This is a genomic window from Bacillus sp. FSL R5-0439, from assembly GCF_038008805.1.
GTDB lineage: Bacteria > Bacillota > Bacilli > Bacillales > Bacillaceae > Bacillus > Bacillus safensis.
Genome location: NZ_JBBOZW010000001.1, coordinates 575,267 through 632,937 on the forward strand (window position 1 = coordinate 575,267; position 57,671 = coordinate 632,937).

At 40.2% G+C, this 57,671-nt stretch carries 56 protein-coding genes, 4 tRNA genes, 3 rRNA genes and 1 pseudogene (2 of these 64 running past the window's edge); 46 read left to right on the forward strand and 18 right to left on the reverse strand.

Annotated elements, in window-relative coordinates:
- Positions 1-67: the 5' portion of a VOC family protein gene (locus NST59_RS02820; RefSeq protein WP_126681968.1), read on the reverse strand. 329 nt of this gene lie to the left of the window's left edge; 67 of the gene's 396 nt are visible here — the first part of the coding sequence; it begins with the start codon at positions 65-67; the stop codon falls past the left edge of the window.
- A 68-nt stretch (positions 68-135) separates the two neighbouring features.
- Complete coding sequence (locus NST59_RS02825; protein ID WP_126681969.1) at positions 136-759, reverse strand: GNAT family N-acetyltransferase; 624 nt, start codon at positions 757-759, stop codon at positions 136-138.
- Positions 760-907: 148 nt separating this feature from the next.
- On the opposite strand from NST59_RS02825, the gene NST59_RS02830 reads away from it, so the two are divergent.
- The 6 genes from NST59_RS02830 to NST59_RS02855 all read left to right on the forward strand — a co-directional run bounded on the left by NST59_RS02830 (position 908) and on the right by NST59_RS02855 (position 4,991).
- Positions 908-1,459 carry a TetR/AcrR family transcriptional regulator gene (locus NST59_RS02830; RefSeq protein WP_048240359.1) on the forward strand — a complete coding sequence of 184 codons (552 nt, stop codon included), beginning with the start codon at positions 908-910 and terminating at the stop codon, positions 1,457-1,459.
- An 85-nt stretch (positions 1,460-1,544) separates the two neighbouring features.
- Entirely contained in the window at positions 1,545-2,087 is a 543-nt protein-coding gene (locus NST59_RS02835; RefSeq protein ID WP_058837410.1) for a dihydrofolate reductase family protein, read from the forward strand.
- Positions 2,088-2,195: 108 nt separating this feature from the next.
- A complete protein-coding gene (locus NST59_RS02840) occupies positions 2,196-2,669 on the forward strand; it encodes a MarR family winged helix-turn-helix transcriptional regulator (RefSeq protein WP_126681970.1) in 474 nt (157 codons plus the stop codon).
- The gene (locus NST59_RS02845) at positions 2,653-3,276 is read left to right on the forward strand and encodes a nitroreductase family protein (RefSeq protein WP_126681971.1); all 624 of its coding nucleotides are present in this window, start codon (positions 2,653-2,655) and stop codon (positions 3,274-3,276) included. Before NST59_RS02840 ends, NST59_RS02845 begins: the two co-directional genes overlap by 17 nt.
- A gap of 17 nt (positions 3,277-3,293) precedes the next feature.
- Complete coding sequence (locus NST59_RS02850) at positions 3,294-4,346, forward strand: LLM class flavin-dependent oxidoreductase (RefSeq protein ID WP_111289884.1); 1,053 nt, start codon at positions 3,294-3,296, stop codon at positions 4,344-4,346.
- 351 nt (positions 4,347-4,697) lie between these two features.
- The gene (locus tag NST59_RS02855; protein ID WP_039176812.1) at positions 4,698-4,991 is read left to right on the forward strand and encodes a hypothetical protein; all 294 of its coding nucleotides are present in this window, start codon (positions 4,698-4,700) and stop codon (positions 4,989-4,991) included.
- A gap of 33 nt (positions 4,992-5,024) precedes the next feature.
- Here the strand turns inward: NST59_RS02855 and NST59_RS02860 are convergent, their stop codons facing one another.
- Positions 5,025-5,588: a helix-turn-helix domain-containing protein gene (locus NST59_RS02860; RefSeq protein WP_126681973.1), complete on the reverse strand. Its 564-nt coding sequence runs from the start codon at positions 5,586-5,588 to the stop codon at positions 5,025-5,027.
- A gap of 110 nt (positions 5,589-5,698) precedes the next feature.
- Between NST59_RS02860 and NST59_RS02865 the strand changes: the two genes are divergently transcribed.
- Positions 5,699-6,286, forward strand: coding sequence for a LysE family transporter (locus tag NST59_RS02865; protein ID WP_126681974.1), 588 nt, complete (start codon positions 5,699-5,701; stop codon positions 6,284-6,286).
- A 4-nt stretch (positions 6,287-6,290) separates the two neighbouring features.
- Here the strand turns inward: NST59_RS02865 and NST59_RS02870 are convergent, their stop codons facing one another.
- A complete protein-coding gene (locus NST59_RS02870; RefSeq protein WP_126681975.1) occupies positions 6,291-6,842 on the reverse strand; it encodes a GNAT family N-acetyltransferase in 552 nt (183 codons plus the stop codon).
- Between the two features lie 124 nt (positions 6,843-6,966).
- Between NST59_RS02870 and NST59_RS02875 the strand changes: the two genes are divergently transcribed.
- Together NST59_RS02875 and NST59_RS02880 are read left to right on the forward strand one after the other, a co-directional pair.
- Positions 6,967-7,152 (forward strand): CsbD family protein, encoded by a 186-nt coding sequence (locus tag NST59_RS02875; protein WP_034665964.1) that lies wholly within the window; start codon positions 6,967-6,969, stop codon positions 7,150-7,152.
- Positions 7,153-7,300: 148 nt separating this feature from the next.
- Positions 7,301-7,963 (forward strand): O-methyltransferase, encoded by a 663-nt coding sequence (locus NST59_RS02880; protein WP_126681976.1) that lies wholly within the window; start codon positions 7,301-7,303, stop codon positions 7,961-7,963.
- 36 nt (positions 7,964-7,999) lie between these two features.
- Here NST59_RS02880 and NST59_RS02885 read toward each other — a convergent pair whose 3' ends face one another.
- Together NST59_RS02885 and NST59_RS02890 are read right to left on the reverse strand one after the other, a co-directional pair.
- Positions 8,000-8,326 carry an AzlD domain-containing protein gene (locus NST59_RS02885; protein WP_039176830.1) on the reverse strand — a complete coding sequence of 109 codons (327 nt, stop codon included), beginning with the start codon at positions 8,324-8,326 and terminating at the stop codon, positions 8,000-8,002.
- Complete coding sequence (locus NST59_RS02890; protein ID WP_058837422.1) at positions 8,323-9,048, reverse strand: AzlC family ABC transporter permease; 726 nt, start codon at positions 9,046-9,048, stop codon at positions 8,323-8,325. Before NST59_RS02890 ends, NST59_RS02885 begins: the two co-directional genes overlap by 4 nt.
- A 297-nt stretch (positions 9,049-9,345) precedes the next feature.
- Between NST59_RS02890 and NST59_RS02895 the strand changes: the two genes are divergently transcribed.
- Together NST59_RS02895 and NST59_RS02900 are read left to right on the forward strand one after the other, a co-directional pair.
- A complete protein-coding gene (locus tag NST59_RS02895; protein ID WP_047204131.1) occupies positions 9,346-10,221 on the forward strand; it encodes a DMT family transporter in 876 nt (291 codons plus the stop codon).
- A gap of 78 nt (positions 10,222-10,299) precedes the next feature.
- Positions 10,300-11,319 (forward strand): S66 family peptidase, encoded by a 1,020-nt coding sequence (locus NST59_RS02900; protein WP_144490950.1) that lies wholly within the window; start codon positions 10,300-10,302, stop codon positions 11,317-11,319.
- A gap of 35 nt (positions 11,320-11,354) precedes the next feature.
- Here the strand turns inward: NST59_RS02900 and gltP are convergent, their stop codons facing one another.
- Positions 11,355-12,605: a glutamate-aspartate/proton symporter GltP gene (gene gltP / locus NST59_RS02905; RefSeq protein ID WP_341040019.1), complete on the reverse strand. Its 1,251-nt coding sequence runs from the start codon at positions 12,603-12,605 to the stop codon at positions 11,355-11,357.
- 370 nt (positions 12,606-12,975) lie between these two features.
- Here gltP and NST59_RS02910 point away from each other — a divergent pair.
- The 12 genes from NST59_RS02910 to tsaD all read left to right on the forward strand — a co-directional run bounded on the left by NST59_RS02910 (position 12,976) and on the right by tsaD (position 22,215).
- A tRNA-Arg gene (locus tag NST59_RS02910) sits at positions 12,976-13,052 on the forward strand.
- Positions 13,053-13,063: 11 nt separating this feature from the next.
- Positions 13,064-13,137, forward strand: a tRNA-Gly gene (locus NST59_RS02915).
- Between the two features lie 177 nt (positions 13,138-13,314).
- Positions 13,315-14,863: ribosomal RNA gene (locus NST59_RS02920) — 16S ribosomal RNA — on the forward strand.
- A 182-nt stretch (positions 14,864-15,045) separates the two neighbouring features.
- Positions 15,046-17,976, forward strand: a 23S ribosomal RNA gene (locus NST59_RS02925).
- Positions 17,977-18,037: 61 nt separating this feature from the next.
- Positions 18,038-18,153, forward strand: a 5S ribosomal RNA gene (gene rrf / locus NST59_RS02930).
- The 16S, 23S and 5S rRNA genes sit together here with 4 tRNA genes alongside, the layout of an rRNA operon.
- Before the next feature lie 18 nt (positions 18,154-18,171).
- Positions 18,172-18,248 (forward strand) — tRNA-Met (locus tag NST59_RS02935).
- Positions 18,249-18,252: 4 nt separating this feature from the next.
- A tRNA-Asp gene (locus tag NST59_RS02940) sits at positions 18,253-18,329 on the forward strand.
- Between the two features lie 273 nt (positions 18,330-18,602).
- Positions 18,603-19,580 (forward strand): thiamine-phosphate kinase, encoded by a 978-nt coding sequence (gene thiL / locus NST59_RS02945; RefSeq protein WP_341040021.1) that lies wholly within the window; start codon positions 18,603-18,605, stop codon positions 19,578-19,580.
- A 13-nt stretch (positions 19,581-19,593) separates the two neighbouring features.
- Positions 19,594-20,070 (forward strand): tRNA (adenosine(37)-N6)-threonylcarbamoyltransferase complex ATPase subunit type 1 TsaE, encoded by a 477-nt coding sequence (gene tsaE, locus NST59_RS02950; protein ID WP_064497654.1) that lies wholly within the window; start codon positions 19,594-19,596, stop codon positions 20,068-20,070.
- Positions 20,051-20,740: a tRNA (adenosine(37)-N6)-threonylcarbamoyltransferase complex dimerization subunit type 1 TsaB gene (gene tsaB, locus NST59_RS02955; protein WP_064497655.1), complete on the forward strand. Its 690-nt coding sequence runs from the start codon at positions 20,051-20,053 to the stop codon at positions 20,738-20,740. The genes tsaE and tsaB overlap by 20 nt, the downstream gene beginning before the upstream one ends.
- A 25-nt stretch (positions 20,741-20,765) precedes the next feature.
- Positions 20,766-21,194 (forward strand): ribosomal protein S18-alanine N-acetyltransferase, encoded by a 429-nt coding sequence (gene rimI / locus NST59_RS02960; protein ID WP_047202836.1) that lies wholly within the window; start codon positions 20,766-20,768, stop codon positions 21,192-21,194.
- Positions 21,187-22,215, forward strand: a complete 1,029-nt coding sequence (gene tsaD / locus NST59_RS02965) for a tRNA (adenosine(37)-N6)-threonylcarbamoyltransferase complex transferase subunit TsaD (RefSeq protein WP_341040026.1) — start codon at positions 21,187-21,189, stop codon at positions 22,213-22,215. The genes rimI and tsaD overlap by 8 nt, the downstream gene beginning before the upstream one ends.
- Positions 22,216-22,484: 269 nt before the next feature.
- Here the strand turns inward: tsaD and NST59_RS02970 are convergent, their stop codons facing one another.
- Positions 22,485-24,407 carry an ABC-F family ATP-binding cassette domain-containing protein gene (locus tag NST59_RS02970; protein WP_106025833.1) on the reverse strand — a complete coding sequence of 641 codons (1,923 nt, stop codon included), beginning with the start codon at positions 24,405-24,407 and terminating at the stop codon, positions 22,485-22,487.
- Between the two features lie 138 nt (positions 24,408-24,545).
- Between NST59_RS02970 and moaC the strand changes: the two genes are divergently transcribed.
- The 4 genes from moaC to tatC are packed head-to-tail and all read left to right on the forward strand — an operon-like array spanning position 24,546 to position 26,678.
- The gene (moaC, locus tag NST59_RS02975; RefSeq protein ID WP_039176857.1) at positions 24,546-25,037 is read left to right on the forward strand and encodes a cyclic pyranopterin monophosphate synthase MoaC; all 492 of its coding nucleotides are present in this window, start codon (positions 24,546-24,548) and stop codon (positions 25,035-25,037) included.
- 15 nt (positions 25,038-25,052) lie between these two features.
- Positions 25,053-25,706: a redox-sensing transcriptional repressor Rex gene (locus NST59_RS02980; RefSeq protein WP_008355687.1), complete on the forward strand. Its 654-nt coding sequence runs from the start codon at positions 25,053-25,055 to the stop codon at positions 25,704-25,706.
- Between the two features lie 27 nt (positions 25,707-25,733).
- The gene (locus NST59_RS02985) at positions 25,734-25,913 is read left to right on the forward strand and encodes a twin-arginine translocase TatA/TatE family subunit (RefSeq protein WP_008355689.1); all 180 of its coding nucleotides are present in this window, start codon (positions 25,734-25,736) and stop codon (positions 25,911-25,913) included.
- A 6-nt stretch (positions 25,914-25,919) separates the two neighbouring features.
- Complete coding sequence (gene tatC / locus NST59_RS02990) at positions 25,920-26,678, forward strand: twin-arginine translocase subunit TatC (protein WP_098676753.1); 759 nt, start codon at positions 25,920-25,922, stop codon at positions 26,676-26,678.
- A gap of 39 nt (positions 26,679-26,717) precedes the next feature.
- Here the strand turns inward: tatC and NST59_RS02995 are convergent, their stop codons facing one another.
- Genes NST59_RS02995 through NST59_RS03005 form a run of 3 tightly spaced genes read right to left on the reverse strand, consistent with a single transcriptional unit; the run spans position 26,718 to position 28,326 of the window.
- Positions 26,718-27,344 carry an NUDIX hydrolase gene (locus NST59_RS02995; protein WP_260775383.1) on the reverse strand — a complete coding sequence of 209 codons (627 nt, stop codon included), beginning with the start codon at positions 27,342-27,344 and terminating at the stop codon, positions 26,718-26,720.
- 56 nt (positions 27,345-27,400) lie between these two features.
- Complete coding sequence (locus NST59_RS03000; RefSeq protein ID WP_003213897.1) at positions 27,401-27,595, reverse strand: YdiK family protein; 195 nt, start codon at positions 27,593-27,595, stop codon at positions 27,401-27,403.
- The gene (locus NST59_RS03005) at positions 27,592-28,326 is read right to left on the reverse strand and encodes a CPBP family intramembrane glutamic endopeptidase (protein ID WP_058837872.1); all 735 of its coding nucleotides are present in this window, start codon (positions 28,324-28,326) and stop codon (positions 27,592-27,594) included. Before NST59_RS03005 ends, NST59_RS03000 begins: the two co-directional genes overlap by 4 nt.
- Before the next feature lie 229 nt (positions 28,327-28,555).
- Here NST59_RS03005 and groES point away from each other — a divergent pair, with 229 nt between their 5' ends.
- From groES to NST59_RS03070, 13 genes are all read left to right on the forward strand, one after another.
- Positions 28,556-28,840, forward strand: a complete 285-nt coding sequence (gene groES / locus NST59_RS03010) for a co-chaperone GroES (RefSeq protein ID WP_024426730.1) — start codon at positions 28,556-28,558, stop codon at positions 28,838-28,840.
- A gap of 56 nt (positions 28,841-28,896) precedes the next feature.
- A complete protein-coding gene (gene groL / locus NST59_RS03015; protein WP_024424467.1) occupies positions 28,897-30,531 on the forward strand; it encodes a chaperonin GroEL in 1,635 nt (544 codons plus the stop codon).
- A 258-nt stretch (positions 30,532-30,789) separates the two neighbouring features.
- Positions 30,790-32,259 (forward strand): MrcB family domain-containing protein, encoded by a 1,470-nt coding sequence (locus NST59_RS03020; RefSeq protein ID WP_341040033.1) that lies wholly within the window; start codon positions 30,790-30,792, stop codon positions 32,257-32,259.
- A gap of 26 nt (positions 32,260-32,285) precedes the next feature.
- On the forward strand, positions 32,286-32,615 hold the full coding sequence (locus tag NST59_RS03025; RefSeq protein WP_047202830.1) for a nucleotide pyrophosphohydrolase: 330 nt from the start codon (positions 32,286-32,288) through the stop codon (positions 32,613-32,615).
- Positions 32,616-32,696: 81 nt separating this feature from the next.
- Entirely contained in the window at positions 32,697-34,376 is a 1,680-nt protein-coding gene (locus tag NST59_RS03030) for a DUF2075 domain-containing protein (RefSeq protein ID WP_260627228.1), read from the forward strand.
- Positions 34,377-34,507: 131 nt separating this feature from the next.
- Positions 34,508-38,278, forward strand: coding sequence for a hypothetical protein (locus NST59_RS03035; protein WP_144490755.1), 3,771 nt, complete (start codon positions 34,508-34,510; stop codon positions 38,276-38,278).
- Between the two features lie 302 nt (positions 38,279-38,580).
- A complete protein-coding gene (locus NST59_RS03040) occupies positions 38,581-39,672 on the forward strand; it encodes a hypothetical protein (protein ID WP_144490756.1) in 1,092 nt (363 codons plus the stop codon).
- Between the two features lie 1,118 nt (positions 39,673-40,790).
- Positions 40,791-41,945, forward strand: a complete 1,155-nt coding sequence (locus NST59_RS03045) for an ABC-three component system protein (protein ID WP_144490757.1) — start codon at positions 40,791-40,793, stop codon at positions 41,943-41,945.
- Positions 41,935-42,426 (forward strand): three component ABC system middle component, encoded by a 492-nt coding sequence (locus NST59_RS03050; RefSeq protein WP_144490758.1) that lies wholly within the window; start codon positions 41,935-41,937, stop codon positions 42,424-42,426. The genes NST59_RS03045 and NST59_RS03050 overlap by 11 nt, the downstream gene beginning before the upstream one ends.
- Positions 42,423-44,357 carry a DUF3732 domain-containing protein gene (locus NST59_RS03055; RefSeq protein ID WP_341040038.1) on the forward strand — a complete coding sequence of 645 codons (1,935 nt, stop codon included), beginning with the start codon at positions 42,423-42,425 and terminating at the stop codon, positions 44,355-44,357. Before NST59_RS03050 ends, NST59_RS03055 begins: the two co-directional genes overlap by 4 nt.
- Before the next feature lie 282 nt (positions 44,358-44,639).
- Complete coding sequence (locus NST59_RS03060) at positions 44,640-45,092, forward strand: MarR family winged helix-turn-helix transcriptional regulator (protein WP_144490760.1); 453 nt, start codon at positions 44,640-44,642, stop codon at positions 45,090-45,092.
- A gap of 21 nt (positions 45,093-45,113) precedes the next feature.
- On the forward strand, positions 45,114-45,632 hold the full coding sequence (locus NST59_RS03065; protein WP_144490761.1) for a GNAT family N-acetyltransferase: 519 nt from the start codon (positions 45,114-45,116) through the stop codon (positions 45,630-45,632).
- A gap of 20 nt (positions 45,633-45,652) precedes the next feature.
- On the forward strand, positions 45,653-46,258 hold the full coding sequence (locus tag NST59_RS03070; RefSeq protein ID WP_087976359.1) for an FMN-binding negative transcriptional regulator: 606 nt from the start codon (positions 45,653-45,655) through the stop codon (positions 46,256-46,258).
- A gap of 143 nt (positions 46,259-46,401) precedes the next feature.
- Here the strand turns inward: NST59_RS03070 and NST59_RS03075 are convergent, their stop codons facing one another.
- Positions 46,402-46,938, reverse strand: a complete 537-nt coding sequence (locus NST59_RS03075) for an LptM family lipoprotein (protein WP_126681416.1) — start codon at positions 46,936-46,938, stop codon at positions 46,402-46,404.
- 236 nt (positions 46,939-47,174) lie between these two features.
- Between NST59_RS03075 and NST59_RS03080 the strand changes: the two genes are divergently transcribed.
- Positions 47,175-47,618 (forward strand): hypothetical protein, encoded by a 444-nt coding sequence (locus NST59_RS03080; protein ID WP_228280406.1) that lies wholly within the window; start codon positions 47,175-47,177, stop codon positions 47,616-47,618.
- A 30-nt stretch (positions 47,619-47,648) separates the two neighbouring features.
- On the opposite strand, the gene NST59_RS03085 is transcribed toward NST59_RS03080, so the two are convergent.
- The 3 genes from NST59_RS03085 to NST59_RS03095 all read right to left on the reverse strand — a co-directional run bounded on the left by NST59_RS03085 (position 47,649) and on the right by NST59_RS03095 (position 49,405).
- Entirely contained in the window at positions 47,649-47,999 is a 351-nt protein-coding gene (locus NST59_RS03085; RefSeq protein ID WP_341040041.1) for a DUF4064 domain-containing protein, read from the reverse strand.
- A gap of 138 nt (positions 48,000-48,137) precedes the next feature.
- Positions 48,138-48,605, reverse strand: coding sequence for a hypothetical protein (locus NST59_RS03090; protein WP_039176883.1), 468 nt, complete (start codon positions 48,603-48,605; stop codon positions 48,138-48,140).
- Between the two features lie 125 nt (positions 48,606-48,730).
- The gene (locus tag NST59_RS03095; protein ID WP_341040044.1) at positions 48,731-49,405 is read right to left on the reverse strand and encodes a hypothetical protein; all 675 of its coding nucleotides are present in this window, start codon (positions 49,403-49,405) and stop codon (positions 48,731-48,733) included.
- A gap of 209 nt (positions 49,406-49,614) precedes the next feature.
- Here NST59_RS03095 and NST59_RS03100 point away from each other — a divergent pair, with 209 nt between their 5' ends.
- Together NST59_RS03100 and NST59_RS03105 are read left to right on the forward strand one after the other, a co-directional pair.
- Positions 49,615-49,983, forward strand: a complete 369-nt coding sequence (locus NST59_RS03100) for an RlpA-like double-psi beta-barrel domain-containing protein (protein WP_024424478.1) — start codon at positions 49,615-49,617, stop codon at positions 49,981-49,983.
- Positions 49,984-50,056: 73 nt separating this feature from the next.
- On the forward strand, positions 50,057-51,106 hold the full coding sequence (locus tag NST59_RS03105) for a hypothetical protein (RefSeq protein ID WP_341040046.1): 1,050 nt from the start codon (positions 50,057-50,059) through the stop codon (positions 51,104-51,106).
- A 214-nt stretch (positions 51,107-51,320) separates the two neighbouring features.
- On the opposite strand, the gene NST59_RS03110 is transcribed toward NST59_RS03105, so the two are convergent.
- From NST59_RS03110 to gabP, 3 genes and pseudogenes are all read right to left on the reverse strand, one after another.
- Positions 51,321-51,692 carry a carboxymuconolactone decarboxylase family protein gene (locus tag NST59_RS03110; RefSeq protein WP_039176890.1) on the reverse strand — a complete coding sequence of 124 codons (372 nt, stop codon included), beginning with the start codon at positions 51,690-51,692 and terminating at the stop codon, positions 51,321-51,323.
- A 274-nt stretch (positions 51,693-51,966) separates the two neighbouring features.
- On the reverse strand, positions 51,967-53,499 hold the full coding sequence (locus NST59_RS03115) for a multicopper oxidase family protein (RefSeq protein ID WP_039176892.1): 1,533 nt from the start codon (positions 53,497-53,499) through the stop codon (positions 51,967-51,969).
- 89 nt (positions 53,500-53,588) lie between these two features.
- Positions 53,589-54,985, reverse strand: a pseudogene (gene gabP / locus NST59_RS03120) (GABA permease); the annotation flags it as partial.
- Between the two features lie 482 nt (positions 54,986-55,467).
- Here gabP and NST59_RS03125 point away from each other — a divergent pair.
- From NST59_RS03125 to NST59_RS03135, 3 genes are all read left to right on the forward strand, one after another.
- Positions 55,468-56,367 (forward strand): cation diffusion facilitator family transporter, encoded by a 900-nt coding sequence (locus NST59_RS03125; protein WP_034282879.1) that lies wholly within the window; start codon positions 55,468-55,470, stop codon positions 56,365-56,367.
- Positions 56,368-56,469: 102 nt separating this feature from the next.
- Positions 56,470-57,432, forward strand: coding sequence for an AAA family ATPase (locus tag NST59_RS03130; protein ID WP_039176899.1), 963 nt, complete (start codon positions 56,470-56,472; stop codon positions 57,430-57,432).
- Positions 57,433-57,533: 101 nt separating this feature from the next.
- Positions 57,534-57,671 carry the start of a DUF58 domain-containing protein gene (locus tag NST59_RS03135; protein ID WP_341040050.1) on the forward strand. 948 nt of this gene lie beyond the right edge of the window, so 138 of the gene's 1,086 nt are visible here — the first part of the coding sequence; the start codon lies at positions 57,534-57,536; its stop codon lies beyond the right edge, outside the window.

Consider the following 57,671-nt stretch of genomic DNA (forward strand, 5'->3'; position numbering starts at 1 on the left):
TATAAAAGCGAATGGTGTCCTCCATATGTTGTACAGTCAACACGATATGATCAAGTCGTCGTATCATCAGTCTCTCCTCCAAGTATGATCATTGATTGAACTGACTCTATTATATCATCACCTGATGAGGATACCTTATTTAATCACGGTTTTATAGCTCCAGCTTTCCAAGGATATTTCCTTTCCGCGCAATACCCTTTCATCAAACTCCATCCAGCCATTTTTCCGGTAGAAATGACGATTGGCCTCGTTGTGTGTAATCAGTGTGAACAGCCCGCCGCCTTGCCGGGCGATAAAGGGAAAAAGGCATTGCTTTAACATGCGGCTTCCGAGTTTTTTTCCTTGCTGGTTTTTTGCCACGACAAGTGCTTCTAAATACCAGTAAGGCTGCTTTAAGGAAGAACACGCTTTTTTCGCCTCCTTTAAAACACGGAACACATGCTGAATGGCCGAAATACCGCCAGTGAAGAGCAGCTTTAACCCACCTGACAATACATAATTCATGACGCCTGGTTCAGGAAGATGCGGATGCTTTAAAAGGGCAGCAGACACAACCTTCTCGTTCTCAACCCCGACAAAACAGATTTGATGCTGAAAATACACCTTTGTATTGACCAAATGCAGCTGACGAGCGAAAGCAGAGCGCTTTGAGACCTTTTCACATAATAAGTCAAAAAATGAATAGTCCTGAAACGAATCATCTAACAACTCTGCCACTTGAGGCAGTTCATCCTCTCTGGCAAGTCTGAAATGAAGCATATGATGGCCTCCTTTTTTGAACAGATATATATTATTGAACATGTGTTGATTATAATAAGAAGTAAAGAGATCGAACATCGGCAATGGATGATAACCTGTTCATAATTAGACAGTTAACGCCTGATTGTTCAAAAACGGAGGGGATTTCATGAAGGACAGACGAACAATCAAAACAAAAAGAGCCATTCGGGAAAGCTTCCTTGAGCTGTTAAAGGAAAAGGAAGTCCAGCAGATTACGGTATCAGAGCTATCAAGGAAAGCGGATTTAGGCAGGGGAACCTTTTATTTGCACTATCAAGATGTGTTTGATTTATATGAACAGCTTGAGAAAGAACTATTCGATCAGCTCGGGGGATTATATGATGAAACCTTTCCAAGTCAGGATCCTCTTGATATGCTTTCCTTTTTAAACAAAACGACTGAATACTTGAAAGAGAATCAATATATGTTGACGTTATTTGTAAAACCAAATGGCCCAACGACCAATCAATTCAAAGCCTTTTTCAAAGAAAAAATCATGAAAGAGTGGCAGCTTGATCAGCGTCCTATTACAGAGAATGAACAAATAGAGGCCTCTTTTGTCGTGTCTGGTGTCGTGGGGGTGCTAGAGGAATGGATTCATGAAGAAATGACCATTGATGCCGGCAAGCTCGCGCATAAATTATACGAGCTTCTCGTCAAGGTGGAACAGGAATCGTAAAAAGGGAGAAAGTTATGTAGCCTTTGTCTTTCCTTTTTGATAAAATAGAATATATGTTCTTATTTGAAGTAAGGGAGTGGTGGGATTGAGTGAGAAAAGGAAACTGCTTTTTTATGGGGCGATGAGTATCGATGGATATTTAGCGAGAGAGGATCACCGGCTCGATTGGCTAATAGGGACAGAGGGCGAAGATGAAACGAGCTACGACACCTTTTATGCGTCAGTCGATACACTGATCATGGGGCGCAATACATATGAACAAGTTCTTCAGCTGTCACCAGATGAGTTTCCTTATGAGGGAAAGACATGTTATATCATGTCACGTACGTTACAAGACAGTCTGGAAGGAACCCATATCATTCGCGAAGATGTCTTATCATTTGTGAAAAAATTAAAGAATGAAACAGGCCGGAATATTTGGATTGTCGGCGGCGGGGGACTGCTTCAATCTTTCATAAAAGAAAGATTGGTGGATGAGCTTTTTCTTCAAATCGTACCTGTCATCATTGGAAGAGGAATTCCTCTCTTTTCGCCAGCGGATCTGGAATCCAAGTTTTCATTACAGGAAGTACATCAATATAAACAAATTGCTGAAATGCATTTCACCTTAAAAGAAGAGGACCACTGAACCAAGGTGGTCTTTTTTTCATGAAACAAACTCATTGACAAGAAAATATCCTAGTGTTAGGATAAATTTATCCTAGTTTTAGGATTTCTTGAAAAAGGAGTAGTTGCCATGGTGCAGCATGATCATGAATTAGATTTAAGGCTATTCCGCATATGGATGAAAGCCTATCAAGCCCTTTTTACAAATATCCAAAAAGACATTGAACGTTATGATATCGGATTTGAAAACTTTCAGATCCTTGAATTGCTCTACAGTAAAGGACCTCAGCCTGTTCAAAAAATCAGCGACATCTTGTCAATCCCAAGTGGCAGCATGACATATGTCGTGAACAAACTAGAAAAACAAGAACTGGTGAAAAGGCAATGTGCGCCTTCAGATAAGCGGGTATTCCATGTACAGCTTACGGAAAAAGGGAAGCAATTGTTTGACGACATTTTCCCTAAACACACAGAGGTCATTTCGCAAAATCTATCCTTTATTGAAAAAGAAGAAAAAGAGCAGCTCATTGAATTACTAAAAAAAATCGGTTTAGGTGCAAAACAACTTCGCGAAAAGGGGAAACAAGATGACACTCAGCTTTGATACATTGGTACGTGAAAGACGATCCGCATCAAATTTTTTGCCAAATATCTCAATTTCGAGAGAAGAGCTTAACAGCATATTTGAAGAGGTCAAGCTCGCACCATCTGCTTTTAACTTACAGCACACTCAATATGTTGTTGTCCAAACAGAAGAGCTGAAAGAACAAGTAAGAGAAGCGGCATTTGGACAATATAAAGTGCACTCTGCTTCAGCAGCGGTCATCGTACTTGGAGATCCAAACGCTTATGAGCACGCAGGGGATATATATGAAGGCCTGAAAATGCTAGGCATTTTAAATACGCAGCAATATGAAGAAATGGTCAGAGAGACCATGAGCTTTTATGAGCAGAGAGGGGCAGATTTCCAGAAGGAAGAGGCGATCCGCAATGCTTCCTTATCTGCCATGCTGTTCATGCTTGCCGCTAAAAATAAAGGCTGGGATACTTGCCCGATGATCGGTTTTGATCCCGAAGCAATGAAAAAGGTATTAAACATTCAATCAGATTTGGTTCCTGTGTTAATGATTACACTTGGAAAAGAAAAAGTAGAGAGCAGACAAGCGAGAGGTTATAGAAAGCCAGTTTCTGAATTTGTGACATATTTATAAGATAGGGGGTTCCAATCATGGAACTAGGAATTAGTACATTTGTCGAAACAACACCTGATTTTCAAACAGGAAAAACAGTCAGTCATGCACAGCGTATTCGAGAAGTAGTAGAAGAAATTATTTTAGCAGATCAAGTCGGTCTCGATGTATTTGGCGTAGGTGAGCATCACCGTGAGGATTTCGCCGCATCGAATCCAGCTGTCGTCTTAGCGGCTGCAGCAACACAAACAAAAAATATTCGTCTGACAAGTGCAGTGACAGTCCTTTCATCAGCAGATCCTGTACGTGTATTTCAGGATTTTGCAACGCTAGATGGACTATCAAACGGACGTGCAGAAATTATGGCAGGCCGTGGTTCATTTATTGAATCATTCCCGCTCTTTGGCTATGACCTTGATGACTATGAAGAATTATTTGAAGAAAAGCTTGATTTGCTGTTGAAGTTGCAGCAGTCAGAGCGTGTTACATGGAGCGGCAAGCATCGCCCAGCCATTCAGGATGTTGGGGTATACCCAAGACCTGTTCAAGATCCGCTTCCGATCTGGATCGGCAGTGGAGGAAACCGTGAATCCGTCGTACGTGCTGGATTATTAGGATTACCGCTTGTACTTGCCATCATTGGCGGAAGTCCAAGACAGTTCGCACCGCTCGTTCAGCTGTACAAGCAAGCGGCAGTGCACGCTGGGCATGACCCTGAAAAATTAACTGTAGCATCACATTCTCATGGATTTGTTGCGGCAGAAACAGAGCTGGCAGCAGATCAATTTTTCCCATCCACACAGCATGTGATGAACACATTAGCGAGAGAGCGAGGCTGGGGACCTTATACTCGTTCTACGTTTGACGCAGCGAGAACTTTAGAAGGTGCGCTGTATGTAGGAGATCCAGATACCGTGGCAGAGAAAGTCATTCATCTTAGAAAAAATGTAGGCATCACACGTTTTATGCTTCATGTACCGGTTGGTTCAATGCCGCATGATCAAGTGCTAAAAGCCATTGAGCTATTTGGAAAAGAAGTGGCTCCTAAAGTAAGAGAAGAGGTTGCCCGCTGGGAAGCAGAGCAAAAATAAATAAAAAGGCCGATCAAGTGAATAGGCTTGATCGGCCTTTTCTTATGCTTAAGGATCAGTGATACATGGTTTTACTGTAGGGCATTTGGCAGCAGAAGCAATTGGTGTGATCGCCAAGGTGAAGAGGAAAACAAGTTGAAAACAGATGAGCCATTTTTTCATGAAATCACCTCCGTTCACAATTGTTTCACTAGGTTGAGATGAGGATAAAAGCATAGAAGTATGTAACACACTCTATCCAGTATAAGACAATGATATCATAATTTTCAAAAAAATGAAAAAATAAACTTACGAAAGTTCTAAATTATGGTATAGTTTATACGTTCAACAAAAAAAGGGAGGGATTTTTTTATGAAAAAGGTCATGTCTTCTGTTTTGGTTGGAGCAATTGTCTTAACGGGTGCTGGGGTCACAACTGCTCCAGTGGAAGCAAAGGAGCAAACAAACAGTGAAATAACGGCTCAGGCCAGTCGAACTGTTTCAGTAACAAGAACATATACGACCTCAAACATCCCAGACAGTATTGTATATGCAGAGGATGGCTGGGTCGGTATTTTAGAACAAACCTCTATTAAAGAATTAGGATTAGGAAAATATAGTGTCACATTTACTGGCACAGTGGTACGCGATCCGGGATTTAATTAAATAAAACACAAAGCTGACAGGTGGACAAGCCTGTCAGCTTTTTTCTTGAGGATAATAAAGAATCATTTGCATCCGTACCATTTGTTCTCCGGATTGTTTATACGTGTGCGTCCGGTCCGCTTTAAAACGAATTGAGTCTCCGGCTTTTAAGGTGTATTGTTCATCACCAATGGATAAATCAAGGACTCCCTCAAAAACAGTGATCAATTCCTCCGTTCCCCCAATGTGTTCAGTCGCACGAAGTGATCCGCCTTGGTCAATTTCTACTCGGTACATTTCAAATTTCCCCCGGTCATCGAAAGGAAACGTCGTGTACACACGATAACGACCGTCGTCCTCCGTTAAAACCTGCGCATCCTCCTTGCGTACCACTTTGATTTCAGGCTGTGGTGCGTAAATGAGCTCACTAAAAGATACTTTTAATCCGTTGGCGATTTTCCACAAAGTCGTGATGGTAGGGGTTGATTCTCCTCTTTCAATTTGTCCAATCATCGTCTTGCTGACACCAGTTAATTCTGCCATCTTTTCGAGGCTTAATTTTTTTTGATCTCTAAGAAGCCTCACGTTTTTAGAAATAATCGATTGTACGTCTTCCATGAAAAAAGCTCCTTTCTCTATTTACTTTATAAAGACCGAACGTTACAATAAAACGTAATATACGCAATAAAGTAATTAAAGTCTAAATAACGTATAAGGGAGGCGGCATCTTGATTGTATCTATGTTGATCTATGCTTTTGTTAGCAGCTTTACCCCAGGGCCAAACAACATCATGGCCATGGTCTTTACGAATAAATATGGGGTCAAGCAAACATTTCGCTTTTGTTTAGGTGTGGGTATCGGATTTCTCGTTATTTTGTGTTTGAGCTGCTTCTTTAATATCATTCTTTATCAAGTGATGCCGAAAATAGGCTGGGTCATGGCGTTCATCGGAGCCGCATACATGATTTATTTAGCGGTCAAAATCATGAAAAGTAAAGGCGGTGATGACGAAACACTTGATCGCTACAATCATTTTATCCCTGGTATGATGCTGCAATTTATCAACCCAAAAGCGATCTTGTATGGATTGACTGTGATTTCAACATTTGTTTTGCCATATGGACAATCTAATATGCAGTATGTCATATTGACGCTGATTCTCGCACTTATTGGCTTTCTCGGTACATTCAGCTGGAGCTTATTTGGCTCTTTGTATAAGCGCTTTTTGACTGCTTATGAAAGACCGTTCCAGTATGTGATGGGGGTGCTTCTAATTTACAGTGCGGTTTCAATGGTATGGGGCTACGTTATGTAAGTGGTCAGGAACTTGGCCGCTGCCTGCCCATCACAACAGTATCATAATATAATCCGTCACTCAGCCGTTTATCTTTTTTTAATACACCTTCAATCAAAAAGCCATGGTTCTCATATAACCGAATGGCTTTTTTGTTCGTTTCAAGCACATGAAGAGAGATCTTCTGAATGCCCTGCTGATCTGCCCAGTCAATTGAGGCGGCTAAAAGCTCTTTCCCAATGTGATAGCCCCAAGCATCTTTCTGGATGGCGACGCCAAATGTCACTTTGTGAGCAGAGCGCTTGAGTGAATGGCCCTCGCATCTTGAAAAACCGACAATCTTTCCTTCAATAGCAGCGACCAGAAATAAATGCCGGCTTTGCTTGGTATCCTCTTGAATCAAAGCCTCAAATGCTTTTTCATCAAGAAAGGCTTCGCCTTGTTCACGGTCTAAATATTCTGTTTCACCGTCGATTTTCAGTCTGAGAGCTGATAACTGTTTGGCATCGGCCATTGAAGCGGACCGAATATGATAGGTCAAGTCACGAACGGTGAATATTTTTTCAGAGATGATCATTGATGAACACCCACCCTTCTTTCCAGTATGTCTATCATACCTGAAACGTGTACATCGCACACTCAGATGTTTTGTATCTTTCAAAAAGGCTAAATGAATAGTATCAAACTTGGAGGTGGAACAAATGAGTGAAGAAAAAGGACATATGGATAAAGCGAAAGGAAAAACAAATCAAGTCAAAGGTCAAGTCAAGGAAAAGCTTGGGGAAGCAACGGATCATCAAAACCTGAAAGCAGAAGGGAAAAAGGATCAAGCAAAAGGAAAACTTCAAGATAAAAAAGGCGATGTCAAAAATAAACTGAACGAGTAGATCCGAAACCAGTGCGTTGCTCCATGTATTCATCGTCACATGTCTTTCATCAAAAAAATGAATAGATGTGTGAAAAGAATTGATTATACGCTCTCACGATCATCATGTAGACTTGAGATAGAAGACATGATTAAGGGAGATGGATGAAATGGAGCACGTGTGGGAGAAAGTTGACGAGTATATCACAGACAAGTTGATTCTTAAAGATGACGTATTGGAGCAAGCCCTTACTCATAATAAGCAAGCAGGTCTGCCAGCAATTGATGTGTCACCAGCCCAAGGGAAAATGCTTTATTTATTAGCAAAAACGAAGAATGCAAAGCGCATTTTAGAGATCGGGACACTCGGTGGATACAGTACTATTTGGCTTGCGCGTGCTCTTGAAGAGGATGGAGAACTCATCACATTAGAGGCTGACAGCCATCATGTACAAATCGCACAGCAAAACATCAGCAGAGCGGGCTTATCGGAACGAGTGAGCATTTTGCAAGGAAAGGCATTAGATACGTTATCTCAGTTAAAAGAGAGGGCTGCGCTTCCATTCGATTTGATTTTCATTGACGCAGATAAACCAAACAATCCGAAATATCTAAAGTGGGCGTTAGATTTCTCTAAAAAGGGAACAGTCATTATTGCAGACAATGTCGTCAGAAATGGAGCAGTCCTTCATGACTCTAGTGGGGATGAACGAGTGCAAGGAACTCGTGAATTTTTTGATTTACTCAAACAAGAACCGAGAATAGAGGCAACAGCGATTCAAACTGTTGGTGAAAAAGGTTATGATGGATTTGTATACGGAATCGTCAAATGAAACAAAGCTTAACCACATGTGGTTAAGCTTTTTCTTTTAGAAAAACCATCTAGCAGTGCCCATCAGCATGACGCCGACAAGAACAGTAAGTGACAAGCTTTTTGTCCAAACAGCGATGAGTACAGTGGGAGTCAAGACAGCAAGATACATCCAATGGATAGTGACGCCTGTGCCTGTTGTTGTATGGATGAAGAGATGCTCTGCAATCAAAGCTGTAAAGATACAAATAGGTATAAACGATAACCATTTCAGCACCACTTCAGGCAGCTGAATACTTCGTACAAATATAAAGGGTACGACTCTTGGAATGATGGTGACGATCATACAACCAACAATGAGCCATAACATAAAGCTGCTGATCATTTATCTGTCACCACCCCAATGGTTGCGACAATCATGGTGGCTAACAGAACAGCCACGTGTGAAGGAACGAAATGAAGCAGAACAAACATGGCAATGACCATATACAAAACAAGTGACAGGCGATGAGTTAACTTATTTTTGGGAACTGTCTGTAACGAAAGGACTAGCAGTGCAGCAAACATCGCTGATAAAGCGAAATCAAGACCAAGTGCTTCAGGATTTGAAATCCAGTGTCCAAAAATGCCGCCAAGTATGCAGGCTGCAATCCAGCATAAATAAGCCGTTATGTTCAGTCCGTGCATCCACCGGTTATTCAGCTTTCCATGCTGAGCTAATTTATTCATGGCTACGCCAAAGGATTCATCAGTCAGCAAGAGACCGAATCCGATATTTTGTTTTAAAGAGTAGCGTGTAAAATGAGGAGCCAGCGTCAGGCTGAGTAATAAATGACGCAGATTCACAATAAATGTAGTGAGAATAATAGCGGAAAGGGGACTTCCCGTGACAAGCAGTGCACAGATAATGAACTGTGAAGCACCTGCATAAATAAAGATTGCTAGAAGTGCAATGTCCCATAAGCTCAACTGTGCACTAATTCCAACAATTCCAAAGGCAAACCCGATACTCATATAACCAAGCAGGGTTGGCACACAATCTTTTATTCCCTCGAGAAATGGTTCATGTTCCGTGCGGGGAATATGTTTCCTTGCTTCAATATCCAACGACCTCTACTCCTTCTCTGCATGACGATCTATAGTTTTAATTACTATATGAAAACGAATTCAGCATGTCAAGACCCGTTTATCTTCTATTATATGAAGAAAAATGGTGACAAAAAAGGATTGAAGTCAACCAGAATTTGTTATAAAGTAGTCTGAAAATAAAAACAAATGAGGTGACGACAATGCAATGGAAGCCTTTATTTGAACATGATGTACCAAACACCCTCCGTCCATAACGGAGAGTGATCTCCGTTTGTGGATATGGCGATCAATATATCCAGTAACGGAGGGGAAAAGATGAATGAAAAATATATAGGCGCCCTTTACCTAGCAATCGCTGCAAGTATTTGGGGCGGCATGTACGTTGTTGTCAAAGTAACAGTAGCGGTGGTTCCGCCGCTTGAGCTTGTATGGATGAGATATGCTGTAGCAGGAATTGTGCTGGTGTGCACCATATGGCGCTTGGGCTATTCCTTTCGATTAGATAAAAAAGATATCCCGCTTGTTGTAATGATCGGATTGATCGGAAATTTCCTATCAATTGTGACTCAAGAAATCGGCACCATGTATACATCTGCACAAATGGGGGCTGTGATTACATCTGCGACCCCTGCTTTTATGGTGCTGTTTGCGTTCTTCCTATTAAAAGAAGCCATGACTGTTAGAAAATGCGCGTCCATCCTGCTTGCTACAGCAGGTGTATGGCTCATGATTGGTCCAGTCGCAGTGCAAACAGATGAATTTATTGGCGGTCTCTCACTCGTCATCGCTGCTTTTACATGGGCGCTCATGTCTGTTTTGCTTAAAAGAGTTCCAGGAAAGTACCCTCAAGTGGTGACGACCACATATGCGATCATCATTGCATTCATTGTCTTAACACCACCTGCTTTATTTCGTTTACCTCACCTAGATGTGGAGCAGATGGCAAGACCGGAGATTTGGGGCGGTATTCTCTATCTAGGCATCATCTCAACAGCCCTTGCATTCTTTTTGTGGAATAGAGGGCTTCAATTGATGGATGCCTCGAGCGGCGGTCTGTTCTTTTTCTTTCAACCGATCGTAGGGGCAGCTCTTGGCTGGCTGCTTTTAGGTGAAGAGATGGGGATACGCTCATTCATTGGGATTCTATGTATCTTTGCAGGAGTCTATACTGTACTGCGCCAAAAAGAATAAAAAGAGATGTCCCTTATAAAAGGGGCATTTTCTTTAAAATGGATAGGGTAAGAGAGATAGAGATTGGAGGGAAGAAGAGTGATTCAATTTCCGCATTTGCAAAAAGGACAAACAATTGGCGTCACTGCACCTTCCTCAGGTGTACAGCCAACTTTACATGATATGTTTAAGCTTTCATGTGAAAGAATGAAAAATAGAGGCTATAATGTCATATGTGGAAAGACGGTCTGGCAGCAGACAAAGGCAAAATCTGCCCCTGCGATAGAACGAGCAAACGAACTTCAGTACATGATGACATGTGATGAGATTGATCACATCATCCCGCCATGGGGAGGACAGCTGCTTATGGAAGTGTTAGAGCACCTCGATTTCTCATCGATGAAGAAAAAGTGGATTCTTGGTTACTCAGATACGAGTGTACTTTTGCTGGCGTTGACATTGAAAACAGGCATTGCCACAGCGCATGGACCGAACTTAGTCGATCTAAGAGGAGAAGAGCTTGATCAAACGACTGCCATGTGGGAGCGAACACTTTCCGTAAAAGAGGAGACGGAGATAACCCAGTTTTCTTCATCTATGTATCAAAAGGAATGGCAGCATGACAATCCGAGTAAACATGTCTTTCATTTAACAGAACCTACCGCATGGCATACGGTTGATCAACAAGAAAAAATAGTAAAGGGAAGACTGATGGGTGGTTGCATTGATGTCATACGTCATTTAGCAGGGACACCTTATGGGGACGTCAAAACTTTTCAGAAAACATTCATAAAAGATGAACCAATTCTTTGGTATTTCGAAAACTGCGAATTAAATGCTGCAAGTGTGAAGAGATCGCTTGTTCAATTAAAACTAGCAGGGTGGTTTGATCACTGTTCAGGTATGTTGTTTGGGCGAAGTGCAGTAGATGTGCCTGTTGAAGGGTATCAGTATCAGGATGTATATGAAGAATTACAAAAGGAACTACAAATCCCCATTTTTTATGATATAGATTGTGGACATGTCCCGCCGCAAATGACTCTGATTAATGGGGCATATGCAGAAGTGCAGCTGCATCCTCGAGGAAAAGCCGTACTAAAGCAAACGTTTTTAGCATAAAAAAGGAAAGGGCGAACCCTTTCCTTCATATAACATTACATCCCTTTTGTTTCTTTACCTGCTTTTGGAACTTCCCAAGCTGACTCGCGGAATACTTTTTCCCATTTAGATACGACAATACAAGCAACGGCATGCCCTGGAACATTCACGCCTGTTCGTGCCATATCCATAATTCGGTCAACACCGGCTATAATGGCAACGCCTTCTGCTGGAAGACCGACTGCATGAGCGGTTGCCAAAAGAACAACGAGTGAACCGGATGGCACAGCTGCAATCCCTTTACTCGTTAACACAAGAACAAGCATCATCAAAAGCTGCTGTGACAGACTCATGTCGACACCAAACGCTTGTGCGAGGAATACGCAGGCAACTGATAAATATAAACTCGATCCATCACAATTGAGAGAAAGGCCAGATGGAATCACGAAGGAAACGATTCTTTTTGGACACCCGTATTTCTCCATTCGTTCCATCAATTGAGGAAGGACAGTTTCAGTACTCGTAGTAGAGAAGGCAACAAGGAACAAATCCCAAATCATTTTTAATACTTCGAAGTAGTTAAAACGGAAGATCAGTGCGACCAGAGGGAATAAAGCAAAGAGAATAATGAATAATCCTAAAAAAACAGTCCCGACAAGCATCATCATTGGGATTAATAAAACAATGCCATATTGGCCGACAGAAGCAGCCATTAATGCAAGAACCCCAATAGGTGCTGTTACCATCACCATCTGTGTGAGCTTAAACATGATTTGTGCCACTGATTCAAAGAAGGTGAGAACAGGAGCAGATGCTTTACCGATGCCGCTTGCCGCTACACCAAATAATATGGCGAAGAAAATAACAGCAAGTAAATCATTCTGAGCCATAACATCGACGATATTGGTTGGAATGATATCTAATACCATTTGTTTAAAGTCAACGACCTTCTCAGTATAACCATCTAATTCCCCAATATCTTTCTTAGCTAATTTAGAGAAATCGAGACCAACGCCAGGCTTTAGACCATTTGCCAATAATAGACCGATCCCAAGAACGATGGTTGTGATGACCTCAAACCAAATGATCGTCTTTAATCCAAGGCTGCCCATTTTCTTCATGCCGCCGCTGCCGGCTGCACCAATAACAATGGTAGAGAAAACGATTGGAACAACGATCATTTTAATCAGCCTGATGAATCCATCTCCAATTGGCCGCAGAGCCATTCCGAAGTCAGGGAAGAAATGGCCGATAAGAGCTCCTATCACCAAAGCGATCATGATCTGAAAAGCGATAAACTTTTTCATCATCTCCTACCTCCTTTAAATGCTTGGAAAAATATTAAGAATTTTCCAATAAATAAAAATTCTATGTGGCCATGTTTTGTCCTCCTTTGTATTTAGAAAGATTTTATTTAAGAATCATTGGAATTATGAAGAAAGAGAAGAAAATAGGGCTATTACATGTCTATTGATCTAAGAAAAAATCAATTTTAAAAAAACATGAAACTTTTTTAGAAAAATGTATTGACCCTTTTATGTGATCCATGGTATATTTTTATTCGTCGCTGATGACGTATTTGAAACACAGATGTTCACACGGATGCGGCAAACAAATTTCAAAAAGATGTTGACTTAATAAAAACGATATGTTAAGATAATTAAGTCGCCTGATTAAGCGCCCGTAGCTCAATTGGATAGAGCGTTTGACTACGGATCAAAAGGTTAGGGGTTCGACTCCTCTCGGGCGCGCCAATACAAACCACGCGGGTGTAGTTTAGTGGTAAAACCTCAGCCTTCCAAGCTGATGTCGTGAGTTCGATTCTCATCACCCGCTCCATTTTGAACATGATCTTTGAAAACTAAACAAGACAAAACGTACCTGTTAATTCAAGTTTTTATAAAAAATCCTATGATACTTCATAGGTAGTCAGTCAAACGCTGACGAGGCAGGAAATGATCACATGCTAAGTTCGCTACATCGTGTAGCAACGCATGTGTGATATGCATCCTGCATACCTCGGAGAGTTTGATCCTGGCTCAGGACGAACGCTGGCGGCGTGCCTAATACATGCAAGTCGAGCGGACAGAAGGGAGCTTGCTCCCGGATGTTAGCGGCGGACGGGTGAGTAACACGTGGGTAACCTGCCTGTAAGACTGGGATAACTCCGGGAAACCGGAGCTAATACCGGATAGTTCCTTGAACCGCATGGTTCAAGGATGAAAGACGGTTTCGGCTGTCACTTACAGATGGACCCGCGGCGCATTAGCTAGTTGGTGGGGTAATGGCTCACCAAGGCGACGATGCGTAGCCGACCTGAGAGGGTGATCGGCCACACTGGGACTGAGACACGGCCCAGACTCCTACGGGAGGCAGCAGTAGGGAATCTTCCGCAATGGACGAAAGTCTGACGGAGCAACGCCGCGTGAGTGATGAAGGTTTTCGGATCGTAAAGCTCTGTTGTTAGGGAAGAACAAGTGCGAGAGTAACTGCTCGCACCTTGACGGTACCTAACCAGAAAGCCACGGCTAACTACGTGCCAGCAGCCGCGGTAATACGTAGGTGGCAAGCGTTGTCCGGAATTATTGGGCGTAAAGGGCTCGCAGGCGGTTTCTTAAGTCTGATGTGAAAGCCCCCGGCTCAACCGGGGAGGGTCATTGGAAACTGGGAAACTTGAGTGCAGAAGAGGAGAGTGGAATTCCACGTGTAGCGGTGAAATGCGTAGAGATGTGGAGGAACACCAGTGGCGAAGGCGACTCTCTGGTCTGTAACTGACGCTGAGGAGCGAAAGCGTGGGGAGCGAACAGGATTAGATACCCTGGTAGTCCACGCCGTAAACGATGAGTGCTAAGTGTTAGGGGGTTTCCGCCCCTTAGTGCTGCAGCTAACGCATTAAGCACTCCGCCTGGGGAGTACGGTCGCAAGACTGAAACTCAAAGGAATTGACGGGGGCCCGCACAAGCGGTGGAGCATGTGGTTTAATTCGAAGCAACGCGAAGAACCTTACCAGGTCTTGACATCCTCTGACAACCCTAGAGATAGGGCTTTCCCTTCGGGGACAGAGTGACAGGTGGTGCATGGTTGTCGTCAGCTCGTGTCGTGAGATGTTGGGTTAAGTCCCGCAACGAGCGCAACCCTTGATCTTAGTTGCCAGCATTCAGTTGGGCACTCTAAGGTGACTGCCGGTGACAAACCGGAGGAAGGTGGGGATGACGTCAAATCATCATGCCCCTTATGACCTGGGCTACACACGTGCTACAATGGACAGAACAAAGGGCTGCAAGACCGCAAGGTTTAGCCAATCCCATAAATCTGTTCTCAGTTCGGATCGCAGTCTGCAACTCGACTGCGTGAAGCTGGAATCGCTAGTAATCGCGGATCAGCATGCCGCGGTGAATACGTTCCCGGGCCTTGTACACACCGCCCGTCACACCACGAGAGTTTGCAACACCCGAAGTCGGTGAGGTAACCTTTATGGAGCCAGCCGCCGAAGGTGGGGCAGATGATTGGGGTGAAGTCGTAACAAGGTAGCCGTATCGGAAGGTGCGGCTGGATCACCTCCTTTCTAAGGATATATGGAGCAGCGTACGTTTTCGTCTTGTTTAGTTTTGAAGGATCATTCCTTCAAAACATGTCTCTAGCGAGACAGGATTGTTCTTTGAAAACTAGATAACAATAAGTAATACATTCACATTGAATGCAATGCAAAGTTCATCACACATAGTGATTCTTTCTAAAGTAAGAAATGGTTAAGTTAGAAAGGGCGCACGGTGGATGCCTTGGCACTAGGAGCCGATGAAGGACGGGACGAACACCGATATGCTTCGGGGAGCTGTAAGCAAGCTTTGATCCGGAGATTTCCGAATGGGGAAACCCACTGCTCGTAATGGAGTAGTATCCATACTTGAATACATAGAGTATGAGAAGGCATACCCGGGGAACTGAAACATCTAAGTACCCGGAGGAAGAGAAAGCAAATGCGATTCCCTGAGTAGCGGCGAGCGAAACGGGAACAGCCCAAACCAAGAGGCTTGCCTCTTGGGGTTGTAGGACACTCTATACGGAGTTACAAAGGAACGATATAAGCGAAGAGGTCTGGAAAGGCCCGCCAAAGAAGGTAACAGCCCTGTAACTGAAATGTTGTTCTCTCCAGAGTGGATCCTGAGTACGGCGGAACACGTGAAATTCCGTCGGAATCCGGGAGGACCATCTCCCAAGGCTAAATACTCCCTAGTGACCGATAGTGAACCAGTACCGTGAGGGAAAGGTGAAAAGCACCCCGGAAGGGGAGTGAAATAGATCCTGAAACCGTGTGCCTACAAGTAGTCAGAGCCCGTTAACGGGTGATGGCGTGCCTTTTGTAGAATGAACCGGCGAGTTACGATCCCGTGCAAGGTTAAGCAGAAGATGCGGAGCCGCAGCGAAAGCGAGTCTGAATAGGGCGCATGAGTACGTGGTCGTAGACCCGAAACCAGGTGATCTACCCATGTCCAGGGTGAAGTTCAGGTAACACTGAATGGAGGCCCGAACCCACGCACGTTGAAAAGTGCGGGGATGAGGTGTGGGTAGGGGTGAAATGCCAATCGAACCTGGAGATAGCTGGTTCTCTCCGAAATAGCTTTAGGGCTAGCCTCAAGGTAAGAGTCTCGGAGGTAGAGCACTGATTGGACTAGGGGCCCCTACCGGGTTACCGAATTCAGTCAAACTCCGAATGCCGATGACTTATCCTTGGGAGTCAGACTGCGAGTGATAAGATCCGTAGTCGAAAGGGAAACAGCCCAGACCGCCAGCTAAGGTCCCAAAGTATACGTTAAGTGGAAAAGGATGTGGAGTTGCTTAGACAACCAGGATGTTGGCTTAGAAGCAGCCACCATTTAAAGAGTGCGTAATAGCTCACTGGTCGAGTGACTCTGCGCCGAAAATGTACCGGGGCTAAACGTATCACCGAAGCTGCGGACTGTTCTTACGAACAGTGGTAGGAGAGCGTTCTAAGGGCTGTGAAGCCAGACCGGAAGGACTGGTGGAGCGCTTAGAAGTGAGAATGCCGGTATGAGTAGCGAAAGACGGGTGAGAATCCCGTCCACCGAATGCCTAAGGTTTCCTGAGGAAGGCTCGTCCGCTCAGGGTTAGTCGGGACCTAAGCCGAGGCCGAAAGGCGTAGGCGATGGACAACAGGTTGATATTCCTGTACCACCTCCTCACCATTTGAGCAATGGGGGGACGCAGGAGGATAGGGTAAGCGCGGTATTGGATATCCGCGTCCAAGCAGTTAGGCTGGGAAATAGGCAAATCCGTTTCCCATAAAGGCTGAGCTGTGATGGCGAGCGAAATTTAGTAGCGAAGTTCCTGATTCCACACTGCCAAGAAAAGCCTCTAGCGAGGTGAGAGGTGCCCGTACCGCAAACCGACACAGGTAGGCGAGGAGAGAATCCTAAGGTGATCGAGAGAACTCTCGTTAAGGAACTCGGCAAAATGACCCCGTAACTTCGGGAGAAGGGGTGCTTCTTAGGGTGTTAAAGCCCCGAGAAGCCGCAGTGAATAGGCCCAGGCGACTGTTTAGCAAAAACACAGGTCTCTGCGAAGCCGTAAGGCGAAGTATAGGGGCTGACGCCTGCCCGGTGCTGGAAGGTTAAGAGGAGCGCTTAGCGTAAGCGAAGGTGCGAATTGAAGCCCCAGTAAACGGCGGCCGTAACTATAACGGTCCTAAGGTAGCGAAATTCCTTGTCGGGTAAGTTCCGACCCGCACGAAAGGCGCAACGATCTGGGCACTGTCTCAACGAGAGACTCGGTGAAATTATAGTACCTGTGAAGATGCAGGTTACCCGCGACAGGACGGAAAGACCCCGTGGAGCTTTACTGCAGCCTGATATTGAATGTTGGTACAGCTTGTACAGGATAGGTAGGAGCCTTGGAAACCGGAGCGCTAGCTTCGGTGGAGGCATCGGTGGGATACTACCCTGGCTGTATTGACCTTCTAACCCGCTGCCCTTATCGGGCAGGGAGACAGTGTCAGGTGGGCAGTTTGACTGGGGCGGTCGCCTCCTAAAATGTAACGGAGGCGCCCAAAGGTTCCCTCAGAATGGTTGGAAATCATTCGCAGAGTGTAAAGGCACAAGGGAGCTTGACTGCGAGACCTACAAGTCGAGCAGGGACGAAAGTCGGGCTTAGTGATCCGGTGGTTCCGCATGGAAGGGCCATCGCTCAACGGATAAAAGCTACCCCGGGGATAACAGGCTTATCTCCCCCAAGAGTCCACATCGACGGGGAGGTTTGGCACCTCGATGTCGGCTCATCGCATCCTGGGGCTGTAGTCGGTCCCAAGGGTTGGGCTGTTCGCCCATTAAAGCGGTACGCGAGCTGGGTTCAGAACGTCGTGAGACAGTTCGGTCCCTATCCGTCGCGGGCGCAGGAAATTTGAGAGGAGCTGTCCTTAGTACGAGAGGACCGGGATGGACGCACCGCTGGTGTACCAGTTGTTCTGCCAAGGGCATCGCTGGGTAGCTATGTGCGGACGGGATAAGTGCTGAAAGCATCTAAGCATGAAGCCCCCCTCAAGATGAGATTTCCCATTCCGCAAGGAAGTAAGATCCCTGAAAGATGATCAGGTTGATAGGTCTGAGGTGGAAGCGTGGTGACACGTGGAGCTGACAGATACTAATAGATCGAGGACTTAACCTATATTCTATTGTGAAGCATGAACATTGTTATCTAGTTTTGAGAGAACATTCTCTCCATCAGGTTTGGTGGCGATAGCGAAGAGGTCACACCCGTTCCCATACCGAACACGGAAGTTAAGCTCTTCAGCGCCGATGGTAGTTGGGGGTTTCTCCCTGTGAGAGTAGGACGCCGCCAAGCTTGTAATATTTATATCATCGCGGGGTGGAGCAGTTCGGTAGCTCGTCGGGCTCATAACCCGAAGGTCGCAGGTTCAAATCCTGCCCCCGCAACCAAAATGGTCCGGTAGTTCAGTTGGTTAGAATGCCTGCCTGTCACGCAGGAGGTCGCGGGTTCGAGTCCCGTCCGGACCGCCATTTTTATAACTTGTAAACGAAAACGTATAGTTTCGTTTTTTTTTATGTCTTTTTCTTTCTACAAGTACCCACGATGCAATGAAATGATTTGTGTTTGGCTACACTATATGAAAGAATAGATGGATTACTTCAACCCAGCCTGGTTTTTATACACCAGGCTTTCTTTATATCATTTTTAGTTGGAACTGAGACTTATATTCGCTACACTAATACTAACTGTGTTTGACATCATGTCTACTTAACCAATTGATTGCAAGAAGGGGCTGTCTTTTTATGGATGAATTTGATCTTATTCGCCGAATCACACCAAAAGATACATATCAGCGCTCTTTGATCATGGGCATCGGTGATGATGCAAGTGTTTATCAACCTCATTCACATTGTGAAGAGGTCGTTTGTGTTGATACAATGGTGGAGCATGTTCATTTTCGTTTTGACTTTTCCACACCTTATGAAGTTGGCTTTAAGGCACTGGCAGTCAATGTCAGTGATATTGCTGCAATGGGAGGCACCCCAAAGTATTATCTTGTTTCAATTGCGATCCCGCCTCATGGTGACGAAACAATTGTCACGGCTCTTTATGAGGGAATGAAAGCGTTGGCTGACACCTATCATATGGATTTGATTGGTGGAGATACAGTAGCCACCCGCAGTGACTTTGTCATTACCGTGACGGTCATTGGTGAGGTGTCAAAGGGAACGGCTTGTTATCGTCACAGTGCTCAAACTGGAGACGTCGTCTTTGTCACAGGTGAACTCGGTTCGTCGGCTGCTGGGTTATCAATCTTAATGAACGAAGCAGTCCCTTCTAAGGCGGTCGACGCTGATTTCTTTCTTAAGCGTCACAAAATGCCTCAGCCTCATATTGCTGCTGGTCACATTTGTTCAAGTTTCCCGCGGGTCACCTTGAATGATGTGAGTGATGGATTAGCGAGTGAGTTGAATGAGATAGCCGAAGCGAGCGGTGTGAGGATCGAGATAGAAGCTGATAAGCTTCCAATTCATCCAGATTTACAGGTGCTGCGCAAAGACTGGCATGAATGGGTGTTATTTGGGGGAGAAGACTTTGTTTTAACTGGTACGATACCAGAATCTGATTGGGAAAGCTTTGAATCTCAATGTCAAAAAGAAGGCATTCAGATCACACGTATTGGACAAGTCAAGGATGATCAAGCAGCTAGTGTTATGTTAAAAGACAATGATCAACAAACGATGTTAATGAAAAAAGGATATAATCATTTTAAGAAATGAGGTGACATCAACGGTGAAATTAACATGGACAACAAAAGGTGCGGATGAGACGAAACGAATTGCCACTGCTTTGGCCAAACTTGTGATGCCAGGCGATGTATTGACATTAGAAGGAGATTTAGGCGCAGGCAAAACCACTTTTTCAAAAGGTTTTGCGGAAGGCTTAGGAATTACCCGTATCGTCAACAGCCCCACCTTTACAATTATTAAAGAATATACTGATGGCAGACTGCCACTTTACCATATGGACGTGTACCGCATGGAAGATGCGGAAGAAGACATCGGACTCGAAGAATATTTTGAGGGTGAAGGTGTATGCTTGGTTGAATGGGCACATCTGATTGAACCTCAATTGCCTTCTTCCTATTTAAAAATTGAAATGCTGAGAACAGAACGTGAAGAAGAACGGCATCTCACGTTTGATGCAAAAGGGGAGCGTTATGAGTCCCTTTGTAAGGAGATGAAAGAATTTGACCATACTGGCCATTGATACATCAAACCATACACTAGGAATTGCTCTTGTAAGAGATCTCACTGTGATTGGCGAGAGCATTACGTATTTAAAAAAGAACCATTCCGTCCGAGCGATGCCCACTGTTGAAGCATTGATGAAAGAATGTGGTGTAGCACCAAGCGAACTAAGTAAAATCGTTGTGGCAAAAGGACCTGGATCTTACACTGGCGTCAGAATTGGTGTTACCATAGGAAAAACACTTGCGTGGACGCTGTCTATCCCGATATCGGCTGTTTCGAGTTTAGAAGCGCTTGCGGCAAATGGCCAATATTTTGATGGGTATATCTCACCTCTATTTGATGCGAGAAGAGGACAAGTTTATACTGGGCTATATACGTTTGAAAAAGGTAAGATCAAAGAGGTCGAACCAGATCAAAATATCCTGCTCACGGATTGGCTTCAAGAGCTGAAGCAGACAGGAAAGCCTGTTCTATTTCTTGGACAAGATGTGCACCTTCATGAAGAGAGCATTCGCTCCATTTTAGGAGAAACGGCTGTACTGGCAGAGGGGACATTTCATAACCCAAGACCTTCAGTGCTTGCATTTTTAGGTGCAGATCGTCCTGCTGAAGATGTTCATCAGCTTGTTCCTAACTATATTCGTTTGGCAGAAGCGGAAGTGAAATGGCTTGAAGGACAAAAATAACCTTAACATAGCAGAAATACGACAAATGACAGTAGCGGACATTCCAGAGGTGTATACGATTGAAGTGCATTCGTTTACAGCGCCTTGGAAAAAGGAATCGTTTGTCTATGAGATTCTTCATAACCAATACAGCCATTATTTCCTCATCGAAGAAGATCAGCAGCCTGTTGGATATTGCGGGGTCTGGATTGTCATGGACGATGCACAAATTACGAACATTGCGATTCTCCCTGAGCATAGAGGAAAAGGCTACGGGGAAGCATTGCTTCGATATGTCATGGAATTTTGCAAAGAAAAAAAGACAGATCATCTTTCTTTAGAGGTGCGGGTTTCGAATACACCAGCACAATCCCTCTATGAAAAGCTCGGTTTCAGACCAGCTTCTATTCGAAAGAATTATTATACGGATAATGGAGAAGATGCGTTAGTCATGTGGGTGAATATAAATGAGTGAACAAACAGATCGATTCATATTAGGAATAGAAACAAGCTGTGATGAAACAGCTGCGTCCATTGTGAAAAATGGAAAGAAAATCGTGGCGAATGTAGTGGCCTCGCAAATAGACAGTCATAAACGATTTGGCGGTGTTGTACCTGAAATTGCTTCGAGGCATCACGTGGAGCAAGTCACCATCGTATTAGAAGAAGTGATGACACAGGCGGGTATGAGCTTTAAGGATTTGGATGCGATTGCTGTTACGGAAGGACCTGGCCTCGTCGGTGCCCTGCTGATTGGCGTCAATGCAGCAAAGGCACTGAGCTTTGCCCATCAAATTCCTCTTGTTGGTGTTCATCATATTGCAGGGCATATTTATGCCAACCAGCTTGTTGATGAATTGGAGTTTCCATGTTTAGCTCTTGTTGTCTCTGGCGGACATACTGAGCTTGTTTTAATGAAGGAGCACGGATCTTTTGAGGTCATCGGAGAAACATTAGATGATGCAGCTGGAGAAGCCTACGATAAAGTGGCCCGGACGATGGGTCTCCCTTACCCAGGCGGACCTCATATTGATCGGTTAGCAAATGAAGGAGAGCCGACAATTAAACTTCCTCGTGCATGGCTTGAAGAAGGGTCTTATCACTTTAGCTTCAGTGGTTTAAAATCAGCTGTGATCAACACGTTACACAATGCGTCACAAAAGGGAGAAACGATTGCCCCAGAGAATTTAGCCGCAAGTTTTCAAGCAAGTGTCATTGAGGTGCTTGTTGGGAAAACATTGAAAGCAGCAGAAGCCTATGGTGTGAAGCAGGTTGTTCTAGCTGGAGGAGTCGCTGCCAATAAAGGACTAAGAGAAGCTTTAACATCAGCATTCACGAAACTGCCAGACGTGAAGGTTATTATTCCGCCATTATCACTTTGTACAGACAATGCAGCCATGATCGCTGCCGCTGGAACCATTGCGTTTGAAAAAGGAATCAGAGGCGATATGGCGATGAATGGCCAGCCAGGATTGCCGCTAGCCTCATATAAATAAAACTCCTGTGGATTACAGGGGTTTTTATTTTTCTATGAGAGCGATTTATTCACATGTAAACGCTAAATATCCACAATTGTTAGAAAATTTTGTTTTAAAGTGAAGAGGATGTGTATAAATACGACCTTTTTTGTGGATATGTGATTAAAACACTGTGGATAAAGTGGATAAGTCTAAAGTGTTTAAGAATAATCAAGAAGTTATTGTGGGTATCGTTGTGGATAATAAATTTTCATTGAAAGAAAAAAGAGTACCCTTTAGGGCACTCTTTAAGAATCTGACAGCTCTTCCCACTCCGCAAAAAGTGATTCTAACTCTTGATTGAGCGTATCATTTTCTGTTTGAATGGCTTGGACCTTCTCGTGATCTTGAAAAATATCAGGATCACATAACAGCTCTTCATTTTCACCGAGCTTGTCTTCAATGACAGCAATCCGTTTTTCAATTTCTTCAATCCTGCGCTGCTTTTGTCTTTCTTTCTTTTTCAGTTCTTTTTCTTCCGCATAAGAAAGCTTTGTTGTTTCTGCTGGCTGGGCAGTTTGTTTTTTAACCGGTTCATTTTCTTGAAGTGCCTTCAGCTCTAGTTGTTCATTTTTCTTTTCGAGGTAGTAGTCATAATCACCGAGATATTCTTTAGTTTCTGTAGGCGACAGCTCAAATACTTTCGTTGCCAGACGATTGATGAAATAACGATCATGCGAAACAAATAAGATGGTTCCTGGATAATCGATCAGTGCATTCTCTAAAATTTCCTTACTATCTAAGTCCAGATGGTTTGTAGGTTCATCGAGAATAAGGAAATTGGCTTTTTGAAGCATCAGCTTTGCCAGCGCAAGGCGTGCTTTTTCTCCACCGCTTAATGCATGGACAGGCTTTAAAACGTCATCCCCTGAAAAGAGGAAATTTCCTAAACATGTCCGAATTTCTTTTTCATTCATATGAGGATAATCATCCCAAAGCTCATTTAGCACTTTTTTCGAGGATGTCAGTTTGGCTTGCTCTTGGTCATAGTAGCCGATCGTGACATGAGATCCAAAAGTGATGTCGCCTTTTACTGGTGTTAATGTGTTCGTTAACGTTTTTAAAAGGGTTGATTTCCCGATCCCGTTAGGACCAATGAGTGCCACACTATCCTCGCGTTTAATCTGAAAAGAAAGAGAGGATAGGAGCGGTGTTTTTTCATCATAACTAATATCGAGATCATGTACCTTCAGTACATCATTGCCGCTTTGTCTCGTAATATCAAAATGAAAGTTTGCAGATTTTTCATCTCCTAAAGGCTTATCTAAACGATCCATCCGTTCGAGCTGTTTGCGTCTGCTTTGAGCGCGCTTTGTGGTGGAGGCTCTTGCCAGGTTACGGTCCACGAAATCCTGGAGCTTTGAGATCTCTTCTTGCTGCTTTTCGTATAGTTTCATATCCCGCTCGAGCTGCTCTGCTTTCAGATCCAGATACTTACTATAGTTCCCTGCAAACTTTTTCATCGAAGTTCTTGAGACTTCATAGACGTGGTTTACGACTTTGTCTAAGAAATAGCGGTCATGGGACACGATGAGAATGGCACCTGTATAATTTTGCAAATACTGCTCAAGCCATGATAAGGTATCAATATCTAAATGGTTGGTCGGCTCATCCAGAATTAAGAGTTCTGGTTTCATTAACAAGAGCTTTCCAAGTGCTAAACGGGTTTTCTGGCCGCCGCTTAAAGATTGGACGGTTGTCTCATCTTCAAAATGACTAAAGCCGAGTCCATGAAGAATGGAGCGGACATCTGCTTCATATTGATAGCCGCCTTGATCTTTAAATTCCTGCTGAAGCCTGTCATAGGTTTTCATAAGGGCTTCCAGCTCAGAACCTGTGGAAGAAGCCATTTTCTCCTCAATGGTTCTCATCTCTTGTTCCATCTCTTTTAAATGATCAAAAACCGATAATAATTCGTCTTTTAGCGTACGTGTAGACGTCACATCGGTATGCTGTGCTAAATAGCCGATCGATAGGTCTTTTGGTTTGATGATCTCACCTTGCTCGTAAGACATTTGACCGGCAATGATTTTCAAAAGCGTGGATTTGCCTGCGCCGTTACGACCTACAATGGCAATTCGATCCCTTGCTTTGACTTCCAATTTTATATTCGTTAAAACGGTATCAGCGCCAAACGATTTGGACAGCTGATTCACTTGTAGAATCATCATGTAACTTCACCTCTGCTATAATATGTTAAGTGTAGCTTATCAGCAGTAAACCGGCAAATGTTACATACAATCGCCATATTCAAATGAAAGACAGATAGGAAAAAATAGTGTATCATTTGAGTGAGGGAGCGTTGAAAGATGAGTCAATTTAGCCACTTTAACGAACAGGGGAGAGCAAAGATGGTCGACATTAGTGACAAATCGTCTACAGTGAGAACCGCCGTTGCTGTTTCAAGTGTTCGTATGATAAAAGAAGTGTTTCATAAAATACAACAGCATGAAATTGGAAAAGGGGATGTGCTGTCTGTTGCACAGGTTGCTGGCATCATGGCAGCAAAGCAAACATCTACCATCATTCCAATGTGTCATCCGCTTGCACTAAAAGGCGTGGATATCTCCTTTAATTGGGAGGAAGACGGAAATGCGCACATCCTGAACATACAAGTACAGGTGAAAACAAAAGGAAGTACGGGTGTGGAGATGGAAGCGCTCACTTCTGCTTCAGTATGTGCACTGACCGTTTACGATATGTGCAAAGCGATTGATAAAGGCATGATCATCGGTCCAACCTATCTAATTGAAAAGACAGGCGGGAAAAACGGTGATTTTCACAGAGCATCTGATATTTAAGTTGGAGGACCTTATATGAATATAGATCAGTCAAAAATTCCACAAGCGACAGCCAAACGTTTGCCGCTTTACTACCGTTTTTTAAAAAATTTGCATGCATCAGGAAAACAAAGGGTGTCATCAGCTGAGCTTAGTGATGCAGTCAAAGTGGATTCTGCTACCATTCGCCGAGATTTTTCTTACTTTGGTGCACTTGGGAAGAAAGGGTATGGCTATAATGTCGATTATCTCTTGACCTTCTTCAGAAAGACCCTTGACCAAGATGAAATGACCAATGTCATGCTCATCGGTGTCGGGAATTTAGGGACTGCTTTTTTACACTATAATTTCATAAAAAATAATAATACAAAAATTTCAATGGCTTTTGACGTCAATGAGAGTAAAATAGGAAGTGAGATAGGCGGCGTGCCTGTCTATGATTTGGATAAGCTTGAAGAGCATGTTCAAGAGGTAGGAGATATCCCTGTTGCAATTTTGACAGTACCTGCCGTAGCAGCTCAATCCATTACAGATCGTTTGATTGCCCTTGGCATCAAAGGAATCCTTAACTTTACGCCGGCTCGATTGAATGTGCCGGAACACATTCGAATTCATCATATAGATTTGGCGGTTGAACTTCAGTCTCTTGTGTATTTCTTAAAGCATTACTCTGTTACGCAGGAGGACTGACGAAAAGGGGTAAAGGGGGTGGAGCAAATGGGTCCGATCGGTCCTGGGAGTTTGATTCTGATTGCGATTGTAGCGCTCATTATTTTTGGGCCGAAAAAGCTTCCTGAATTAGGAAGAGCAGCAGGAGATACATTACGTGAATTCAAAAATGCCACAAAAGGCTTAGCTGATGATCAGGAAGAAAAAAAGAAAAAAGAAGATCAGTAGAATAGGATGAGCTTCATGAATGTCAAAGATATGCCGCTTATGGAGCATATTGTGGAACTGCGAAAACGCCTAGTGATCATTGCGATGTTTTTTGTCGCCTTTATGGTGGCTGGTTTTTTTCTCGCTAAGCCGGTCATTGTGTATTTACAAAATACCGATGAAGCGGCAACACTGACGCTGAATGCATTTAAACTTACAGATCCACTGTACGTGTTTATGCAGTTCGCATTTGTCATTGCTTTGGTTTTGACGTGTCCCGTTATTTTATATCAGCTGTGGGCGTTTGTGAGTCCTGGCTTATATGAGAAAGAAAGAAAGGTGACACTTGCTTACATTCCGATTGCACTGCTTTTATTTTTGAGCGGTGTGGCTTTCTCTTACTTTATTTTATTTCCGTTTGTCGTCGATTTTATGATGCGAATGTCGAATGATTTAAATGTAGAGCAAGTCATTGGGATTCATGAGTATTTTACATTTCTAATGCAGCTAACACTTCCATTTGGCTTTTTGTTTCAGATGCCCGTCGTGTTGATGTTTCTCACAAGACTCGGCATCATCACACCGATGTTTTTATCAAAAATACGGAAGTATGCCTATTTTGTCCTCCTTGTCATTGCCGCACTCATTACACCGCCAGAGCTTGTTTCTCACCTCATGGTCACCTTGCCAATGCTCGTTTTATACGAAGTGAGCATTATCATTTCAAGAGTGACCTACCGCAAAATGCAGCAAACAGAGGAGAAAGAAAAACATTATGTTTCATAAAAAAGCATCATGATCCAATAAGGGATCACGATGCTTTTTCTATTGTGTAAGAAATTGATTGATCGTGTGAAAGAGGTGCTCATAATAGGCAGGCTCATGCGGGACAAAATTATGAATACCCACTTCGATGCTTTCCTCACGTCGTTCTCCGTTTGCATCAACTATAAAGCCCTCGATACGAATTCTTTCACATGATCCTGTTAAAAGCTGCTGTGCATCAAGCAGCTTTGCTCTGTACAGACCAGCGACTTCTTCTTTCTGTAGATGAACTTCCATGTGCTTTTCTTCATTCATATAAAGATACACATGACAGAACTCACGGTCGATGAAAGAAGGCAGGTGAATTTCATCTTTTATGATTCCTGTATAAGTAAGGTCCTCAAAAAGGATAGAAAGACCAAGTTCTTCTTCTACCTCTCTTAAGCCATCAGAAGGCTGTTCATCTGCGAGAAGGTGACCTGCTGCGGTGATATCAAACAGTGAAGGAAAATCCTTTTTTGCAGGACTCCTTAGCTGAAAATAGAGATACACGGTGCCAAGCTCCTTTTTAAGAAGCCAGAAATGAAATGTTTCATGCCAAAGACCTTGGGCGTGGACATCTGAACGAGCGGCAGCTCCAATGGTTTCATGCTGATCATTGAAGAAACGAAGTTTTTCATGTTCCATGAAGTTACATCCTCCATAAAAAAACCATTTTCCAAACGCGGAAAATGGTTTTTGATTTATTTTTGCTGCTGTTTTTTGAGTTTGACAGAGAAGGCAAACATTTTAAGCGCGATATTGATATTATAGGCCGCAAACACCATCAGCAAAATGCTGTAAAATGACCACATGTCACCTGGATTTTGAATGGCCATATAGGTGAAAGCCACACCTACGGCAAAATAAATGATGCCCCATACGACTGGGTTTCTCATGAGAAAAAGCCTCCAATAATCATTTGCATGGTTTGAGATTGTTCTTCAATCATTTTTTTCACTGGCTCAATCTGCACAAGAACGACAAGTGAGTTCATCAGCATATGAGCGCCGATTGGGACAATGATTCGTTTTGTTTTCGCATATAAAAAGGCAAAGGTAAAGCCCATTGCGGTATAGAGCAAGATATGGGGAAAATCATAATGTACAGCAGCGAAAACCACTGAACTGGCAAGTGCTCCAATGAAGAAATTCGTTTTTTCATAAATCACACCAAAGATGATTTTACGGAAAATGATTTCCTCTAATATCGGTCCAATCAGGGCGATGACGATCACAAGCCAAGGAACGGCATCCATAATGGATAAAATGTTTTGGGTATTTTCAGATTCTCGTCCAATGCCAAATGCATATTGTTCAATCGCCCCCGCAATTGATTGTGCAAAGAGAGAAAGAAAGAAACCGCCAATGATCCATGCGATAGCAGAACCGATTGAAGCTGGCGCTTCATTTCGCAGTGAAGCTTTTGGGACGGTTCGAAGGATGAGCAGAATAATGATCAATCCGATACAGAAACTGATGATTGTCCACGTTCCTGATAATTTTGAAAGCTCTGTTTGAGTCATCGGTGATTGAATGAATCCCAGCCATTTCATTATGAGAAAATAAGGAAACGCAGATACCTGTACCAATATATACGTTAAGATGATGTACCAATATTGTTTTTTCAAGTAACGAAAACCCCTTTACTAAAAGAACTAAATTTATTGTAACACAAGTCTTCTTTTACGATGAAAAGGAAAGAATCTGAGATTCAAAAAGATCGTGAAAGCGTAAAAATTTTTAAAGGTTTTCACTTGAAATTGCAGAAGACATTCTTTATTATAATAAATGTGTTAGCACTCACTGGTGATGAGTGCTAAAAAAGACTACATATAAAAATTGAGGAGGTTGTTTCTTATGTTAAAGCCATTAGGCGATCGCGTAATCATTGAACTCGTTGAATCTGAGGAAAAAACCGCTAGCGGTATTGTGTTACCGGATTCTGCAAAAGAAAAACCGCAAGAAGGTAAAATTGTTGCAGCAGGTTCAGGGCGTGTACTTGAAAGTGGTGAGCGCGTTGCGTTAGAAGTAAGCACAGGCGACCGCATTATCTTCTCAAAATATGCAGGCACTGAAGTGAAATATGAAGGAAAAGAATATTTAATCCTTCGTGAGAGCGACATTTTAGCTGTTATTGGTTAATCACATAAAAAAGCATTGAGATATATTTTTAAAAAGACTGAGGAGGTTTCGTTATTATGGCAAAAGATATTAAGTTCAGTGAAGAAGCACGTCGTGCGATGTTACGTGGTGTAGATGCACTTGCAGATGCTGTGAAAGTAACTTTAGGACCAAAAGGACGTAACGTGGTTCTTGAGAAAAAATTCGGTTCTCCACTTATCACAAATGATGGTGTAACGATTGCAAAAGAAATCGAATTAGAAGATGCATTTGAAAACATGGGTGCAAAACTTGTTGCTGAAGTTGCAAGCAAAACAAACGACGTAGCTGGTGACGGTACAACGACTGCAACAGTTCTAGCTCAAGCGATGATCCGTGAAGGTCTTAAAAACGTAACAGCTGGTGCAAACCCTGTTGGCGTTCGTAAAGGGATCGAAGAAGCAGTAAAAGTAGCACTTGAAGGCTTGCACGAGATTTCTAAACCAATCGAAGGTAAAGAATCAATTGCTCAAGTTGCGGCTATTTCTGCAGCAGACGAAGAAGTCGGCAGCCTAATCGCTGAAGCGATGGAGCGCGTTGGCAACGACGGAGTTATCACAATTGAAGAATCTAAAGGTTTCACAACTGAGCTAGAAGTGGTTGAAGGTATGCAGTTTGACCGCGGATATGCTTCTCCATACATGGTGACAGATTCTGATAAGATGGAAGCAGTTCTTGAAAATCCTTACATCTTAATCACAGATAAAAAGATCACAAACATTCAAGAAATCCTTCCTGTACTTGAGCAAGTTGTACAACAAGGAAAACCATTATTGCTTATTGCTGAAGATGTAGAAGGCGAAGCACTTGCAACTCTTGTTGTGAACAAACTTCGTGGTACATTCAACGCAGTAGCAGTAAAAGCACCTGGATTCGGTGATCGTCGTAAAGCAATGCTTGAAGACATCTCTGTTCTAACTGGCGGAGAATTAATCACAGAAGATCTAGGACTTGACCTGAAATCAACTGAAATCGGTCAGCTTGGTCGCGCGTCTAAAGTCGTTGTGACAAAAGAAAACACAACAATCGTTGAAGGTTCAGGAGATTCTGCTCAAATTGCAGCACGTGTGAACCAAATCCGTGCACAAGTAGAAGAAACAACTTCTGAATTCGATAAAGAAAAATTACAAGAACGTCTTGCAAAACTAGCTGGCGGCGTCGCTGTCATCAAAGTTGGTGCTGCAACTGAAACAGAACTAAAAGAGCGTAAACTACGCATCGAGGATGCACTGAACTCAACTCGTGCAGCAGTTGAAGAAGGTATCGTATCCGGTGGTGGTACAGCACTTGTAAATGTATACAACAAAGTCGCTTCAATTGAAGCTGATGGTGACGTTCAAACAGGTGTAAACATCGTTCTACGTTCTCTTGAAGAGCCAATTCGTCAAATTGCTCACAACGCTGGTCTTGAAGGATCCGTTATCGTTGAGCGCTTGAAAAACGAAGAAATTGGCGTAGGCTTCAACGCAGCAACAAACGAATGGGTAAACATGATCGAAAAAGGAATCGTTGACCCAACAAAAGTAACTCGCTCTGCACTTCAAAACGCAGCTTCTGTAGCAGCAATGCTTCTAACAACTGAAGCAGTCGTAGCTGACAAACCAGAAGAAGGCGGCTCAGGCGGCGGAATGCCGGATATGGGCGGCATGGGTGGAATGGGCGGAATGATGTAATCATGCTTCCTGAATCCCATTAAAATTGGGATTAGACCTATATTATTCTTAAGGTAACCAGGATAACGAAAGAGTAACATTAACTTCAATACAGGTCTAAATTAGAGGTTTTCCATAAGTTCTTTGAACTTTTGGGAAGCCTCTTTTTCATTTTTTTGTGACTTGTAAATAAACATTTCTTTATGACTAATGTCTTTTTGATTTATTGGATTCAGTATAATAAGTGGGAGTTATTTTGTTTCTAAAAGAGAAAAATTCATGTTGAGGTTTATGGAGAAAAACTGGTATGATGATTATATTATTCTGATTGAGGTGATTGATGTGGCAGCGTTTAATGAGTGTTTAGGGTCTGTTATACGTTTTTATAGAGAATCAAAAGGGCTAACGCTGAGAGAATTGGCTGGAGATTTAGCTGTTCCTTTTACATCTCTTTCAAAGATGGAAAGTGGAGATCAGAAAATAGACAGTGAATTTCTGGTGAAGGTAGCTGACTATTTTGGAGTATCAATTGATACAATGCTTAATCGCTCATTGGAAGATACAGAAAAAAACACCTACCAAAGAGAAGGTGAGCTAAGCATTCGAGAGGCACTAAAATATATACTCGATAATTACCAAGAAGCAAGATCTGAATCGTTCAAGAATCATGAAATGGGTAACCATGTACGGAATATCATTAAGAACACGATTGCTAACGAGGCAGAATTAGATGAAAATCAATTCTTTATAGTGGGTTCAGTTGGACAAGGACAATGGGCGGAAATACCATGGATTTCAATATTTATTAGAGATATCACCTCAACAGCTAAAAGAGGTTATTACATTGTTTACTTGTTCAAAGCAGATATGAGCGGTGTATATATATCCTTGAACCAAGGATGGACTTATTTTAAGAACAAGTATGGTACTAAATGGGGTCGTGAAAAAATACGGTCGACTGCAAATATCATTAAGAAAAAATTAAATATTGCACCAGTTAATATGACTGCAACAGCAATTACTTTAGGAGGACGAGGGGACCTAGCGCAAGGTTACGAAAATGGCCATATTTTCGGGCGTCTATATAGTGCAAATAATTTGCCTAGTTCAAAGGAACTTATCAGTGACCTTAAAGAATTGCTGACTTCTTACAAAGAAATTGAATATATGATGGGGGAAAGATCTGTAGATCAATTTAATGACTATTTGTTGTTAAGTGATGATGGTCACTATTTAGAAGAGGACCAATATCAAGAAGAGGATTTTCAAGATAGTGTGCAGTCAACCCTTGATAAAAAGGTAAAGGAAGCAGAAAAGAATTCAATGGCAGAATTGGAGACTGAGGATATTCCTTTGCCAAAACCAAATCCTGTTTTTGATAAATCAAGAAAGGAACGTTGGCCAAGAGATGCTCAAGTTGCAGCAAGAGCGCTTCGTTTATCCGAATATAAGTGTGCCTTCGATGATTCGCATACTTCATTTACTTCGAAAGTTACTGGGAAAAGATATTTGGAAATGCATCATCTAGTGCCAATGAAGTATCAGGGAGAGTTTGATGTAAATTTGGATAGGGAATCGCAACTTTTAGCCTTATGTCCTACGTGTCATCGTCAGATTCATCATGGTACAGATGAAGAAAAAGAGAACATACTAAGAAAGCTATTTTATGAACGACGTGAGAAATTAGAGGCAATAGGTATTGAGATAGGTTTTAAAGAACTACGTAAAATGTATGGTATCGGGAACTAAGTATAGGCGGAGAGGAGTTTATAATAATGGAAAATTTGAAAAAAGCTGTATTGCATTTTCGGAATGAGAGAGATTGGGGGAAGTTTCACAATGCAAAGGATTTAGTAATTTCCTTAAACCTAGAAGCAGCAGAATTACTTGAAAATTTCCAATGGAAGTCCAGCGTAGAAGCAACTGAAACTAAAATCGAGGAAATCAGAGAAGAAGTTGCTGATGTCATGATATATTTGCTCCTCCTATGTGACAGGTTGGATATTGATTTAGAAGATGCAGTTCATTCGAAATTAAAAATGAATGCGAAAAAATATCCAGTGGAAAAATCCTTCGGGAGAAAAACAAAATATAACGAATTGTAGGAGAGATTTGTTACATTTTTAAACAGAGTACGCAGCAATGTTATTCAAGAAGTTAATTATGAAAGTGAGTCGTTGATCCTGATGTTATTCCCGACAAAATTATCTTCATTTGAAGTGGTTAAGAAATCACGCAAGGAATTTGAACAAATTGATTTTAAAGACTTTGATATAGATACTGTGCCAGTGGTTTATATTCAACGTGATAAGAAAAATCTATATGTAGGAAAGTCTACAGACATATACGGTCGCTTTTCTGCACATTTAAAAGATATTAGTAAAACATTTACTGAGATCATTATTATTAAAAGTGAACTGTTTAACGAAAGCTCAATTAAACACATCGAAACTCTTTTAATCGATTATTTATTAGCTGATGGTAAGTTTAATCTACTTAACAAAATTAAAGGGCAGAATATTCATTCTTACAACGGCATTGAAGATGTAAATAACATGTTCGTGAAAATTTGGGATAAGCTTATTCAAGAAGGAATTGCTAGTGAACAGCTAAAGGAAATTCATAATAAATTTATCTATAAATACTCACCCTTTAAGGTGCTCTCAGCTAATCAAATTGAAGTCTGCCAAGACATCATAGAAGCAATGCTTACTACATCAGAAAGTCGACATCTGATTACCGGAGATCCAGGCACAGGTAAAACAATAGTATTGACGAATATTTTATATGCACTCATTTATGACCAAACAACTGGTAAGGATCGTGAAGATCTAGATCGTGAAGATGTGGCACTTGTGATTCCTCAAAACCATTCATTAGGTTTATATAAAGACTTAATTCGAAAAGTTGGTTTGCATGGTATTACCGTACTATCGCCTTCACAATTTATTAAAAAGGCAAAAGGTAAAGATGATAAATATAAATATGTTTTTGTAGATGAAGCGCATCGTCTAAAGCAATATTTCGGTAAGCAAGCTCGAGATTTGAAACATTTGATCACTGCTGATGGTCATAAAACGGAGTTAGAATTGATTTCAGACTATTCATATCATTTAACGGTTGTGTATGATCAGTATCAAACTATTCGACCAGCGGATATAGATACCGCTCGCTTTAAACAAATGACAGCTGATTATAAAAATTATATTTTACGTAAACAGTTTCGTTTGAAGTCTGGAGATCAATATTTAGCATGGTTGCGTAAATATCTACAGATTGCTAATGATGTCGGTGTTTATGAAAAAGGGTTGCTGAAGGGCTATGACTTTAAGGTAATGGACTCCATTTCAGAATTGTACGCAGCAGTAAAGAAACTGAATAATGAACATGAACTGTGTCGTGTTGTTGCAGGTTACTCTTGGAAATGGGCTACACAGAAGGATAAGAATCTACATGATATTACAGATCCTACTACAGGTGAAGGATTTAAATGGAATTCCAAAACAAAAGGTTGGATTAATCAAGAAAATAGCGTAGAGGAGATAGGTTGTATTCATACAACCCAAGGTGCAGATCTGAATTATGTTGGAGTTATTTTGGGGGAGGAAATTGATTGCGATTATGCTGGCGAAGAAGATGGGGGCTATGATTTAAACAAAGCAAAAATTATAGTCAATCCGGAAAAGTATAAGGATCGAAATGGTCTCCCAATTAAAGGTACTGACTTAAATAACGAGGAATTAAAATCTTATATAAAACGCATCTATTATGTGTTGTTATCACGTGGTATAAACGGTTGTTATGTATTCGCAACAAACCCAAATATGCATAAGTACCTGCAGGAGGTTGTTAGGAAAAGCCAATAAAGTTAGCTATAGGAAGAGGGTTGCAAATAGAGGATTTTCATAGAAGAGTAATAAAAAATATATATGATCTTTGGTGAAGTAGGCTTATACAGTATGTAATTATATAGGTCTTTTTGAGAAAGGAGAGCAGAATGGAATTTTTAAAAGTGGATAACGTCGATATAGAAAAATTATCGGACCGACAACTAACAGAATTGTTATCAATGTTGTTATATTTTGAGGCGGAAAAATGGGAGATTTCGACTAATTCAGTTGGAGTGGCTCTTAATATTACTGTCCCAGACGGTGGAGAAGATGGAAGGATAAAATGGGAGGGAGGAGTTAATAAAACAAATTGGCTGCCAAACCGTTTTACAATGTTTCAATGTAAAGCTACAGATATGCCTCCATCAAAATGCAAAGATGAAATTCTCTCAGATGATCAAGAACTTAAACCAATGGTTAAAGAAGTCATCGAGAATGTTGGAGCATATATTCTTTTTCATAATCGTACTCTAAATGAACAACAGCAAAAAGCGAGAATTAAGTCATTTAGAGAAGCAATTGGTAATTCTTCATTTGAAGGAGATGGCAAATCTGTGTCTATTCACATTTATGATGCAGGGAAAATAGCTAATTGGGCTAACGAGTCCATTTCAGCTGTTGTTGCTGTTTGGAAATGGGTAGGCAAATACTTGCCAAATGGTGCGAAGACATGGAAAGACTGGAGTGGTTATCAAGAAAATAGCTACACATATGTAGTAGATGATTCGAATGAGTCCAATATTTCTCAAATAAGAAGCCACTTTGTAGGTGTTAGAAAGATTGCGCGCATTATAGGTTTATCAGGTTTAGGTAAAACGAGATTGGCCTTTGAAGCATTTCGCCCGCCAGAGGATTCAAGTAATGTAGAACAACTGTCAAGAAGTAATCAAGTCATATACTTGGATGCAGCCGTTAATTCTGTTGGATTACCTGCTATTATTGCAACTTGGAGAACACAAGGCTTGAGGGGCACTGTTATTGTTGATAATTGCAATCCTGAAATGCATAGCATGTTAAAGGAAGAAATAGAGCACTCAGAAAGCCAATTGAATTTACTAACATTAGATTTTAATCCTGAGAGACATAATTCTGACCATCCTTATATTGAATTGAAACAGGTATCAAATGAAATAATTAAGGGGATCATTTCTCAAGGTTATCCCGGTATATCTCCAGAGGATATTGAACGAATTGTTGATTTTGCTCAAGGTTTCCCTAAAATTGCTGTGCTCTTAGCAAGAGCTAGACTTAACAAAGATGACGATATTGGGAGCTTAAGAGACGATGTTTTAATAGATAAACTGCTATGGGGTAGAAACGGCAAGGACCCTGTAAAACATAAAGCTATATCGGCCTGTGCCCTGTTTGAATACGTGGGGTTTGATGGTGAGGTTACATCACAACGTAAGTTTATAACAGAAAATATATGTAAAATTACTGATGAAGAATTCTATAGTGCTTGTCAGTATTTTATTGACAGGGGAATATTAGACGTAAGGGGAAGATACATCAGAGTTACCCCGCAACCGTTAGCTATACGCTTAGCTACGGATTGGTGGAAAAACTGTCCACCCGAAAGGGCATATCAAATTGTTACAGCAGATATGCCGAATGGAATGTCTGAAACCCTCTGTGATCAGATGGCAAAACTCCACTTTCTACCTAAAGCGCAGGAATTAACATCGAGTTTATGTGGAGAGCGAGCCCCTTTTGGCCAAGCGGAAGTTCTAAATTCTGAAAATGGTTCCCGTCTCTTCCGCTCTTTAGTAGAGGTGAACCCCGTAGCTACAACAAGAGCACTTAATAGAGTTTTTGGATCAATGAGTATTGAAGACTTATTACAAGTAGGCCCGGGAAGAAGAAATATAATCTGGGCATTAGAAAAATTATGTTTTTGGGAAGAAACATTTGAATCAGCATCAAGGGTATTATTACTATTTGCTGCAGCAGAAAATGAAAGTTGGGGTAACAACGCAACAGCACAGTTTCTACAGCTATTTCATTATGTTTTATCGGGGACACAAGCCCATCCCGATGTAAGAATAAAGATAATAGATTATGCCTTAGAATCTAAATCGCCTGAAGTACAGCTATTAGGAGTCGAAGCATTGGGACATGCTTTGCAAACCCAGCATTTTAATCGGATGGTGGGAGTTGAAAAACAAGGGAGTAGACCAGTACAACAGGAGTGGAGACCCAAGACTTGGAATGAAGTGTTTGAGTATTGGAAGAGCGCTCTCGAAAGGCTAACTCGAATAGCAATAGAAAGTGAAGAAATGTCTGAGAAGGCATGTGAATTAATAGCAAAAAGCATTCGGGGTTTAGTTTCTTATGGAAGAGTAGAAGAGATTGAAATTGCTTTACAAGCAATAATTGATAAAAGAGGACCTTTTTGGCCAAGTGCATTAGGAGCTATAACGGATACTATTAAGTATGAAGGACTTAAAATTCCAAAGGAGGAATTAGAACGTCTTAAAAAATGGTCTAAATGGTTACAACCAGATGATTTTTTAGATCAATTGAAATTAGTTGTAAGCATTCCACCATGGTCTCATGAAAAAGATGATACAGGAAAATACATTGATAAGGCAGCTGAAAAAGCAAAAGAGCTTGCCTTACACACTGTTCAGAATCACTATAATGAGTTATTAGATAATTTACAGTTGATTTTAATTGGAGAACAAAGAAAAGCATACATCTTTGGTTATGAAATCAGTAATTTAGTTGAAGATCCTGAATACCTCCTCTCTAAGATAATAAGTACTTTAAAAGAGACAGTTAATATGAAAATCGAAAATGTTAACTTATCTTTTGTCGGTGGGGTATTAGCAGCCTTGCAAATTAAAGAACCTGAATTAGTAAATAATCTGTTAGATGAGATGTCACAATGTTTGGATTTTAGCCAATTCACTGTAGAACTAACGCGATTCATTAAAATTGCTGAACAAGATCTAATTAGAATTATGGAATTATTAAGAGCGGGAAAAATTAATGTTAATACATTGAACATTTTTTCGTACGGAAGCGTGTTAGATCATTTAGCTCCAGATATTGTGTTAAGGTTTATCTCTGAAGTGATTGAGCATCGAGATGAAGGCTTTTCAGTCGGTTGGCGTATTCTTTATATGTACACTTACGGAGATGTTGAAAAATTCCGAGCGTTAGCAAGTACATTTAAAGAATTGCTTCTTTCACCAGGTGTCTTTATCAATGGGAAAATTGATAGCTACGAAATTGGTGATGTTGCTAAAAAGTTTGTTCAATACAATGAAGATGAAATAGAAAGTTTTAATTCTTCTATTGCTAAAGAAATAGTTGAATCACTAAGAGAAAGGTTGAATTTTGATCAGATTCAGAATCTAAGGAGTTATATTAATATCCTAATGGAATCAGGATGGCATTACTGTTGGCCAGTGTTAAGTGAAGCGTTGCTCTCTGATGATAACATAGTAGTATATAATACGATTGATATATTAGAGCCAGGTATGTTGGATGAAAGATTTTGGTTATTGGAAAGAGTTCCATATGAAGTTTTAAAAAATTGGTGTGAAGAACATGAAAAGGGCCCTGAGTTACTTTCAACAGTTGTACCTGTGCTGGGAGATAACGATGAAAAAATAAACCCGATCGCATACTATTTAGTCTCTGAGCATGGTGATAATGAAAAAGTGTTAAGAAATATCAGCAGGCGTCTAAATACATTCGGTTGGTCTGGCTCTCTGATCCCGTACTATCAAGAACAGATGTCTATTTTCAAGTCATTTGAAAAGCATAAACTGTCAAAGGTGAGGGATTGGGCTTGTACCCATATAGAGAGATTAATCAGCGCAATCGATAGAGAGAAGCAACGAGAAGAGGAAAATGATCTAAGGTATTAATCCTACTATGATTGAGAAAGTAACACTTCTGTTATAGGAAAGTAGCTCCCAATAAAAAGGGGAGCTATTTTTTTGTGAAAATTTTTCTGTTAACAATGTGCTTTTCGTATTTCTGGTTTTTTCATTTGTTATCTTCCTTAACATAAAATTAGCCTTTAATAATTCCAAATGGTTACATAACTATCCAGGTTATGGTTGATTATTTTCATAATTCAGTTAATAATTACTCTTACAGAGTTATGTGAATTAATAGGCTAAGTGGAGAAAGAATAATAGATAATAAATAAAAAGAAGGTATCATAATGAGTACAGATGTCATTGATGAATTAGTAACAAATTTTAGACGAAATGAAACAATTATGAAAGCTGTGTATTTTTTATTTTCAATGAGGTTCGCCTATTATGAGGTTTGGAAAATAGAAAATATTTTGGAAGAAAATAGTCACCGAGATATAATATTACCTGCATTAGCTGAAATTGAAGCAACGAGGAAGCAATGTAAAATTGATAGGAAAGAACTTATAAAGTATTTATGGGAAGTAGAGCCTTATTTAGCTTACTTGTTAGATGAGACAGAGGTAGAAACACCTCTAGTTATTTTAAGCTTTTTACAAAAAGAGCTAGATATAGTAACGATTTTTACTGTTCCATTAGAAAACCTCCCTGAATTTGCTGATGAGAAGTACGGTATTGTTTTGTTGAATGACGAATGTACTGCTAATCATCAGGGGATTTTCTTCGATCATAAATTTTATTACTATAGCCCTTTAGTGGTAACAAAAAGAGATGCCAAATTCCCTCCGGAATTGATAAATTTACTTCTTGGCCAATTGGAAAATAATAACTCAGTATTTTATCGGCTAGATAACAACCTTAGTATTGATAAGCATAGTTATAAGCCGTTTTATAGAGAACTTTCCGAAGTTTATCAGGGAAGAGAGATTAATCTCGATAATATTAACTTTCCGCTTCATACAGGAAAGAACGAATACTTTTGCGTTTATAATCCAAAGACAATGAAAAAAATTCAATTTAAAATATCATATAGGAAAGATGAGGAGCGGTGGATTGAGGTTGAGGAACTTTGGGATATTCACGGTAGAGATGAACAAGAATATTTTGTTACGAGATATTTGCACTCCATATATGAACCAACTTTAAATGCGTTTGTTCATGTTGATGGATCTATCAACATTTATAGGAATGAAAGTTATAAATTAAGAATTAGTCAGCAAATAAGTGCTCATGCAGACTGGCATATAAAACAATGGCTAGTGGAGGGAGAAATTAAGGTGTTAGATTGGGCAAAACTAATTCTTCACTTTTTTAATGATCCTGATCTCATTCTAGATGCTTTTCGAGGAGACTTAATCGAAGAGGTGTTTAAAGAATAACAGTTATAACTACCACTTATATTTCTTTAGTAATAAATATTGACTGTTTTTAGCCACTTTAAAAAGATCCGAATACAGTTCCTATATGGCCTATTTAATTTTTAACAATTAACAAGGTAATATCTGATATACAACTGTACTATTAATTAAAAACGGAGTAACAAAAGGGTAACATAACCCTGTGTTACTACGTTAATTAATGTTAAAGTTGTTACACTATTACCTTCAATAAAGCCTTTAATAGCGCGGATTATTTAACTTTCGTCAACTCATATTAAACATGTTACAAAGCAGTGGAGATATGGGCGGCATGATGTAATTACGGAATTAAACCCTTGATTAATAAGGGTTTATCCGTAAGTCACACTCATTTTGGTGCCATTTTGATGCCACATAGATAAATTAGAGGCTTTTCATTAGTTCTCCGAACTTTTGAGAAGCTTCTTTTTTCATTTATTCTTTCTTTGTGACCAAGACGGTTCAAAATTTGTTCAAGAGAAACACGGGTTTTGCAAGAAGTTATACATGGTTTTTATTTTAAACTGTGCTAAGTCAAACCCTCATTGAGGTTGTTTATTTTAGTAGCCTTTTCATTCGCTCTCTCGCATATTTTTAATCATGATGGGATATCCATATTATTGTGCATCTTAGCTGAACTAAAATAATGGTATAGGAAACATCTCCTAACAGCTTGTTGATCTTATCTTGCAATCTTATATGCTCCTTCAAAGCATAGATGAAATCTAGTTCTACCATGTCATCCCTTCATATTTGTCTTTTCTTTGGATTATCCATTTGTTATCGGAAATTCTCAAATTTATTCAAACTATTCAAAAACCTGATTATTTTTTCCGGAAATATTAGAATTTTATAATTCATTAGTTTTATAAAGTAAATCTTAAAGTGAAAAGTTGATTACCTTATAAATAAGAAACACAAAAAGGCAATTCTTTTTTTCTCACCAATGGTTTTCACAACATTTATATTTTCTATAGGTTTATTTCCTAAAAAATGTGTGAATTGAAATACTTTTAATTCCAGGAATCTTATTGGGGAAAACAACAACATAAAGATAAATATGTTATAATTGTTAAAATATATTAATTCGTGGTGATATTATGAATAGATCTATAAACGATGCAACTCTGGTGAAAGCTGGTGATATTTTTCAATATTACATTGCTTTACGTGATTGCTTTAAATTAAATAATGGGGATAAACTGCAAATTGAGGTAAATGGTGATGTTAGCCTTGTTACGGCGACAACAAAGAAATCGTATCAGAGAGAGGTGAAGCATCATTTTGGTGAAAAAAGACTTTCTGTTAGAGATATAGATTTTTGGAAAACTTTATCTAATTGGTATATAGAATATGATAGAATTACAAGTTTCTCAAGTTTAATTTTATACACAACAGCTACAATATCTTCTGATTCTCCTTTTTGTAATTGGAATACTAAAGAACCTAATGATAAAATCGCGGTTCTGCAATCAATTGGACAATTTACTAGAAAAAGAGAAGAGACTTTTAGAAAGTATTACAATAAAATTTTTGCAAAAGGAATATATGATGAGGTTAAATTATTAGATATATTATCAAGATTCACTATAGAAGCCTCTCAAAATAAAATTTCAGGTGTTTCAAAAGAATTTAGTTCCTATATAGGACATATTCCAGAAGAAAATCGCGATTATTATATTGGGGCATTACTTGGACGAATTGTTTCTATAGTTAAAGACCCCCCGCACCGTTGGGAGGTTACTAGAGAGGAATTTGATAAAATGTTACAGCAAGAATCACCTGCTTACTCAATTCCAAGTGAACAACCGTTACCGAGTGATTTTGCAGAGGTAAATATTTCTGAACAAACCGTACAATCACTACTAAATAAGGAATTTGTAGAGGCCATTCGAAAAATTGAATATGATAAACAAATTCCATATGCGGTTTCCGATTATTGGAAAGCTGAAATGACAGTTATGAGATATTTTAAAGATGACTTTTTATATCTCAAAAGTTTGCCACTATATAAAAATGAGTTGGAAGAACAATTAAAATATATAAAAGAAAGTAAAGTTATTGAGACTGAGGGGAGAAATAGGAATATCAAGATTAAACATTCAAAACTAATGTACACAGAGGTTATGAGATGGGATGCAAAAGATATTGGATCAATAGTTAGAAATCAGGGCTACTTTCAGAGAGGTATTATTCATACTATTGTTGACGATAAAAAGTTCAGCTGGGATGTAGGTGAAGAAGATGAGTATTGAGAGTATACAGGCTTTATCAATGAATGCTCATTTTTATAGTGTACTCTTGCAAGGCTTTTTATCAGGATATAATAAGCCTTGTGAGGTAAGATTAGTATTTATGGCGTTACCTATTCTATTAAATTCTGAATCAAGAAAAAAATTAGATTCTGCAAGAAGTAATAGTAAAATGGAAACTTTATTTAATAAACCAGAAACATTTAATGAAGATACTAAAGTTTCAGGGAAAGTGTCGCTTTCAGGATATTTAAGTCGATTCAATGAACTTAAACCTTTTTCGAAAAAGGCGGTAGTGATTTTGTACTCGAAAAAGAAGATTGTAATAAATGAAAAAAAAATAATACTTTTAGAGCCAATAAGTTATTTGAATTTTGATAGTCCATCAAGACAGTGGATTAGGGCAGCACATTATTTAGGCGTTGTTTTTGCTAAGACTAATGAAGATCATTTAAATTACTTCTTGGGGGTGGGAAGAGAATGAAAAGCTACTTAAAGGCTATTATGATGTTTAATGAATCAGGAGAATTACGTAGTGTTCCGTTACAACCGGGAGTCAATATTGTAACGGGAGAATCTAAAACTGGTAAAAGTGCTCTAGTCGAAATAATAGATTATTGTTTATGCAGTTCAAGATCGACCATACCAAAAGGAAAAATAACAGATTTTTCATATCTTTATGTCATGCCTATACTAATCAACAAAAGTACATATGTAGTTGCTAGATATAATTCAGAAAATGGAGGGAAAATGTATGTTTTAAAAGAATCCTCAGATTTTCCAATAGATAATATAACATTAGAATACTTTGAGAATAAGCCCATGTTATCCGTAAAGGATGCACAATATGCTATTGAATCTGCATTGGGATTATATGTAACAAATATTGTTACTGAGAGTGAAAAGCATGGTAAAAAAGCATCATTAAGAAATATGGTATCATATCTTTTTCAACATCAAAATTTAATGGCAAGTAAATTTGCATTATTTTATAGATTCTCTGACTATTATAAAAGAAAAGATATTATAGAGCAATTCCCTGTTTTTGCAGGAATGATTGGACAACAATATTATAGCGAATTAATCCAACTAAATAATTTAAAGGCTCAATTGAAGAAAAAACAAAAGACCCAAAAGGCAAACAAGAAAAGTTCAACATATATTAAAGAGCATTTAAAACCTCTGTTAAAAGATTATTACGCTTTGTTAGATTTGCCATTTAACTCAAATATCACGATGCAAAAAATGCTTAAACTCGCTTCGAATTTACCTAAATTTGACAATAATCAACTTTTCAATGAGAATGGAATCGCCAAAAGATACCGTCAGCTTAATAATGAGTTAGATGAATTAAGGGATCAAGAGAGAGAAGCTTTGCTTAGAATTGATAATTTAGATAATGCAAGCCAAAATGGTAAAAACTTCACGGGAATGTTACAGGAATTGAAAGATCAGACTAGTATTTCTGGAGGCTTCGTAAACGAATATTCATGTCCTTTATGTGGAGGTATTTGTGAAGAAATTTCTGAGGATGACGCTACACTCTTAGAAGCTTCTGTATGGCTTGATAAGGAATTGATGATTACTAGTAAGTTCACGAATGATTTCTCAGAGGATATTCGAAAGCTTAAAGATGCACATGGGGTAATAGAAAATAGAATAAAAGATGTATGGCAGCAGATTAAAAACATTGAACGAAAATTTATCAATTCAAAAGAGCTTGTTTCAAAAAGAGAAAAAGTTAATTATGCGAAAGCCAGAATTGAATTATATTCAGAGATGGCCAATTCAGGCTTGTTGGACACTGTAGATGAGGATATAGAAGATTTGAAAACGAAAATTTCTCAATTAGAAGTTAAGATAAGTGGGTTTAATTTAGATAATAAGAAGGCAAAAGCGCAAACCTTCCTATCTGATAATATGAATCGTTTATCTTTTACTTTAGATTTTGAAGAAGAATATCGCCCTTTAAATTTACACTTTGGACTTATGGATGAAACTTTCGACGTTTATCAACTGCAAAAAAATGATAAAATTCACCTTTATGAAATGGGGAGTGGAGCAAACTGGGTATCGTGCCATATCGCGCTATTTTTAAGTTTTTTAAGATATTTCGCTACTCAAGAGCATTCACCGATGCCGTTAATAATGTTTTTTGATCAACCTAGCCAAGTTTACTTTCCACAAGGGGCATTTGAAAAGAATAAAAGGAATGAATTATCAGACTCTGATTTAAAAGCAGTTAATCAAATGTATAAAACTATATTTGAAGAAATCAATTCCATTGGTGAAGATACTGGTATTGTTCCACAAATATTGATAGTTGATCACGTTGATGGACAAGATTTAGAAGTTAAAGATGAATTTGCTTCTTATGTAAGGGGAGATTGGAGAAACGGGAAAGCTTTAATATAAATTTATATTTTTTCCTAAAGTGGGTTTCCTCTTTACCCAATATGAAGAGAATGGGTGATTTTAAAAAGAAAAGCGGTGATCGTATGGGCTTGACGACTTTGGTGGCGATTATTGTTGTACTGGCTGTCGTGTTTGGATTGTTTGGATCAAAAAATCGTGATAAATAAGAGGTTGAAACCCACTTCCACAGAGGAAGTGGGTTTTTTATTGCAAATACAACATTAATGCAATATACTAATTTTAATAATTTGTTGTAAATGCAACAAAGAGGAGTCGTGATAAATGAGAGAGATTTTGCAGGAGATTGGCGTCATTGCTCGGGCGCTTGATTCCATTAGTAATATTGAATTTAAAGAGTACGATTTAACGAAGGGGCAGTATTTGTATCTTGTGCGTATTTGTGAGGAGCCTGGTATCATTCAGGAAAAGTTGGCGGAAATGATTAAGGTGGATCGAACTACGGCTGCTCGGGCTATCAAAAAGCTAGAACTGCATGGGTTTATTGAGAAAAAGAATGATCGTGTGAATAAAAAAATCAAAAAGCTGTTTCCAACTAAAAAAGGGGAAGCGGTCTACCCAATGATTAAACGAGAACATGATTATTCGAATCAAGTGGCGCTGGATGGGTTTTCTAAGGAAGAAGCGGAACAGATTTATGAGTATCTTCTCAGGGTGCGAAAGAATATAGAAAAGGACTGGGAAGGTGTGAAAAAAGGGATAAAGAGAGACTACTAATTAATAAGGAGGGACGACTTTATGACCGTCACTTTCATTCGGTGCAATGAACAACATGTAAAGGAGCTTCAGAAAATTGGAACCGATACGTTTAAAGAAACCTTTCTGGATCAAAACAAAGTGGAACATATCGAAGCGTATGTGAAGACAGCTTTTCACCTAAACCAGCTGTTAAAGGAATTACAGCATCCTTCATCACAGTTTTATTTTGTTCAAGTGAATGGGGAAGTAGCTGGTTATTTGAAGATCAATATGAATGATGCCCAATCAGAAGAGATGGGCAATGACGCGTTAGAGATTGAAAGAATTTATATCAAGCAGTCCTTTCAAAAGCAAGGGTTAGGCAGATATTTAATCGATCAAGCCATTGAAATTGCGAAAAATCATCATAAACGGGATGTTTGGCTTGGGGTGTGGGAGCACAATAGAGCGGCCATTGCTTTCTATCAAAAGCTTGGGTTTGTTCGAACAGGGGTGCACGCCTTTCTCATGGGGGACGAAGAGCAAATGGATTACATTATGACCAAAACATTGAGCTGATCAAAAAGGAGGAAGGGTACATGCATATCCCATCATTTTTTCGAGTGAAAGATATGGAGAAAATCAAATCATTTATTCAATCTCATTCATTTGCTACAGTTGTGACGACAATGAATGAAAAGCCCATTGCGACACATATTCCAGTGAGTTTTCATCAAGTTGGAGATTCGTATGTGATCTCAGGGCATATGGCGATTGGGAATCCTCAGTGGAAAACGTTTGAAGAGAGCGAGAAGACGCTCGTCATCTTTCAAGGGCCGCATGCCTACATATCTTCTTCATGGTATGAAAAAGAAGCAGTACCAACATGGAATTACCAGGCTGTTCATGTTTATGGAAAGGCGGAACTGCTTGAAAAATCGGAACTGGTTAAGGAATTAACCACAATGCTGGAGACATACGAAAGTCACAGAGAACAGCCGGTGCTATGGGATACGTTGTCTGAGGAACTGTTAGAGAAGCAAATGAAAGGCATTGTAGGCTTTAAGATCATCATTGATGAAGTTCAGGCTGCTTTTAAATTAAGCCAAAATCGCCACGAAAGGGATTATATCCGCATCATTGAACAGCTGGAAGCAGAGGGTGAAGTGGAAATGGCTGAGGAGATGAAAAAGAGTTCCATTTAAGAGACTTCTCGAAAGATTAGTTATCCTTATGGAGTAATAAAAAGAATGAAACGTTACTTATAAACAAAAACACTTTCTTCTAGGAAAGTGTTTTTTAGTGGTGATAAAAAAAGCCCTCATCATTCAAGGGCATTAGTGAAAGTTTATTTTACTTTAACTGTGAATGTCACGTCTTTACTATTCATGTAATCGTCAGTTGTGACATTTCCAAATTTCAGCTTTAATTCTTTGATGTTTTTAATGTTGATCTCTTTGCCTTCGGGAGCTAAGAATTGAATAACACCATCTTGTTTAACGCCACCTTCAACTTCGCCACCAATATCACCATCAGTCATAAACATATTCGCATCTAGTTGCATGCTTCCTGCTACAGCTTTACCTTGATCTGGATAGAAGTTTAGAACTTTATCTGTCGTATTTTCAATATTCATTCCAACATTGATTCTATCCTTCATAATTTTAATTTCGCCAAGGTTTACTTTCATTCCTTGAGCAGTTGTTTTGTGTTTGCTCGCATTTATTTTCTTTGAACCATCATCTTTTTTGTTTTTTGATTGTGTTTTTGTGCTTGTAGACTCTTTTTCTTTAGACGCACCTGTAGACACATCTTCTGTTGAGCCGCAAGCAGCAAGTGTAAATGTTAGCCCTAAAGCTAAAAATAAAGCATAGAATTTCTTCAAAATGAAAATCCCCTTTTGTTTAATTTATATAAGCGTCTTTTGCTTATACATTGACTATGACTATTATAATAGGATAAAAGAACCTACAAATCAACAAAAAATGATAAAAATAGAAAATAATTGTTTTTAAGTGTTTTTTGATAAACCAGTTAGCTTAAAATTACTTAAAATCCACTTCTGATGACTTAAAACGAACTTGAATTTCCTTATAATAGAATTATTATAAGGGATTGGGAGTGATTGAAATGGATGGTTCGTCAATCAAGACGGTTAATAGAGAGGATCAACATGAATTCTTGTTTCTGAATATATCTTCAAATACAATTGGGGCTCTTTCAAAGGAATCAGCTGAGAGGATTCTAAAGGTAAGGAACATCGATGAAATTCACCAATTGATGTATGTTCCTATTGAAAATCATGAAGACCTCAAATGGCTGATCCACTCTTTGCATAAAGCCATCATGGATGAAAAAGATGTACGTGTCGCTCTTGAATTGGCTGATCTACTCTATTTCTTTGTTGTCCCTGCTTACAAAGAAGAATTGATGAGCCGGGAAGATTTGTCACAGATGATGAATGACATTCTATTTATGTTGGATCTTTGGACAGATGAAAACATAATAGAGTTAGTTGTTGCCATACAATATGAATTACAAAAAGTAGAGAGAAAAGGCTTGTAGAGCAATCTCTACAAGCTTTATTCTCTCTACTTATACAGTTGTGTTATTGACGACAGGCTCTTTTCTAAACACGCCCATGCAGCCTGCAATGATGATTAATACAGCTGGAAGGATGAAGAACATAGAAATAGAAATAATGCCACCAGCAGCAGATACTAATAACAGAATTCCACCAAGCTTTGCTTTTTTCTTTACAATGACAGATGAGACAATGGCAAGAATAGAGAAAAGCATTGCTGCCCAGCCTAATCCTGTAATTTCACTGGTGCCTGAATCGCTAAATGCTGCATCGATTCCTCCGAAAGCAAGAGCGAACATTGCGCCGAAAAATCCAAAAATACCTCCAATTAAACCTAAAACAAATTCTGTCGTTCTTTTCATAATACTTTCCTCCGATATGTAAATAAGAATTATTGGTACTTAAGAACCAACACAATCTTACTAATCGGCATTTCTTTCATAATGTTAATAGTTTTGTTAAAAAAAAGAAGAAAATCCATAAAGGATTTTCTTGTCCAGTTATTGGGCTCTTTCCCAAGTAATTTTTGTTTCATTTGTTTTTTTCGTTCCCTTTGCCAGCACCTTGCCGTTTTCTTGTTTCACGGTGATGTTTAGGTCATAAAAGGAATAGAGGGCGCCGAGGCTGTCGTTTTCTGGTTTGTGCAGATTGTTTTCTTTTTCGGTCGATGCTCCAATGGCCAGCGTCTTGGCAAAGTTTAAACCGATGACTTCAGCATAATCACTATTGGTATCAGAGGAAGCTGTTACGTTTAAAGAAATGATTTTTTTCTTTTGATCAACGGTGATGTCAGTGTCTTTGATGAGCTTAGACTGCTCCATCACTTCTTTCGTTTCCTTTTGAATGCGTTCATTAATTGTTGGAAGTGCCTTCGTTTCTGTTTTTTGTTCTTTTGTCGTATTTGAGCAAGCTGCTAGAATGCAGAGACTTGCAACTAGACTCATGAAAACAAGTAGACTTTTTTTCACGTTCGATCTCCTTTTTTCTTCGAAGTATGTATGCTTATGTTACCACGAATCCTTGTTTTGATTAAAAGAGAAGTGTTGATAAGCTGTGAACAATAAAAAGCACCCTCTATCGGGTGCTTTATTTCTTATTGTGCTGAAAGGCTTGTACTTAATGGGATAGAAGAAATAACGGTGAATTTAGGAGTGGCAGCACCAGATTCTAAATTTTTACGTAAAAGCGATGATTTGATTGACCCATCCCAATTTTTATAAACACTTCCTGATGTATTTGCACGAAGCTGTACATTTGAGAAGCTTGCTTGTGAATAGCTGTTTGTTCCATTATCCTGTACGCCGTGTACCATTTTGACAACATCAAGATTTTTCAGACGGCTAGGGTTGTAAACAGGCTGCTTATAGCGCAGTTTTCCATTGACGTATAGTGACACTGTACCATCACCGTTGTTGATGAGCTTTAAGTTTACGCGTGCGCCATCTTTAATACTTGAATCGTATTCGCTGTTCCAGTATTTACTGCCGCCTTGTGAGCCGCTGCCCAGAAAGACCTTATAGCCAGAAGACGTTTTTGAAATACCGCTCTCTACAACGGCAGAGCCAAGACCGAGATACCAGTCCGCATAGCCGTTTTTAATGGTGGCTGTTTTCGGCAGGACAATATCGGCAGAGATACCTGACCATTTGGCTTCATCCGTTTGTGTCACAATGGCGCCGTGACGAGGACTAGCCGCTGAGGCAGGAAGACTTGAAAATACCAAAACGAAGGCTAAGCTTACAATCAATACAGTGAACCACTTTTTCATGAAAATTCCCCCTTAAATTTAATTCACCTTCATTATATAAAATGAAAGAGGGGAGCTACTTACAATGTTCTAGCTGATTTTGGCAGTATTTATGAACTTAATCGGTCATAAAGTGGTCAACTTGTATTTGAATTGTAATGTGTCTGTAAAATAACTGGGTTCATCTTCATGTATAATGAGTGCAGAAACCAAAAACGGAGGATTTCTTAATGAATAAAAAGCTTATCACGACAATCGTAACAGTAGCTAGTTTATTTTTAGCATTCAGTTTCTCACATGGAGCAAGTGCAAAAAAAGTAAGCGGCAATATTACTTGGTATAATGGTGTCGGTAAAAAAGGCGCAGATGGAAAAAAACTCGGTCATTGGGATGCAGCAACTAAAATGGGCTTTGACGTACCGAAAAAAGGTACAAAACTAAGAGTGACAACAAAAGCGAAACCACATAAAGTGATTACAGTATATAAATATGATGTAGGCAGAATGCCAAATGCTGTACTAGACGTAAGTCCAAAAGCATTCAAAGCACTTGGGTATAAAACAAGTAAAGGTGTCGTAAAAGGGCATTACACTTATTAATACATAGGCATGCAAAGAAGCGGGAAAAGTTCATTTTCTGGCTTCTTTTCTTGTAGAGAGGGTCTGAAAGGCAATGAAAAAATCAACATGGTGGATCATCACAGTCATTGGCGTCGCAGTAATTGCGGCAGTTATTTTCTTCATGATGAAGCCGGGGCAAGAGGCAAAACATGCAGGGAAAGTCAAAACAAACCAAGATGCAAAAGACGAATTGCTCGTTTCATTTACAGATCAAAAGTTAAACAATACTTATTACTTGCATGATCGGGCGCTTCATACGGAGAAACTGACAGCATATCCTTCGATTGCTTATGATTCTACGAAACAGGTTTTATATTACACGTATACAGATGAAAATACGCAAAAGGTGAGTATTCGGGAATTAAAGGTGAAATCTGAAGAAGAAAAAACACTGTTTACGAGTGATGATTCCATCGACAGTATGAAGCTGTCTGGTGATGGGAAGAAGTTATTTCTTAGGTATAACAAGGAGTCTGGAGAGCAATTTTATGTCGCGTCTTTTGATTTGAAAACACACAAAATGAAGGAGCTGTATCCAGAAAAAAGCAAGGACGATACGGTGAGTTCTTTTGCATATGATCCGACTTCAAATGATTTGGCGATCCAGCATTATTCTTTAAAAGAAGATTATCAAAAAACCGATGAGGCGAATGAAAAGGGCAGAGATCCTGAACCAACAACCATGAAGATCACCCTTCAAACAGGTGAGAAGGGGAAACGCATTGCACGCATCTCACAAACGATCAATGATATCTCATTTTCTCCAGATCATAAGAAATTGATTTATACAGAAGTAAAGGTTCGTAAAGAAAAAGAAATATCCTCTATTAAAATGCTTGATGTAGAAACAGGAAAAACGACGACACTCGTTAAAAACAGTCAGGATGTTCATATTTTAAGTGCTGCACAGCCGCAATTTTCTACGGACGGGTCGTCTGTTTATTTCTTAGGTGTTGCAAAAAACGCAAAAGAATTAAAGGATGACACTGGACGAAAAGCGAAGGTAAGAACGATCTTTGAATACAATATGAAGAAGAAAACAGTGGAAGCCGCTTGGGAGAAGGATGGCGGAATCATTAACAATTTCACTGTCAATCGATAAAGGAAACGTTCAGTTATTTATATAACTGGACGTTTTTTTATTTTGTCACTTGAAATGCTGGAGAATTGGTGAGTTTATAGGAAGAAAATCAGCTTTTAAACAGTGATAAGAGTGCTATTTTCATATTTTGCTTATGTGACAGAGAAAAAGAAAAAGAGTAATATGAGTGAACATAAAAAAACGAGAGGACTGATGACATCTCGTTTTCTCTGTTTTATTTGTTTTCATCTAATAAGTTTTGAAAGATAAACAGGGCATTAATGGAGTGAGGGAAGCCAGCAACCTTTGTACAGTGTTTAATAATCTCCATAATTTCTATGACAGAAAGTCCAATATGTAATGCTTGTTCAAAATGAGTCTTTAAGTCTTCATCACAATCGCCTTTTGTGATGAGGGAAGATAATGTGCTGATGGCCTTTTGTTTTTCATCTAATATGAAGTGGTTGAATTCTTTTTGTTCACTGAGTTCAATGGTTAGTTGTTCAATGTTTGACCGAATGCTCTCGTTCTCATGAATTGAAAGCTTCTCTCTGTTACCTGCCGCTGTTTCTTGTTTGACCTGGCAAGTTTCTTTTTCTTCATTCAAATTGAACTCCTCCGTTTGTTATCGCAATTTTCCATTTGTTCGTTCATTATGGCTTATGTGCCTTTTGATAGATGTAATGGGTATATAGTAGTATTATCGGTTTGCTGCGTCAACTTTTTAAGTGTGTAATGCTCCTCAAAGGAATGATTCATGCGATTTATTTTTCCATTTTGAAATGGATCATAAAAGGGCTAATGAATAGATGTCCGTTAGCCCTTTGTAATCAGCAATTTCATAAAAGTTCTACGCATTTAGCGGAAGAATGGTTTCATTTTTAATGAATGATATCCATCGGCCTCATCATGTCATAATCTTCATGCTCTAAAATATGACAATGCCACACATATCGGCCGGTATATGGAACAAATCGAGCAACGATCCGAATGACTTCACCTGCATGCGCCTGAATGGTGTCCTTGTAGCCTTGTTCATGTAAAGGAGGCGCTTCGTTTGGCCCTGTATACACGATTTCTCCTGTCGATTGATAGACTTCTGTATCAAACGGCCTTCTGTCTAATACCCTAAATTGAACAAGATGCAAATGAATAGGGTGTGTACCCCTGGTTGGATTGACGATGGACCAAACCTCTAGACTGCCAAGACGAGGATTTTCCGTGACAGGGTCATTCCAAAAGTTGTTATCGAGCAATAGGATTGGGCGGCCGTATTTATCCTGTGTGCCGGTAAGTGTGAGTGTACGCTCTCTATCAGCTCGACTTGGCCGAAGCGGTGGCAGCGGTTTGAAAATCGGACGTAATGTCTTAGGTACCCTTCCTTTTAGCGGACGTGTGACTTTGAATTGCATAATGTTCGCATCTGTTTCAGGATTCACATCCTGTCCGCAGCCGGCTGTATTTTTGAGAGTGATCGTTTTGTTTTCGTAAGCTGAAAAGTCGATGATGACATCGAAACGTTCAGCAGGCGCGATGCTAAATGATTGATGGCGAACGGGTCTTGGCAAAAAGCCCCCATCTGAACCAATTTGCATGATTGTAGCGTCGTTATCTAGATGCAGCTCATAAGTTCTAGTATTGGACGCATTTAAAATACGAAAACGGTATTTTCGCGGCTCTACTTCTAAATACGGCCATACTTTTCCATTGACTAAGATTGTTTCTCCACAAAAAAAGGGCACGATGGATGGGTCTGGAATGTCACTGTCTTCTGGCGAGTCATTTGGTCTGCTAGGATAAAACAGTGAGCCATCCTCTTGAAACGTACGGTCCATAATCATTAAAGGAATGTCATAGTCATCTTTCGGAAGCTCTAAGGACTTTTCAAATGCATCTGAGATCAAATAAAACCCAGCTAAACCGGCGTACACATTTAGTCGTGTCAATGCCATCGCATGATCGTGATACCACAATGTGCAGGCTTGCTGATGATTCGGGTATACGTAAGTCTCTCTTTCAAAAAAAGGGCCGGTTGCTTCAAAGTCCCTTGAAAACCAGGCCTCTGGGTAGCCGTCACTGCTTGCTGGCGTGACACCGCCATGCAGATGAACGACTGTTTTGACCTCTGGTTCATCGTGATGCCCAGGATGAATGGTGTGATCGACAGGGAGGAAATGTTTCAATGGCAATTTGTTCATCCATTTCACTTTGACCTTTTCATTTCGATTGGCTTTAATGGTTGGACCAGGCAAACTGCCATTATAGGTCCATAACTTGGTTGGGGGCAGGTCTCTATGAACTTTTAAGAATACCTCCTCCATAGCAATTTCATAATACGTTTGTCTTGGGTTTTTTTTGACGGGCTCCGCGACTTCTGGAATTGGAAGCTCGTCAACAAATTTTTCTAGGTTCATGTTGACTAATCCTCACTTAAATACAATTTGATACAGTATAAGTGCGGACATCCAAATAGGTGAATAAAATAAAAAAACCCGCTTTTCAGCGGGAGAATTACGGGTGTTTATTTTCAAGCGCCGCATTTGCAGGCACTTTTTTATTCGGTTTAAAGATAAAATAAGCAGCCAGTACGCTAAAGGTAATGATACTCGTCAAAATGAGCTGTGGCCGCATGGATTCGATAAACAGCATCGATGCCAAGATGGCGCAAATGACCAAAATGGTAAAGTACGTGAGGTATGGGAACAGCCACATTTTGATTTTGAGCTGTTCTGGATTTTCTTTTTCGATTTTACGGCGCATTCTTAATTGTGAAACGGCGATGACCAAGTAGACAAGAAGGGCAATGGCTCCAGATGCATTGACTAAGAACAAAAAGATGGTTTCAGGATAAAAATAGTTCATCATGACAGCAATGTAGGAAAAGAAGGTACCTGCGACTGTAGCCGCTACAGGAACACCACGTTTGCTGATTTTCATAAAGCGTTTCGGAGCTTCGCCTCTTTCTGCTAATGAATAAAGCATTCTGGACGTTGTGTACAATCCGGAGTTTAAACAAGATAGAACAGCTGTTAAGACAATAACGTTCATGACTTGAGCGGCTGATGGAACACCGATGTATTCTAATACCGCAACGAACGGGCTTGTTAAAATACTTGCGGAATTCCACGGAAGTAAGGTGACAACGACAGCAATTGATCCGACATAGAATACGATAATACGCCATACAACAGAGCGTGTGGCTGTCGTCACAGATTTGACTGGGTCTGCTGATTCACCAGCCGCTATGGCCACAATCTCCGTTCCCATGAAGGAAAAGATGACGACAACGATTCCGAGTAACACAGAGCTGAATCCATTTGGAAGGAAACCGCCGTTCCCTGTTAGATTGGCAAGTCCTGAAGTATGATGACCGCCAAAACCAAAGATAAATGCAAAACCAATGAGTAGAAAGAGAATGATGCTGACGACTTTAATCAATGAAAACCAATATTCAAATTCGCCAAAAGATTTAACAGAAAAGATATTTGTTAATGTTAAGAGGATTGTGAGGATAAGACTTGTGAGCCAAACAGGTGCATCTCCATACCAATATTGAATAATGGCAGCACCAGCAATGGCTTCAATGGCGATGACGATCACCCAGAAGAACCAGTAAAGCCAGCCGATTGTAAAACCGGCCCATGGACCGATAGCATCGCTCGCATATTGTGAGAAAGAACCGCTTGTCGGATAGGCACATGCCATTTCTCCGAGCATTCTCATAATAAAGATCACCAGAAGTCCGGCAAAAGAATAGGAAAGAATGGATCCAGGCCCTGCAGAATGAATGACAGCGCCGCTACCAACAAATAGCCCTGCCCCAATGACCCCAGCAATGGAGATCATCGAAATATGTCTTGTTTTAAGGTTTTTTTGAAGACCGTTTGTCATGTTGGACATTTCTTTACCTCCAAACATTTCTCATGAATAGAGAATTTGTTTTTAGAATATTTTAAATTTTATCACACTGAATTGTCATTCAGCATTGGACAGGTTATCAAACTGACATTTCAAACCTCTTAACATGATGTTAAAAAGTATAAAGGATTTGAGAGATTATGTTCCCTCTTTTCCTTCGGATGATTCTTAAAATAACATAAAAAAGGGGGTGGGGAAGTTGTGTCACAAAATAAAATTATTCTGATAATTTCCCCAAGGAGAGAGATTTGACGATATGTCCATTTTGAAGAGAATTGGAAAAAGGTTGATAGGAGTAGGTCTTGAGGTCGTTTGACCTTGTAAAAATAAGTTTACTTAGGTCAACACATTTCTATTTATCCTATTTTGCTGACATAAGCGAATCATGTTGCTGTAGACCCACACGGGCTTTGCTTTGTAAGATAAATAATAGAAAAGTGATGTGTGAGGAGGCGCGGTTCGACATGGAGCGCTATAACGAATTAAGACAAGGTGAAACGGGTGCTTGGGTCAGCATCATTGCCTATGTGATCTTATCTGCGGTCAAGCTCATTATTGGGTACGTGTTTCATTCAGAGGCTCTTTCGGCAGATGGATTGAATAACACGACGGATATTATTGCATCCCTTGCTGTGTTGATTGGGCTGCGTATTTCTCAAAAGCCGCCTGATGAAGATCATCCATACGGTCATTTTAGAGCGGAAAATATTGCGTCTCTTGTGGCTTCCTTTATCATGATGCTTGTTGGGCTTCAGGTTTTGCTGAGTGCAGGGAAGTCGCTCTTCTCATCTGAGCATCAAACGCCGGATATGATCGCGGCTTGGACGGCAGCAGGAAGTGCTGTTGTGATGTACGGTGTGTATATTTATAACCGCAATCTGTCCAAACGGATCAATAGCCAGGCTCTTCATGCGGCAGCTGCTGATAATAAATCAGATGCGTATGTGAGTATTGGAACATTTGTAGGAATTATGGCTTCTCAATTTCAGCTGGCATGGATTGATACGCTTGCAGCGTTTGTCATTGGCTTAATTATTTGTAAAACTGCATGGGAGATTTTCAGAGATGCCTCTCATTCGTTAACAGACGGTTTTCATATCAAAGATATGTCTAAATATAAAGAGACCATTGAAGCAACACCAGGAGTGGGCGATTTAAAGGATATTAAAGCGCGTTATCTTGGAAGTACAGTCCATGTGGATGTAGTGGTTGAGGTCGAGCCCAACTTGAACATTGCAGAAAGCCATGATATTGCAGATGAAATTGAACGCAGAATGAAACAGGAGCATGATATTTTACACTCTCATGTTCATATGGAGCCAGCAAGTGAGCCGAAAGAAGAGAAGAAGTCTTTTCCATCGTGAGAAGGCTTCTTTTTTATACGTGCTGATGTTATATGCAAATGCGTGTTGTATGGTAAAGTTAGACTATATGAAATTTGACAGAAACGTGATAGGAGGATCAGGATGGCATTTGAAGAACCGATGCATTCAGATTTACAAAAAATCGTAGATAACATCAATAAAGTCATGGTTGGGAAAAAAGACATTGCGATATTAAGCCTTGTTGCGATTTTGGCGAAGGGGCATGTGCTGCTAGAGGATGTGCCTGGTGTAGGGAAGACGATGATGGTTCGTGCTTTGGCAAAATCCATTGGTTGTGAGTTTAAGAGAATCCAATTCACTCCTGACCTTTTGCCTTCAGATGTAACAGGCGTGTCGATTTACAATAAAAAGACGAATGAATTTGAATTTAGGCAAGGACCGATCATGGGGCAGATTATTTTAGCTGATGAGATCAACCGGACCTCTCCTAAAACACAATCAGCTTTACTTGAAGCGATGGAGGAAGGCAGTGTCACTGTGGACGGGGAAACGATGCCGCTTGCGGATCCATTTTTCGTCATGGCGACGCAAAATCCAGTTGAATATGAAGGAACTTATCCGCTGCCAGAAGCGCAAATGGACCGGTTTTTATTCAAGCTGCAGATGGGATATCCGACCATGCTCGAGGAGCTGGAGGTGCTCAACTTGCAGGAGAAGCAATCCCCGATTGATACGCTCCAAGCTGTCATGACAAAGGAACATATCCATGCGTTGCAACAGGCTGTTCAAACCATTCATGTGGATGCATCCATTAAAGAATATATTGTTGAAATTGCTCAAGCGACGCGTAAACACCCATCTGTTTATCTAGGTGTCAGTCCAAGGGGATCGATCGCCTTGATGAAAGCGGCACAGGCGTATGCGCTTTTGAATCAGCGCGATTATGTGATTCCTGATGATGTACAGTATTTGGTGCCTTATACATTACCGCATCGTATGATTTTGACATCAGAAGCGACATATGAAGGGAAGAAGGCGGAGACACTGCTGCGACAAATGCTTGAGCAAATTGGCGTGCCAGTTCAAAAGTCGATGACTCAATGAAGTCGCGTCATCGTTTAGCAGTTTCATTATGGTTACGGGTGATGATGCTCATCATTCTCACCGCGGCAGCCTTTTGTTATGCCATGTTTCAGGGAGGGTTTGTGAGTTGGTTCCTTTTTTATGCATTTTTACCATATGCTTTGTATGCATTGCTGTTTGCGCTCGTTCCGCTTCGCGCGACAGCCAAGAGAACATTACAGCAAACCTGCTTGAAGGCGGGGGACGTGCTGTCCGTTGAC

Coding starts and splice junctions, on each gene's coding strand:
- NST59_RS02825 (WP_126681969.1), bottom strand. CDS start 759: ATGCTTCATTTCAGACTTGCCAGAGAGGATGAACTGCCTCAAGTGGCA.
- NST59_RS02830 (WP_048240359.1), top strand. CDS start 908: ATGAAGGACAGACGAACAATCAAAACAAAAAGAGCCATTCGGGAAAGC.
- NST59_RS02840 (WP_126681970.1), top strand. CDS start 2,196: ATGGTGCAGCATGATCATGAATTAGATTTAAGGCTATTCCGCATATGG.
- NST59_RS02845 (WP_126681971.1), top strand. CDS start 2,653: ATGACACTCAGCTTTGATACATTGGTACGTGAAAGACGATCCGCATCA.
- NST59_RS02850 (WP_111289884.1), top strand. CDS start 3,294: ATGGAACTAGGAATTAGTACATTTGTCGAAACAACACCTGATTTTCAA.
- NST59_RS02855 (WP_039176812.1), top strand. CDS start 4,698: ATGAAAAAGGTCATGTCTTCTGTTTTGGTTGGAGCAATTGTCTTAACG.
- NST59_RS02860 (WP_126681973.1), bottom strand. CDS start 5,588: ATGGAAGACGTACAATCGATTATTTCTAAAAACGTGAGGCTTCTTAGA.
- NST59_RS02870 (WP_126681975.1), bottom strand. CDS start 6,842: ATGATCATCTCTGAAAAAATATTCACCGTTCGTGACTTGACCTATCAT.
- NST59_RS02875 (WP_034665964.1), top strand. CDS start 6,967: ATGAGTGAAGAAAAAGGACATATGGATAAAGCGAAAGGAAAAACAAAT.
- NST59_RS02880 (WP_126681976.1), top strand. CDS start 7,301: ATGGAGCACGTGTGGGAGAAAGTTGACGAGTATATCACAGACAAGTTG.
- NST59_RS02885 (WP_039176830.1), bottom strand. CDS start 8,326: ATGATCAGCAGCTTTATGTTATGGCTCATTGTTGGTTGTATGATCGTC.
- NST59_RS02895 (WP_047204131.1), top strand. CDS start 9,346: ATGAATGAAAAATATATAGGCGCCCTTTACCTAGCAATCGCTGCAAGT.
- gltP (WP_341040019.1), bottom strand. CDS start 12,605: ATGAAAAAGTTTATCGCTTTTCAGATCATGATCGCTTTGGTGATAGGA.
- thiL (WP_341040021.1), top strand. CDS start 18,603: ATGGATGAATTTGATCTTATTCGCCGAATCACACCAAAAGATACATAT.
- rimI (WP_047202836.1), top strand. CDS start 20,766: ATGACAGTAGCGGACATTCCAGAGGTGTATACGATTGAAGTGCATTCG.
- tsaD (WP_341040026.1), top strand. CDS start 21,187: ATGAGTGAACAAACAGATCGATTCATATTAGGAATAGAAACAAGCTGT.
- NST59_RS02970 (WP_106025833.1), bottom strand. CDS start 24,407: ATGATGATTCTACAAGTGAATCAGCTGTCCAAATCGTTTGGCGCTGAT.
- moaC (WP_039176857.1), top strand. CDS start 24,546: ATGAGTCAATTTAGCCACTTTAACGAACAGGGGAGAGCAAAGATGGTC.
- NST59_RS02980 (WP_008355687.1), top strand. CDS start 25,053: ATGAATATAGATCAGTCAAAAATTCCACAAGCGACAGCCAAACGTTTG.
- NST59_RS02985 (WP_008355689.1), top strand. CDS start 25,734: ATGGGTCCGATCGGTCCTGGGAGTTTGATTCTGATTGCGATTGTAGCG.
- tatC (WP_098676753.1), top strand. CDS start 25,920: ATGAGCTTCATGAATGTCAAAGATATGCCGCTTATGGAGCATATTGTG.
- NST59_RS02995 (WP_260775383.1), bottom strand. CDS start 27,344: ATGGAACATGAAAAACTTCGTTTCTTCAATGATCAGCATGAAACCATT.
- NST59_RS03000 (WP_003213897.1), bottom strand. CDS start 27,595: ATGAGAAACCCAGTCGTATGGGGCATCATTTATTTTGCCGTAGGTGTG.
- groES (WP_024426730.1), top strand. CDS start 28,556: ATGTTAAAGCCATTAGGCGATCGCGTAATCATTGAACTCGTTGAATCT.
- groL (WP_024424467.1), top strand. CDS start 28,897: ATGGCAAAAGATATTAAGTTCAGTGAAGAAGCACGTCGTGCGATGTTA.
- NST59_RS03020 (WP_341040033.1), top strand. CDS start 30,790: ATGTTGAGGTTTATGGAGAAAAACTGGTATGATGATTATATTATTCTG.
- NST59_RS03025 (WP_047202830.1), top strand. CDS start 32,286: ATGGAAAATTTGAAAAAAGCTGTATTGCATTTTCGGAATGAGAGAGAT.
- NST59_RS03030 (WP_260627228.1), top strand. CDS start 32,697: ATGTTATTCCCGACAAAATTATCTTCATTTGAAGTGGTTAAGAAATCA.
- NST59_RS03035 (WP_144490755.1), top strand. CDS start 34,508: ATGGAATTTTTAAAAGTGGATAACGTCGATATAGAAAAATTATCGGAC.
- NST59_RS03040 (WP_144490756.1), top strand. CDS start 38,581: ATGAGTACAGATGTCATTGATGAATTAGTAACAAATTTTAGACGAAAT.
- NST59_RS03045 (WP_144490757.1), top strand. CDS start 40,791: ATGAATAGATCTATAAACGATGCAACTCTGGTGAAAGCTGGTGATATT.
- NST59_RS03050 (WP_144490758.1), top strand. CDS start 41,935: ATGAGTATTGAGAGTATACAGGCTTTATCAATGAATGCTCATTTTTAT.
- NST59_RS03055 (WP_341040038.1), top strand. CDS start 42,423: ATGAAAAGCTACTTAAAGGCTATTATGATGTTTAATGAATCAGGAGAA.
- NST59_RS03060 (WP_144490760.1), top strand. CDS start 44,640: ATGAGAGAGATTTTGCAGGAGATTGGCGTCATTGCTCGGGCGCTTGAT.
- NST59_RS03065 (WP_144490761.1), top strand. CDS start 45,114: ATGACCGTCACTTTCATTCGGTGCAATGAACAACATGTAAAGGAGCTT.
- NST59_RS03070 (WP_087976359.1), top strand. CDS start 45,653: ATGCATATCCCATCATTTTTTCGAGTGAAAGATATGGAGAAAATCAAA.
- NST59_RS03085 (WP_341040041.1), bottom strand. CDS start 47,999: ATGAAAAGAACGACAGAATTTGTTTTAGGTTTAATTGGAGGTATTTTT.
- NST59_RS03095 (WP_341040044.1), bottom strand. CDS start 49,405: ATGAAAAAGTGGTTCACTGTATTGATTGTAAGCTTAGCCTTCGTTTTG.
- NST59_RS03100 (WP_024424478.1), top strand. CDS start 49,615: ATGAATAAAAAGCTTATCACGACAATCGTAACAGTAGCTAGTTTATTT.
- NST59_RS03105 (WP_341040046.1), top strand. CDS start 50,057: ATGAAAAAATCAACATGGTGGATCATCACAGTCATTGGCGTCGCAGTA.
- NST59_RS03115 (WP_039176892.1), bottom strand. CDS start 53,499: ATGAACCTAGAAAAATTTGTTGACGAGCTTCCAATTCCAGAAGTCGCG.
- NST59_RS03125 (WP_034282879.1), top strand. CDS start 55,468: ATGGAGCGCTATAACGAATTAAGACAAGGTGAAACGGGTGCTTGGGTC.
- NST59_RS03130 (WP_039176899.1), top strand. CDS start 56,470: ATGGCATTTGAAGAACCGATGCATTCAGATTTACAAAAAATCGTAGAT.